The organism is Rhodoferax sp., assembly GCF_012927445.1.
GTDB lineage: Bacteria > Pseudomonadota > Gammaproteobacteria > Burkholderiales > Burkholderiaceae_C > Rhodoferax.
The window spans coordinates 1-56347 of record NZ_JABBPD010000006.1 but is presented as its reverse complement, the minus strand read 5'-3'; the positions used below and the strand labels follow the sequence as shown (position 1 = coordinate 56347).

Annotated in this window: 57 protein-coding genes and 2 pseudogenes (1 of these 59 cut by a window edge); 26 read left to right on the top strand and 33 right to left on the bottom strand. The window is 58.1% G+C overall.

Annotated elements, in window-relative coordinates:
- Window positions 1–1223 carry the end of an EAL domain-containing protein gene (locus HHJ17_RS11510; RefSeq protein WP_296505840.1) on the top strand. It extends 1723 nt beyond the left edge of the window, so the window shows 1223 of its 2946 coding nt (coding positions 1724–2946); the start codon falls outside the window, past its left edge; it ends in the stop codon at window positions 1221–1223.
- 19 nt (window positions 1224–1242) lie between these two features.
- On the opposite strand, the gene HHJ17_RS11505 is transcribed toward HHJ17_RS11510, so the two are convergent.
- The 4 genes and pseudogenes from HHJ17_RS11505 to HHJ17_RS11490 form a co-directional block, all read right to left on the bottom strand.
- On the bottom strand, window positions 1243–2235 hold the full coding sequence (locus HHJ17_RS11505) for an ROK family protein (RefSeq protein ID WP_296502139.1): 993 nt from the start codon (window positions 2233–2235) through the stop codon (window positions 1243–1245).
- Window positions 2236–2327: 92 nt separating this feature from the next.
- Entirely contained in the window at window positions 2328–2765 is a 438-nt protein-coding gene (trxC, locus tag HHJ17_RS11500; protein ID WP_296502141.1) for a thioredoxin TrxC, read from the bottom strand.
- Between the two features lie 142 nt (window positions 2766–2907).
- Window positions 2908–3129: pseudogene (locus HHJ17_RS11495) on the bottom strand (DUF6444 domain-containing protein); the annotation flags it as partial.
- Between the two features lie 179 nt (window positions 3130–3308).
- A complete protein-coding gene (locus HHJ17_RS11490) occupies window positions 3309–4487 on the bottom strand; it encodes a YeiH family protein (RefSeq protein WP_296502143.1) in 1179 nt (392 codons plus the stop codon).
- Between the two features lie 87 nt (window positions 4488–4574).
- On the opposite strand from HHJ17_RS11490, the gene HHJ17_RS11485 reads away from it, so the two are divergent.
- Window positions 4575–5480: a LysR family transcriptional regulator gene (locus HHJ17_RS11485; protein ID WP_296502145.1), complete on the top strand. Its 906-nt coding sequence runs from the start codon at window positions 4575–4577 to the stop codon at window positions 5478–5480.
- A gap of 141 nt (window positions 5481–5621) precedes the next feature.
- Here the strand turns inward: HHJ17_RS11485 and HHJ17_RS11480 are convergent, their stop codons facing one another.
- The 5 genes from HHJ17_RS11480 to HHJ17_RS11460 form a co-directional block, all read right to left on the bottom strand.
- A complete protein-coding gene (locus tag HHJ17_RS11480; RefSeq protein WP_296502147.1) occupies window positions 5622–6884 on the bottom strand; it encodes a hypothetical protein in 1263 nt (420 codons plus the stop codon).
- A 224-nt stretch (window positions 6885–7108) separates the two neighbouring features.
- Window positions 7109–7828 (bottom strand): DUF4395 domain-containing protein, encoded by a 720-nt coding sequence (locus HHJ17_RS11475; RefSeq protein WP_296502148.1) that lies wholly within the window; start codon window positions 7826–7828, stop codon window positions 7109–7111.
- A 191-nt stretch (window positions 7829–8019) separates the two neighbouring features.
- Window positions 8020–8412 (bottom strand): universal stress protein, encoded by a 393-nt coding sequence (locus HHJ17_RS11470; protein ID WP_296502150.1) that lies wholly within the window; start codon window positions 8410–8412, stop codon window positions 8020–8022.
- 330 nt (window positions 8413–8742) lie between these two features.
- Window positions 8743–8937 carry a DUF2905 family protein gene (locus HHJ17_RS11465; protein ID WP_296502152.1) on the bottom strand — a complete coding sequence of 65 codons (195 nt, stop codon included), beginning with the start codon at window positions 8935–8937 and terminating at the stop codon, window positions 8743–8745.
- Window positions 8938–8957: 20 nt separating this feature from the next.
- Window positions 8958–10058 (bottom strand): SAM-dependent methyltransferase, encoded by a 1101-nt coding sequence (locus HHJ17_RS11460; RefSeq protein ID WP_296502154.1) that lies wholly within the window; start codon window positions 10056–10058, stop codon window positions 8958–8960.
- Between the two features lie 21 nt (window positions 10059–10079).
- Between HHJ17_RS11460 and HHJ17_RS11455 the strand changes: the two genes are divergently transcribed.
- Genes HHJ17_RS11455 through HHJ17_RS11435 form a run of 5 tightly spaced genes read left to right on the top strand, consistent with a single transcriptional unit; the run spans window position 10080 to window position 13547 of the window.
- Entirely contained in the window at window positions 10080–10874 is a 795-nt protein-coding gene (locus HHJ17_RS11455; protein ID WP_296502155.1) for an SDR family oxidoreductase, read from the top strand.
- Between the two features lie 28 nt (window positions 10875–10902).
- Complete coding sequence (locus HHJ17_RS11450) at window positions 10903–11274, top strand: dihydroneopterin aldolase (protein WP_296502156.1); 372 nt, start codon at window positions 10903–10905, stop codon at window positions 11272–11274.
- Between the two features lie 26 nt (window positions 11275–11300).
- Complete coding sequence (ttcA, locus tag HHJ17_RS11445; RefSeq protein WP_296505899.1) at window positions 11301–12248, top strand: tRNA 2-thiocytidine(32) synthetase TtcA; 948 nt, start codon at window positions 11301–11303, stop codon at window positions 12246–12248.
- A gap of 31 nt (window positions 12249–12279) precedes the next feature.
- On the top strand, window positions 12280–12891 hold the full coding sequence (locus HHJ17_RS11440; protein ID WP_296505839.1) for a DUF4136 domain-containing protein: 612 nt from the start codon (window positions 12280–12282) through the stop codon (window positions 12889–12891).
- 14 nt (window positions 12892–12905) lie between these two features.
- A complete protein-coding gene (locus HHJ17_RS11435) occupies window positions 12906–13547 on the top strand; it encodes a histidine phosphatase family protein (protein WP_296505897.1) in 642 nt (213 codons plus the stop codon).
- 28 nt (window positions 13548–13575) lie between these two features.
- On the opposite strand, the gene ruvB is transcribed toward HHJ17_RS11435, so the two are convergent.
- A complete protein-coding gene (gene ruvB, locus HHJ17_RS11430) occupies window positions 13576–14634 on the bottom strand; it encodes a Holliday junction branch migration DNA helicase RuvB (RefSeq protein ID WP_296502160.1) in 1059 nt (352 codons plus the stop codon).
- A gap of 154 nt (window positions 14635–14788) precedes the next feature.
- Between ruvB and HHJ17_RS11425 the strand changes: the two genes are divergently transcribed.
- Window positions 14789–16000, top strand: a complete 1212-nt coding sequence (locus HHJ17_RS11425) for a carbonic anhydrase (RefSeq protein WP_296505838.1) — start codon at window positions 14789–14791, stop codon at window positions 15998–16000.
- A 2-nt stretch (window positions 16001–16002) separates the two neighbouring features.
- Here HHJ17_RS11425 and HHJ17_RS11420 read toward each other — a convergent pair whose 3' ends face one another.
- From HHJ17_RS11420 to ruvA, 4 genes are read right to left on the bottom strand one after another with little or no spacing between them, the layout of a single operon-like run.
- Entirely contained in the window at window positions 16003–16302 is a 300-nt protein-coding gene (locus tag HHJ17_RS11420; RefSeq protein WP_296502164.1) for an addiction module antidote protein, read from the bottom strand.
- Window positions 16303–16311: 9 nt separating this feature from the next.
- Window positions 16312–16602, bottom strand: coding sequence for a type II toxin-antitoxin system RelE/ParE family toxin (locus tag HHJ17_RS11415; protein ID WP_296505837.1), 291 nt, complete (start codon window positions 16600–16602; stop codon window positions 16312–16314).
- Between the two features lie 32 nt (window positions 16603–16634).
- A complete protein-coding gene (locus tag HHJ17_RS11410; protein WP_296505836.1) occupies window positions 16635–20024 on the bottom strand; it encodes a type ISP restriction/modification enzyme in 3390 nt (1129 codons plus the stop codon).
- 49 nt (window positions 20025–20073) lie between these two features.
- On the bottom strand, window positions 20074–20646 hold the full coding sequence (gene ruvA, locus HHJ17_RS11405) for a Holliday junction branch migration protein RuvA (RefSeq protein WP_296505835.1): 573 nt from the start codon (window positions 20644–20646) through the stop codon (window positions 20074–20076).
- A gap of 41 nt (window positions 20647–20687) precedes the next feature.
- Here ruvA and HHJ17_RS11400 point away from each other — a divergent pair, with 41 nt between their 5' ends.
- Both HHJ17_RS11400 and ybeY read left to right on the top strand, forming a co-directional pair.
- Complete coding sequence (locus HHJ17_RS11400) at window positions 20688–21695, top strand: PhoH family protein (RefSeq protein WP_296502170.1); 1008 nt, start codon at window positions 20688–20690, stop codon at window positions 21693–21695.
- 70 nt (window positions 21696–21765) lie between these two features.
- Complete coding sequence (gene ybeY / locus HHJ17_RS11395) at window positions 21766–22221, top strand: rRNA maturation RNase YbeY (RefSeq protein ID WP_296505834.1); 456 nt, start codon at window positions 21766–21768, stop codon at window positions 22219–22221.
- 72 nt (window positions 22222–22293) lie between these two features.
- Here the strand turns inward: ybeY and dtd are convergent, their stop codons facing one another.
- Entirely contained in the window at window positions 22294–22761 is a 468-nt protein-coding gene (dtd, locus tag HHJ17_RS11390; protein ID WP_296505833.1) for a D-aminoacyl-tRNA deacylase, read from the bottom strand.
- Window positions 22762–22767: 6 nt separating this feature from the next.
- Window positions 22768–24012: a tyrosine--tRNA ligase gene (tyrS, locus tag HHJ17_RS11385; protein WP_296502176.1), complete on the bottom strand. Its 1245-nt coding sequence runs from the start codon at window positions 24010–24012 to the stop codon at window positions 22768–22770.
- Window positions 24013–24190: 178 nt separating this feature from the next.
- Here tyrS and HHJ17_RS11380 point away from each other — a divergent pair, with 178 nt between their 5' ends.
- Together HHJ17_RS11380 and HHJ17_RS11375 are read left to right on the top strand one after the other, a co-directional pair.
- Window positions 24191–25552, top strand: coding sequence for a M23 family metallopeptidase (locus HHJ17_RS11380; protein WP_296502177.1), 1362 nt, complete (start codon window positions 24191–24193; stop codon window positions 25550–25552).
- A gap of 20 nt (window positions 25553–25572) precedes the next feature.
- Window positions 25573–26688, top strand: a complete 1116-nt coding sequence (locus tag HHJ17_RS11375; RefSeq protein ID WP_296502179.1) for an anhydro-N-acetylmuramic acid kinase — start codon at window positions 25573–25575, stop codon at window positions 26686–26688.
- A 13-nt stretch (window positions 26689–26701) separates the two neighbouring features.
- Here the strand turns inward: HHJ17_RS11375 and erpA are convergent, their stop codons facing one another.
- The 5 genes from erpA to rplM form a co-directional block, all read right to left on the bottom strand.
- On the bottom strand, window positions 26702–27067 hold the full coding sequence (erpA, locus tag HHJ17_RS11370; RefSeq protein ID WP_296502181.1) for an iron-sulfur cluster insertion protein ErpA: 366 nt from the start codon (window positions 27065–27067) through the stop codon (window positions 26702–26704).
- A gap of 113 nt (window positions 27068–27180) precedes the next feature.
- Entirely contained in the window at window positions 27181–27576 is a 396-nt protein-coding gene (locus HHJ17_RS11365; protein WP_296502183.1) for a polymer-forming cytoskeletal protein, read from the bottom strand.
- 24 nt (window positions 27577–27600) lie between these two features.
- Window positions 27601–28329 carry a DUF6776 family protein gene (locus HHJ17_RS11360; protein ID WP_296505832.1) on the bottom strand — a complete coding sequence of 243 codons (729 nt, stop codon included), beginning with the start codon at window positions 28327–28329 and terminating at the stop codon, window positions 27601–27603.
- A gap of 99 nt (window positions 28330–28428) precedes the next feature.
- Window positions 28429–28821 (bottom strand): 30S ribosomal protein S9, encoded by a 393-nt coding sequence (gene rpsI / locus HHJ17_RS11355; protein WP_296502187.1) that lies wholly within the window; start codon window positions 28819–28821, stop codon window positions 28429–28431.
- On the bottom strand, window positions 28818–29291 hold the full coding sequence (gene rplM, locus HHJ17_RS11350) for a 50S ribosomal protein L13 (protein ID WP_296502190.1): 474 nt from the start codon (window positions 29289–29291) through the stop codon (window positions 28818–28820). Before rplM ends, rpsI begins: the two co-directional genes overlap by 4 nt.
- A 163-nt stretch (window positions 29292–29454) precedes the next feature.
- Between rplM and rlmJ the strand changes: the two genes are divergently transcribed.
- From rlmJ to HHJ17_RS11295, 11 genes are all read left to right on the top strand, one after another.
- Window positions 29455–30396, top strand: a complete 942-nt coding sequence (gene rlmJ / locus HHJ17_RS11345) for a 23S rRNA (adenine(2030)-N(6))-methyltransferase RlmJ (RefSeq protein ID WP_296502192.1) — start codon at window positions 29455–29457, stop codon at window positions 30394–30396.
- 447 nt (window positions 30397–30843) lie between these two features.
- A complete protein-coding gene (locus tag HHJ17_RS11340; RefSeq protein WP_296505831.1) occupies window positions 30844–31377 on the top strand; it encodes a hypothetical protein in 534 nt (177 codons plus the stop codon).
- 144 nt (window positions 31378–31521) lie between these two features.
- Window positions 31522–31722 carry a hypothetical protein gene (locus HHJ17_RS11335; RefSeq protein ID WP_296505830.1) on the top strand — a complete coding sequence of 67 codons (201 nt, stop codon included), beginning with the start codon at window positions 31522–31524 and terminating at the stop codon, window positions 31720–31722.
- Window positions 31715–33136, top strand: coding sequence for an undecaprenyl-phosphate glucose phosphotransferase (locus tag HHJ17_RS11330; RefSeq protein WP_296505829.1), 1422 nt, complete (start codon window positions 31715–31717; stop codon window positions 33134–33136). Before HHJ17_RS11335 ends, HHJ17_RS11330 begins: the two co-directional genes overlap by 8 nt.
- 2 nt (window positions 33137–33138) lie before the next feature.
- Window positions 33139–34386: an XrtB/PEP-CTERM-associated polysaccharide biosynthesis outer membrane protein EpsL gene (gene epsL / locus HHJ17_RS11325; protein ID WP_296505828.1), complete on the top strand. Its 1248-nt coding sequence runs from the start codon at window positions 33139–33141 to the stop codon at window positions 34384–34386.
- A 12-nt stretch (window positions 34387–34398) separates the two neighbouring features.
- Window positions 34399–35361 (top strand): EpsD family peptidyl-prolyl cis-trans isomerase, encoded by a 963-nt coding sequence (locus HHJ17_RS11320; RefSeq protein ID WP_366557537.1) that lies wholly within the window; start codon window positions 34399–34401, stop codon window positions 35359–35361.
- Window positions 35362–35412: 51 nt separating this feature from the next.
- Window positions 35413–36291 (top strand): polysaccharide export protein EpsE, encoded by an 879-nt coding sequence (gene epsE / locus HHJ17_RS11315; RefSeq protein WP_296505827.1) that lies wholly within the window; start codon window positions 35413–35415, stop codon window positions 36289–36291.
- A gap of 16 nt (window positions 36292–36307) precedes the next feature.
- Window positions 36308–37672, top strand: a complete 1365-nt coding sequence (gene epsF, locus HHJ17_RS11310; protein WP_296505825.1) for a chain length determinant protein EpsF — start codon at window positions 36308–36310, stop codon at window positions 37670–37672.
- Window positions 37673–37680: 8 nt separating this feature from the next.
- Entirely contained in the window at window positions 37681–38571 is an 891-nt protein-coding gene (epsG, locus tag HHJ17_RS11305; protein WP_296505823.1) for a chain length determinant protein tyrosine kinase EpsG, read from the top strand.
- Between the two features lie 237 nt (window positions 38572–38808).
- Window positions 38809–39444 carry a WecB/TagA/CpsF family glycosyltransferase gene (locus HHJ17_RS11300; protein WP_296505821.1) on the top strand — a complete coding sequence of 212 codons (636 nt, stop codon included), beginning with the start codon at window positions 38809–38811 and terminating at the stop codon, window positions 39442–39444.
- 61 nt (window positions 39445–39505) lie between these two features.
- Window positions 39506–40102: a serine acetyltransferase gene (locus HHJ17_RS11295; protein ID WP_296505819.1), complete on the top strand. Its 597-nt coding sequence runs from the start codon at window positions 39506–39508 to the stop codon at window positions 40100–40102.
- 46 nt (window positions 40103–40148) lie between these two features.
- On the opposite strand, the gene HHJ17_RS11290 is transcribed toward HHJ17_RS11295, so the two are convergent.
- From HHJ17_RS11290 to HHJ17_RS11235, 12 genes are read right to left on the bottom strand one after another with little or no spacing between them, the layout of a single operon-like run.
- Complete coding sequence (locus HHJ17_RS11290) at window positions 40149–41201, bottom strand: acyltransferase (protein WP_296505817.1); 1053 nt, start codon at window positions 41199–41201, stop codon at window positions 40149–40151.
- Window positions 41198–42304 (bottom strand): glycosyltransferase family 4 protein, encoded by a 1107-nt coding sequence (locus HHJ17_RS11285; RefSeq protein WP_296505815.1) that lies wholly within the window; start codon window positions 42302–42304, stop codon window positions 41198–41200. The genes HHJ17_RS11290 and HHJ17_RS11285 overlap by 4 nt, the downstream gene beginning before the upstream one ends.
- 27 nt (window positions 42305–42331) lie before the next feature.
- Window positions 42332–43372 carry an NAD-dependent epimerase gene (locus tag HHJ17_RS11280; RefSeq protein ID WP_296505814.1) on the bottom strand — a complete coding sequence of 347 codons (1041 nt, stop codon included), beginning with the start codon at window positions 43370–43372 and terminating at the stop codon, window positions 42332–42334.
- Complete coding sequence (locus HHJ17_RS11275) at window positions 43369–44541, bottom strand: glycosyltransferase (protein ID WP_296505813.1); 1173 nt, start codon at window positions 44539–44541, stop codon at window positions 43369–43371. The genes HHJ17_RS11280 and HHJ17_RS11275 overlap by 4 nt, the downstream gene beginning before the upstream one ends.
- The gene (locus HHJ17_RS11270) at window positions 44534–45679 is read right to left on the bottom strand and encodes a hypothetical protein (protein ID WP_296505811.1); all 1146 of its coding nucleotides are present in this window, start codon (window positions 45677–45679) and stop codon (window positions 44534–44536) included. Before HHJ17_RS11270 ends, HHJ17_RS11275 begins: the two co-directional genes overlap by 8 nt.
- Entirely contained in the window at window positions 45676–46761 is a 1086-nt protein-coding gene (locus HHJ17_RS11265; protein WP_296505809.1) for an acyltransferase, read from the bottom strand. Before HHJ17_RS11265 ends, HHJ17_RS11270 begins: the two co-directional genes overlap by 4 nt.
- A complete protein-coding gene (locus HHJ17_RS11260) occupies window positions 46758–47849 on the bottom strand; it encodes an acyltransferase (RefSeq protein ID WP_296505807.1) in 1092 nt (363 codons plus the stop codon). The genes HHJ17_RS11265 and HHJ17_RS11260 overlap by 4 nt, the downstream gene beginning before the upstream one ends.
- Window positions 47850–47864: 15 nt before the next feature.
- Window positions 47865–48950 carry a glycosyltransferase gene (locus HHJ17_RS11255; RefSeq protein WP_296505805.1) on the bottom strand — a complete coding sequence of 362 codons (1086 nt, stop codon included), beginning with the start codon at window positions 48948–48950 and terminating at the stop codon, window positions 47865–47867.
- Window positions 48943–49503, bottom strand: coding sequence for a serine O-acetyltransferase (locus HHJ17_RS11250; protein ID WP_296505803.1), 561 nt, complete (start codon window positions 49501–49503; stop codon window positions 48943–48945). Before HHJ17_RS11250 ends, HHJ17_RS11255 begins: the two co-directional genes overlap by 8 nt.
- Window positions 49500–50459 (bottom strand): glycosyltransferase family 2 protein, encoded by a 960-nt coding sequence (locus HHJ17_RS11245; RefSeq protein WP_296505801.1) that lies wholly within the window; start codon window positions 50457–50459, stop codon window positions 49500–49502. The genes HHJ17_RS11250 and HHJ17_RS11245 overlap by 4 nt, the downstream gene beginning before the upstream one ends.
- A complete protein-coding gene (locus HHJ17_RS11240) occupies window positions 50452–51861 on the bottom strand; it encodes an O-antigen ligase family protein (RefSeq protein ID WP_296505798.1) in 1410 nt (469 codons plus the stop codon). The genes HHJ17_RS11245 and HHJ17_RS11240 overlap by 8 nt, the downstream gene beginning before the upstream one ends.
- 15 nt (window positions 51862–51876) lie before the next feature.
- A complete protein-coding gene (locus HHJ17_RS11235) occupies window positions 51877–53370 on the bottom strand; it encodes a lipopolysaccharide biosynthesis protein (RefSeq protein WP_296505796.1) in 1494 nt (497 codons plus the stop codon).
- Window positions 53371–54050: 680 nt separating this feature from the next.
- Between HHJ17_RS11235 and HHJ17_RS11230 the strand changes: the two genes are divergently transcribed.
- The 3 genes and pseudogenes from HHJ17_RS11230 to HHJ17_RS11220 all read left to right on the top strand — a co-directional run.
- Window positions 54051–55127: a glycoside hydrolase family 5 protein gene (locus tag HHJ17_RS11230; protein WP_296505794.1), complete on the top strand. Its 1077-nt coding sequence runs from the start codon at window positions 54051–54053 to the stop codon at window positions 55125–55127.
- A gap of 8 nt (window positions 55128–55135) precedes the next feature.
- Window positions 55136–56134, top strand: coding sequence for an acyltransferase (locus HHJ17_RS11225; RefSeq protein WP_296505793.1), 999 nt, complete (start codon window positions 55136–55138; stop codon window positions 56132–56134).
- Window positions 56135–56189: 55 nt separating this feature from the next.
- Window positions 56190–56347, top strand: a pseudogene (locus HHJ17_RS11220) (UDP-glucose 6-dehydrogenase); the annotation flags it as partial.

The following is a 56347-nucleotide window of genomic DNA, read 5'->3' as shown; positions in this document are numbered from 1 at the left end:
AAGAGATCAAAAAAAGCAACCGCGACGGCCAGCAACTCGCCCTCCTGTTCATTGACCTGGACCATTTCAAGGAAGTCAACGACACGCTCGGGCACGACAGCGGCGACCTGCTGCTGATCGAAGCCGCCCGCCGCATCCGGGGCGCGGTGCGCGCATCCGACACCGTGGCTCGCATGGGCGGCGACGAGTTCACTGTCATCCTGAGCGACCTGACGGAGGCCAGCAGCCTGGAACGCATCCTGCAAAAGCTGCTGCAGGCGCTGGAGTCGGTGTTCCAGCTGGGTGATGAGCAGGTCTTTGTCTCGGCCAGCATTGGCATCACCATGTACCCGCTGGATGCGACCGAAATTGAAGACTTGTTCAAGCATGCCGACCAGGCGCTGTATGTCGCCAAGGGTGCCGGGCGCAACCGCTTCAGCTTTTTTACACCGGCGCTGCAAGAGGCGGCACAAACCCGGGTGCGCCTGGCGAACGACTTGCGGACCGGTCTGGCGGGCCAACAGTTCCGGGTGGTTTACCAGCCGATTGTGGAGATGGCCACGGGCGCCGTGCACAAGGCGGAGGCGTTGATTCGCTGGCACCACCCGACGCGCGGGCTGATCAGTCCGGCCGCCTTCATCCCGATCGCGGAAGCCAGTGGTCTCATCGTCGAGATCGGTGACTGGGTGTTCCAGCAGGCAGCCACCCAGGTGCAGGCGTGGCGCGCTTCGCTGTCGCCCCAGTTCCAGATCAGCGTCAACAAGTCGCCGGTGCAGTTTCACCACAGTGGCAGCGCCCACAAGCCTTGGTTCCAGCAGCTGCAAGCGATGGGGCTGCCGGGCGAGAGCATTGTGGTGGAAATCACCGAGGGGCTGCTGCTGGACAGCAGCGACAGCGTGGCCGACCAGTTACTGGCGCTGCGCGACGCCGGCATTCAGGTGTCGCTGGACGACTTTGGCACCGGCTACTCGTCGCTGTCCTACCTGCAGAAATTTGACATCGACTTCATCAAGATCGACCAGTCCTTTGTGCGGCACCTGGTGCCGGCGTGCACCGATCTGGCGTTGTGCAAGGCCATCATCGTGATGGCCCATGAACTGGGCATCAAGGTGATCGCCGAAGGCGTTGAAACCGAGTTGCAGCGCGATCTGCTGGCCGCCGCCGGTTGCGATTATGCGCAAGGCTACCTGTTCGCCCGGCCGATGTCCGCGCCGGACTTTGAAGCCTTCATGGCGCAACGGTAGACGCAGCTTAGGCGCCGCCTTACGCCACCAGCGCCAGCGCGCCGAAATCCCCGACGCGTTCACCCAGGCCGGCGGGCAGCAGTTCGCAGCCGTCGGTCAAGGCCGGCAATTTGCCATGCACGTAGGATTGCAACTTCGGCAGGAGCAAGGCACGGTGATGCCAAAACACACTGCCCCCAATGCTGATGCGCTGCAAATCCAGCGTCACGATCAGGTTGTACAGCGTGCGGCCCATGATCCGGCACATTTCATCAATAATGGCCGCAGCCCCCGTATTACCTGCGTAAGCAGCTATAAAAAGTGTAGCTGCATCGGGATAACCCAGGTGCGCAAAGCGGCGCGGGATGGCGTTGCCCGCCACCAGCGCTTCGACGTCGCCGACATTGCCGCAGCCACACAGGGCATCGTCGTTGTCACTGACAAAGAGGTGGCCGGCGTGGCCGGCATTGCCGTTCTTGCCGCGCAGCACATGGCCGTCCACACACAGGCCAACGCCAATGCCGGTGCTCCAGGTGACGTAGGCGCAGTTGGCCATCGGTTGGCCCTTGGTCTGCAGCGCGCCCCAGCGCCGCTCTGCCTCCAGCGCACCGATACCGTCGTTTTCCACCCGCACATTGGGGAAGCGTTGCCGCAGCGGCGCCTCCAGCAGCGCGGTGGTCCAGTCGTTCGGCAGACCACGCGCCTTGCCGGCCAGGCCACCGCAGATGTTGGGAGCGGCCAATTCCACCAGGCCCGCATTCAACACAAACGGCCCGCAAGAGGCCACCCCCACCGCCGCCAACGCGTCGGTCGCCACACCAGCGGCCTGACAACTCTCACCCAGCAGGCGGATGATTTGCTGGGCCAACGCATCGTGCGGCCCCTCCTTGGCGGTCGGCTCGGCGACCCGGCCGCGCACCCCTTGCGCATCGGCAATGCTGACGGCCACCTTGGTGCCCCCAATGTCGACACAGGCCACGGGCGCGGCCCCTGGAGACAGCTTGAATTCAGTCGCTAAAAATTGTGGGTTCATGTCCGTATTTCATCAGAAAGGGGGAACCCCGCCCGCCCGGTTACGGTGGCGTTACAACCGGGGGCTTGGTGGCACGCCTGTTGGCGCCCAAATCAAAGACGTTGCGCCAGCGCCCAGCGCACGATATCGGCCGCACCCATGGCACCGGCCTGGCGCGCCACTTCGCGCCCATTGGCAAACAGCGCCAGCGTCGGAATGCTGCGGATATTGAAGCGAGCACCCAAATTCTGGGCCGCTTCGGTATCGACCTTGACCAGCCGCATCTTCGGCTCCAGCTGCGCCGCCGCCTGCTCGAACGCCGGGGCCATCTGGCGACAGGGGCCGCACCACGGCGCCCAGAAATCCACCAGCAGCGGAATCTGGCTGCGGCTGATGTGGCGGTCAAAATTACTTTCATCCAGGGCCAGCGAATGCGCCATGAACAGCGGCTTGTGGCAACTGCCGCAATCGGGCGCCTGGGTCAGATTCTCGCTGCGCACCCGGTTGGTGGTATGGCAGTGGGGACAAACAATGTGCAGCGAATCAGTCATGGGAACACCTTTCAAAACATCAGATTAAGGCCAGTCCAGCAGGTTTCAAGCCCTGGGAATTTGTAACGGGTTTTGTAACTACTCAAGCCAATTTTAGGCAGGCAACTTCGATTTAACCGAAGCAGGGCTGAATGGTTTGGCTCAAGGTACGTCCAGGGTGACCTTTTTGTCCGCCTGTTGGGTTCTCCCCTGCAACCCGCAATGACTTCGGTGCGGGTTTGTTCAAGCCGTCGCTTGATGGTGGCTTGCTGGAGTTACGACTGTTTTTGTTGAGCTTCGATTGCAACTCTGCAACCTGCGATTGCAAGGCCACGATCTGTTTGGCTTGATCCTGAAGAATCGACCACAACAAACGAATCAGGTTGTCTTTCTCGTTGTGGCTGAGTTAACTCAGATCGGGTAATTCTTGCATTGCCGAGAATTGTCGCTTATCGCTTCAGGGGGTGAGTAGTTACGTGTCTTTTTAAATTAGACCACCACAAGTTTGGGGGGCTGTTCAAGCTGCAGACGTTTATGAGGGCACATTTATTCCATAAGAAGAAATCAATTCAGCAGTGCGGTAACAGCCACGTTGATGGCAAGCCCGCCGCAAATCAGCCAGGCGAACAGCACGGCCGCCAGCGCCAGCGGCTTGATGCCGGCCTTGCGGATGGCGGAAACATGGGTACTCAAGCCCAAGCCTGCCATGGCCATCGCGAGTAGCACGGTGTCGATGTCAAGCATCTGGCTCACCACAGCGTGGGGCAGCAGGGACAGCGAGTTCAGTCCCGCGACAGCGACGAAACCGAGCGCAAACCAGGGAATGACGATGTCGCCGCATTGCTGGGCCTGGCCATGGTCCCCACAGCCGTCCAATGCTTCGTGCGGGGATGAAGAGCGCGACAGCCAGGCCGACAGGATGACCAGGAACGGGGCCAGCATCATCACGCGCACCATCTTCGCAATCACGGCCGTGTTGGCCGCCTGTTCGCTGATCGCGTGCCCCGCTGCCACGACTTGGGCAACCTCGTGGATGGTCGAACCCGCGAACACGCCATAGGCTGTCGGCGACATGCTGACAAGGTCGTACTGCGCGTTCAAGTGGTACAGCGCGGGGTAGAGAAAGATTGCCAGGGTGCCGAATACGACCACGGTAGCCACCGCCACCATGACCTGCTCGGCGCGGCCGCGCACCACGGGCTCGGCGGCCATCACTGCGGCGGCACCGCAGATCGAGCTACCCGCACCAATCAACATGGCGGTCTTGCGGTCAAGCCCGAACACCTTTGTGCCCAGAAAGCATGCCAGCCCGAAGGTACTGCTCAGCACGGCGGCGTCGATCGCAACGCCGGCCCAGCCCACGTTGCCAATGTCCTGGAAGGTGAGGCGAAAACCATACAGGATGATGCCCAGGCGCAACAGATTCGCCTTGGAAAACGTCACGCCCGCACCGGTAACGGCGCTGAAACGGAAATACACCGTGTTGCCCACCAGCATGCCGAGCACGATAGCCAAGGTCAGCGCACTGATGCCGTTAGATTGCATCCAGCCGAACTTTCCCAGTTGAATGGATGCGCAGGCGATCGCACCGGTCAAAGCCAGGCCGGGCACCAGCCCGCGCCAGTGCGCCCGCAAGTCGTGATGGATATGGCTGACGGGCAAGCCGGTAGGAGCGCGGGATGCAGGCGTTGGGCGGGCAAAGGCGGACAAGGGGTTCTCCAATAAATCGTGTTCGAAAGACATGGAGCGAGTGTGCGGTTTCGTCATATATTAAACAAACGGATTGTTCGGCTATAAACTAGCTGAAAAACAGGTATGGAAACTTAAACTATGCGACTGACGCTGCGTCAACTCTTTATCTTCACGGCGGTTGCCGATACGGGTAGTACCATTGCTGCGGGGCTGCGTGTCGCGCTGTCGCAATCGGCCACCAGCTGCGCCCTGAACGAACTGGAAAGCCTGCTCGGGACACAGCTTTTCGACCGAATTGGCAAGCGTCTGCTGCTGAATGACAATGGACGTGCATTGTTGCCGCAGGCTCGGGCGCTGCTAGACGCGACGCAGGAGATTGAAGGGCAGTTCGGTATTGGCGCAGCAGGCGGTAAAGGCGTGCTGGCAACCCGATTGCGCGTCGGCGCAAGCACCACTATCGGCAATTACCTCTTGCCTGCGCTGGTGGCGAGTTACCAGCGCGCTTGGCCAACGGTGGGCATCGACGTGCACATTGGAAATACCCGCGAAGTTGCGTTGTCCGTGACCCGGCTGGAGGTCGATATGGGTCTGATCGAAGGTCCATGCCACGAGGCCGATCTGCTCGTGCTACCTTGGCGGGAAGACAAGTTGGTGATCGTCTGCGCCTCTGGGCACCCACTGCGAGACGAGGTGGCTCATAACCGCGTGACGGTAAAGTCCTTGCGTCAAGCGAGATGGTTATTGCGTGAGCCTGGCTCCGGTACACGCGAGGCGGTGGAGCATGCGCTTCTACCCCACTTGAACCACCTCAACGGTGAGATGCAACTGGGCAGCACCGAGGCCATCAAGCAAGCGGCGGCAGAAGGTCTGGGCTTGGCCTGCCTGTCCTTGTGTGCAGTGCAAGACCTACTAACGCTAGGCCGCCTGGTGGTCTTGAACACCACCCTGCCACGACTTACACGCCGTTTTTACCTGATTCGGCATCGCCAGAAACAGTTCTCGGCCAACCTGGAGCGCTTCGCCGCACATTGCGGCCCAGCGTGAAGCCAGGGTGGATGCTTGTTCCGGCGTGGTTCAAAAATGGCCGTTTTCGGGTAACACAGACGTGACCGTATCTCCCGCAGGATTTCGAGATTTATCGTTCGGTACGATGGAGTGGCGGCAGGCCTGTTGACCTGCGCCGGGTCAGCCTTGCTGCGGCTGCAGCGGGCCAAAACCCAGCATCGTCAGCCAATGCGGGTGCGCCTCACCCGTCAAGAGCTGGCGGGGACTTTTGCCAACCCGCTCAGGCACACGGCTGCGCAGGAACGTGCGGTGATTGAGGAAGAACTTCAGCAGTTCCAGGTACTGGCCGGCGAGTTGCCGGCGCAGCGTGAAGTAGTTGCGCAGCCTGGAATTCAGGTTTTCAACCATGGAGCTGCAGCGCGGCGTCTGGGCCATGGCCGGCATGACGGCCTCAAAGACATCGTGGCATTTGTGGCCCATTTGGGCGCACAGCCGGTTCCAGCCCTGCCAGAAAGCGTTGGATGTGTCGGGCTTGCGCTGCAACAAACAGGCTTGGCGCACAAGGTGGGCGCTTACCTCGTAGGCATGGGCGATGCAATCCAAGTGCTCGTCCAGAACTGCGGCGAACGCGAGCAGATCATCGCGCTGATTTTGCAGTGCGACGCGCACCTTCCTGATGCGCTCAGGCTCCAGGTACTCACGGGCGTGGATCTCCGCAACGACGAAATCGAACAGCTCCAGGCGCGTGGCCAACCCAGGGCCAGCGAGCTCCAGCACGTCGCGCTTGAGCCACTGCGTGAGCGTCTTGATGTCCCAGACCTGTGCCTGCCCGGCCCTCAGGCCAGTTCCCTGGTCCCCGATAAAGAAGTCGGGATCAAGGCCCTGGTCGCGCAGGCACAGCAAGTGAGTGGCCCAGGCGTCACCATCACGGTGCAGCTCAGCGGCAAGCAAATAACAATAGGTTGAACGGGCATCGACGCCGGCCAGCACCGGCTCGTTGCAGTGGAATATCTCGTCATTCAAGCCCACCCGAATGGCCGACAGGTCCTGAGCACAGTTGAGCTCCAGTGCACGCTTGGCAGCGCGTTGGAGCAAATTGTGTACACTGCCAAGACTGATGGACACGCCCAGCAAGTCGTGCACGAATTGCACCACCCCGCGGTAAGAGCTATGGCAAGTCAGGGTAAGGGAGACGACGAACTGATCGAGCCAGGCACTGGTCACCGGAATTGAGAACAGGACCTCTTCGCCAGCGCTGCTTGGCGCGAACGCCTCCTGCAGGGCGTCACGGGCTTTACCCTTTTGTTGGTAGAGGTACTTGCGGCTGACATCATTGGTGCTGGCAAGCTTGCTGAGATTTGCATCCTTGGCCAAGGTCTCAATGGCAAGGTCCATGCGCTGGGCTGGCTCAAGTCTGGCTGCTGGGCAAGAGGATGTGGTCATGCTGGAATTCTGTGGTGAACGAGGGACACTGAGTATCAGGGCGACCCACATTGGCGCCGAAAGACTGCTCAATTGCGTATCTGAAAACCTATCAAAGTGTTACCCAGGTTTGAACCACGCCCCAAATATTGCTTATTTCCTGAAGACCTGAACGCTTCTTCGCCTGGATGCAGAGGCTAAAAAGGATGTGGTTCCCGCCAACTTGAAAGCCGGGCAACTCGGGGCTAGGAATTCCAGCTCAGGTTGTTGCAGGCTTCACATTCCTCTTTCAACAGACCCACTTTGACCAGCAGGGAATGAACTTTGCAGCCGACGCAAAACCCCAGTACCGTTTCCATCCACATGAACCCGAGGCACACCCACACGAGGACCAGCGGAATCCATTTGGGCAGGTAGTTTCGGGTGGTCGGCAGCACGTCATGCGCCAGCACCCAGTTAACCCAGCCGGCAAATACGTCCGGATTAAAGAAGATCAGGCAAACCGATATAAAACTGGCACCGATGGACCACGCAAAGCGTTTGGGTGTCAGGGGCTTCCAGACGGGCGCATGGCCTTTGGCAAGAAAGCTGCTGATCAGCACGGTGGGGGAAAACCGGGAGGTGAAGACAAACATTCCCGACAACATCTCAAACAGTGCAAACCAAAGCACCATGGTCTGCGTTGAATAGTCCAACGTGCGTCGAATCGCCTCGACGCTGTAAAGAATGTGGTCGTCAAAATCCGTAGTGAAGGTATCCCTGATCGCATTGCCAGTGACGATCCAATGAGAGCCATACACGGCCTCGTACAGCGTCAACCCCATGTACAAGGGAATGATCAACAACAGGCCGGCACGAATTCGAACTGCAATATCGTTGATGTAGAGCGTGTCCGCGTCCGGGTCAAGGAACCAGAGTTTTTTGAAAACTTCCGGGATATATCCGAACGATTTATTCAATGACATGACGTACTGCTTTGAGTTGAATGCGTGATGGGCAATCTGCGACTTGCCAGGCACAAACCGAAAATTCTAGCCAAAAATCCTGTGGAGTGCCTGCCAACCCTCGTTGAGCAGGTCCACTTCGGGCGCTGTTTCTTCATGCCGGCAAAAGTGGACTTGATTGACACCGCCCGTTCGTTTCCTTGAGTTGGAAATTAGCTGGCTTTCACGGCCAAGACCGGGCATGAAACAGAGAGCAGAACTTCCTGGGCGACACTGCCCATAATGAGTTTGCCCACAGCGGTGCGTTTTCGCAAGCCAATCACCAGCACGGAGACCTGCAGAGAGTCGACCAGCGCTTCAATTTCGGCGACCGCACTGTTGCCTCGAACAAACTGCTTGAATGTTGCGTCGAGACCGGACTCCGCCAGTAATTTCTCGACGCGCTCGACATCTTGCACATCTGCTTTTGATAAATCTTCTTGCCTGCCGCCAGGACTGGCATTGACCACCACCAACGGTTCATTACGGCGTTTTGCAATTTCGATACCTTTGTCCAAAGCGGCTTGTCCTTCTGGACGTGGCACATAAGCTACGAGTATGGTCATGGTTGCTCTCCTTCTTTTTTGAAAAAATATGAACTGGGCATCACCCGCCTCCTCAGTCTCTGAGGCCTGGCGCCAAACGTTCACCACTCGGCGCTGGATCAGAAAAACAGCCTGATCCGTTGCCGGGAACAGGCCGCATCCGAGATAAGCAAGCTATTTCGACGAGTCTACCTAGCTTCTTGCTTCTTTCCTATATGGGTAAATACGAGGGTGCACCGCACCGCTGCCCCTGAAGAAGCAAACTTGACGGGCAGACCAACGCCTCCCAAAGCCGCGCCATCAGTGACTGCCGCGCTACTTGGACCAACAAAGTAGTCCCCTTGTACCAGCCTAGATCAGCTTGGAAACCAGACTGGCCAGCAAGCTGAGCACCAGGGTAGAGGCCAGCGGAATGTTCCATTCGCGCCCCAACAGCCGAAACGAAAAGTCACCCGGCAATTTGCCAAACCCCAGTTTATGCAGCCAGGGCGTGAGCGCGCTGATCAGCATCAGGGCGAAAAAGATAACGATAAACCAGCGGAACATGGCGGCCTGCGATTCCGGAGTTAGAGCGTGTGAGTGCGGTCGCCGTGCGAGAACCCGATGGCCGGCCACGGTTCGCCTTTGTACAGGCCGATGACCTTGAACAACTCGCCCATCTCATGCTCCATGATCAGCCGTTGCGCCATCACCCGCGCCGCCAGCGGAGCGGCGTCCAGCCGGGGCCCGATGCCGCAATTGATCAAAAACCGCGCCTGCGTGCAATAACCCAGCACATTCAAACCAGCCTCCTGCGCCGCCAGCGCAATGCCGGTGAAATTGACGTGGGCGGTGATGTCTTTCAGCCCCACATCGCTCAAAGGATCGGGGTCAGAACGGTGCCGCAGGTGACACATCACCGTGCCCATGTGGCGCTGCGGGTGGTAGTACTCGTGCTCCGGAAAGCCATAGTCAATCAGGAACGCCGCGCCCACGGTGAGCTTGTCGGCCAACGTGCGGATAAAGGATTCGGCTTGCGGATGGATTTCGGTCAGGTAATCGTGCGCGCCTTCAATCTCCAGCGGGGGGCGCAGCTCGGTGGGTCGGTCTTGCCAGGCAAACACGGGCAGACCGACGACCACACCGCGCTCGTACCAGACGCCGTTCACCCGGGCCAGCAGTTTCACCGGCATGGCATCCAGCACCTCATTGCCCACCACCACGCCTTGCAGGGTGTCGGGCAAGGCGCTGACCCACTGCACGACATCGGCGTACTTTTCCAACTTGTGCTGCTGGCGCGCCCGCAGGCTGCCGGACAAATCCACAATGTTGTAACGCTGCACGGGCTGGCCCAGCGCCGCCAGCGTTTCCAGCAGTTGCAGCGCCAGCGCGCCGGAACCGGCGCCAAACTCCCACACCTCGCGGGTCTGCGTCACCTGCAGGGCTTGCGCCACTTGCGCCGCCAGGGTCTGGCCAAACAGGGGCGTCATCTCGGGGGCGGTGACAAAGTCGCTGCCGGCCTCGGGCATGGCGCCGAATTTGGTGCTGTCATTGGCGTAATAGCCCAGGCCCGGCGTGTACAAAGCCTGCGCCATGAACGCATCAAAACCGATCCAGCCCTTAGCGGCGGCAATGGTTTGTGCAATGTGGGCCGCAAGGGCGCTCGTTAAACTGTAGGGTGTTGTCATATCAGCCTGAATTGTCCCCGAATGTCCGCCCCCTCTCCTCTCCGCACGGTTCTGGTCACCGGCGCCGCCAAACGCTTAGGTCGTGAAATTGCGCTCACGCTGGCGAAAGACGGCTGGCAGGTGGCCGTCCATTACCGCGATTCAGCAGATGACGCTACTAAAACAGTAGCTGACTGCGCAGCATTGGCGGGGGCTAGCGTCGCTTTTTGTGCAAATTTAATCGATGAGACGGCGGTGCGCAACTTGTTGCCGCAAGTCATCCGGCAATTTGGCCGGGTCGACGCCGTGGTCAACAGCGCCTCCACCTTTGAGCACGATACGTCGGCCAGCTTCAGCTTTGACGCCATGGACAAACATTTGCACAGCAACACCGGGGCCGCCATTATTTTGGCGCAGGCTCTGCATGCGCATGTGCTGGCGCGCGAAGGCACGGACCGCTCTTCGGCGCTTGGCCCCCGGGGCGTGGTGGTGAACCTGCTGGACCAAAAATTATGGAACCAGAACCCCGATTTTTTCAGCTACACGCTGTCCAAAGCCGCCCTGGAAGCCGCCAACACCATGCTGGCCATGGCGCTGAGCCCGCAGATTCGCGTCGTCGGGGTGGCCCCCGGCCTCACCTTGACCAGCCATCTGCTGAGCCAGGAAAAATTTGAAACGCTGCACCAGCTCTCCCTGCTGGGCCGCTCGTCCACGGCGGCTGATGTCGCCGCCACCGTGAAATTTGCGATCGACAATCAGTCTCTCACCGGCACCACGATCCTGGTCGATGGCGGCCAGCACTTGATGAAATTCGAGCGCGATTTCTCCATGCTGTGACGCCTTGCAGCCAACGAACCCAATCACCATGCCCCACATTTTTGGTCACCAGACCCTCACGCTCACCGGTTTGCGTTTTGACGCCAACCTCGGCATTCTTGAGCTTGAAAAAACCGCGCCGCAGCCGATTCAGGTCGACGCCGAGCTCAGCCTGGGCAAGCAGCCGCTGCTGCCGCACGATGACGACATCAACCGGGTGCTGGACTACCGCAAGGTGCGCCAGATCATCATCAACGAGTGCACCGCCGAACACGTCAGTCTGCTGGAAACGCTGATTGGCAAACTCGCCAACCGCTTGATGCAGCTGCCCGGCGTGCTGGGCGTGCGGGTCAAGATCGCCAAACTTGAAATTTTTGATGACTGCGAAGTCGCCATCCGCGTCGAAACCGGCCAGTGGTAACAATGACTGAATTGGAGAAAGAAAACATGAGTGCCGTCTGGACAGAAACCGAAGTAACGACCGAAGCCCCGCAGGCCGACGCCCCGGCCGCCAAGCAGCCCCAAATCGAGCGCGAAATCAACAAACTGGAAAAACGCTTGTGCCACCAGGTTGGCAAAGCCATCATGGATTTCAACCTGATTGAAGACGGCGACCGCGTCATGGTCTGCGTCTCTGGCGGCAAAGACAGCTTCGGCATGCTCGATATTTTGCTCAAACTGCAAGCCCGAGCGCCCATCAAGTTTGAGTTGATTGCGGTCAATCTGGACCAAAAACAACCCGGTTTTCCGGCGCACATCCTGCCCGAGTACCTGGCCAAGCTGGGGGTGCAATTTCACATCGAAACGCAGGACACCTACAGCATCGTCAAGAAGGTGATTCCTGAAGGAAAAACCATGTGCAGCCTGTGCAGCCGCCTGCGCCGCGGCATTTTGTACCGGGTGGCCGACGAGCTGAAAATCACCAAGATTGCGCTCGGTCACCACCGCGACGACATGCTGCAAACGTTCTTTCTGAACATGTTTTTTGCCGGCAAGCTCAAGGGCATGCCGCCGAAACTGGTGAGCGACGACGGCGGCCACATCGTGATCCGGCCGCTGGCCAATGTGGCCGAAAAAGACCTGATTCGCTGGGCCGATCACCGCCAGTTCCCGATCATTCCGTGCAGCTTGTGCGGCAGCCAGGAAAATCTGCAGCGCAAACAGATCGGCAACATGATGCGCGATTGGGAAAAACAATACCCTGGCCGCACCGAGACCATGTTCACCGCGCTGCAAAACGTGGTGCCTTCGCACCTGATGGACACCACACGCCACAACTTCAAGGACATCAAGACCACCGGCGTGCCGGACGCCGACGGCGACAAGGGGTTTGATGACGAAGCGTTTCCGGTGGCCTCCTTGCCCAGCCTGCAGGTGGTCAGCATCCGCTCCTGATTTTTTTGTAGCCACTTTGACGGGAGGTCCCATGTTCAGGTTATTCACTGCTATTTTTTTTATAGTACTGGGACTGACCGGCTGCGCCGGCATGCGGCTGGTGGACACCGACGTGCGCAGCTTTGCCACGCCGCCGGGCGTGCCGCTGGGCGCGACCTACCGGTTTGAACGCTTGCCGTCGCAACAGGCAGATGCCGCCCAGCAGGACCGCCTGGAGGTCATCGTGCAACAGGCGCTGAGCAAGGTCGGCCTGCAACGCAATGACGCCGCGGCCAGTTACAGCGTGCAGATTGCGGTCGGCATGAAAGTCGACCCCTATTCACCGTGGGATCGACCATCCCCAGGCTGGATGCCGGGTTTGAACCTGGGTTTTGGACTGCACAGTGGCAATGTGCTGCTCATGGGCAACGGCCCTTACATGCCCGGCTTTGGCATGGGCGAACTGCCCTACTACTGGCGCCAGGTCAGCCTCATCATGCGCAACCTGAGTACGTCCCAAGTGGTGTACGAGACCCACGCCGCCCACGATGGCCGCTGGGCGGACAGCGAGGCGGTCCTGCCCGCCATGTTTGACGCCGCGCTGCGGGATTTCCCCCACCCGCCGCCCGGCGTGCGCCGCATCCATATTGAAATCCCCCGTTGAACCCGACCATGACCATGCACGCCACCCGCATCATTGCCATTCGCCACGGCGAAACCGCCTGGAACGTGGACACCCGCCTCCAGGGTCAACTCGACATCGGACTGAATGCGACCGGCCGCCAGCAGGCGCGCCGGGTGGCGCTGGCCTTGAGCCGCGAGCCGATCAGCGCGATCTACGCCAGTGATTTGATGCGGGCCTGGGACACCGCACGCGCCATCGCCGATGCCACTGGTGGCGACCTGCAGGCAGTGACCGCTTTGCGCGAGCGAAATTTTGGCGTGCTGCAGGGCCAGACCCATGCCGAAATCGAGGCCAACTGGCCCACTGAGGCTCGGCACTGGCGCCAGCGTGACCCGCTCTGGACGCCTGAAGGGGGTGAATCGTTGATGGACTTGCGCGAACGCATCACCGGCGCCACGTCTGAATTGGCCGCCCGGCATGTTGGCGGGCAAATTGTGCTGGTCGCCCATGGCGGCGTGATGGACGCGCTGTACCGCGCCGCCACCGGTCAGGAGGTGCAGGCCCCGCGCACCTGGAACCTGGGTAACGCCGCCATCAATCGCCTGCTGTGGACGCCCGACGGACTCACGCTGGTGGGCTGGTCCGACACGCGTCACCTCGAAGACGACACGATCCTGGACGAAACCTCGACTTAAACCAGTCGACCCGGCCCGTCTCGCGGCGTTAAGCGCCCGACAGATCCCCGTCCCGATTGGGCGGCGTCACCCCCAGATGCCGGTAGGCGGCCAGCGTGGCGATGCGGCCGCGTGGCGTGCGCTGCAGGTAGCCTTGCTGAATCAGATAGGGTTCAATCACGTCTTCAATCGTTTCGCGCTCTTCGCCAATGCTGGCGGCGATGTTGTCCAGGCCCACCGGGCCGCCGTCAAAACGGAGAATCACGGCCTCCAGCACCTTGCGGTCCATCAGATCGAAACCTTGCGCATCGACATCGAGCATCGCCAGCGCGCGGTTGGCAATATCAAATGTGATCTCGCCCGCACCTTTGACATCGGCATAGTCACGCACCCGGCGTAGCAAGCGGTTGGCAATGCGGGGCGTGCCGCGCGAACGACGGGCAATCTCGAAACCACCCTTGTCGTCGGTCGGTACCTTGAGCAGACCAGCACTGCGGCGCACGATCAGCGCCAACTCTTCGGACGAATAAAACTCCAGCCGCGCCACAATGCCAAAGCGGTCGCGCAGCGGGTTGGTCAGCATGCCGGCGCGGGTGGTGGCGCCGACCAGCGTGAAAGGCTGCAGATCGAGCTTGATGGAGCGCGCCGCCGGCCCTTCGCCAATCATGATGTCGATCTTGTAATCTTCCAGCGCGGGGTAAAGAATTTCTTCCACCACCGGGCTCAAGCGGTGAATTTCGTCGATGAAAAGAACGTCGTTCTTCTCCAGATTGGTCAGCAGGGCCGCCAGGTCTTTCGGTTTTTCCAGCACCGGGCCGCTGGTCTGGCGCAAATTAACACCCAATTCGTGCGCAATGATGTGGGATAACGTGGTTTTACCCAAACCAGGCGGGCCGAACAGCAGCACATGGTCCAGCGCCTCGTCGCGCATTTTGGCGGCGCTGATGAAAATCTCCAGCTGCTCGCGCACCTTGGCTTGCCCCACGTACTCGTCCAGCAGCTTGGGCCGCAGGGCGCGCTCAATCGCCTCCTCATTGGGTGAGGCCGGGGCGGCGGACACCATGCGTTTGGGCGGTGGGGGGGCGAAATCGTCGGTCTGGATGCTCACGGGGCGGTGCGGGTGCGAAAGTGGAGCTTGACTATAGCCTGCAGCGGGCCGGCCCCGCTCAAGTGACCGGCCGAAGGTGCCGATAACAAGTCACCAACCCGTCTTTTCCAAAGAGGGGCCTGATCATTGTGTACGCCCATTGGGTCCGCCTGACATGACAAAGACTCACCTGAAGCCCGCCGCGCCCGGCCCCTTATCGCCACCCTGGACCCGGTGCTGGCGCGTTTGGAGCGTGTCCTCCTGCCTGGCCCTGACGCTGGCCGCGGGCCTGTCCAGCCCCAGCCAGGCCGCTGAACACGCCGATACCACGGACGAGGCGCCTGCCGCTGCAGTCAAAAAACCAACATCCAGTAACGCCACCGCCAAAAAGATGGGCGAGCAGGTGCGCGAGGCGGTGGACAGCAGCGCCGCCGGCAACAAACGACTCACGCTGGTGATCAACGGCAAAGAGAAAAAATTCATCACCCTGCCCGGCAAAGCGCAGGCGGTCCCCGCAGAAGCCCCGGCCAAGACAGCAGAGAACGACCGCCGTGCCGCGCCCGCGGTGGCGCCCAAGCGCACCGGGCTGGCCGTCAACCCGCAGTCCAGCCGCCAGTACATTCGCGCCAAGGCCGCGGCACTGACCGGTCATGAAGCGGGTTTCGAAGCCCCTGCGGCGCAAGGTCATGACGCGAATGAGGGCGAAGTGCACTGGAGTTATGCCGGCGAAAACGGGCCGCAGGCCTGGGGCAAACTCAAGCCCGACTTCAATGTCTGCGCCCTGGGCAAGCGCCAGTCGCCTATCAACATTGAAGAATCAGGCACGCTGCAGGGCCCGGCGGAGCCGCTCAAATTCAATTACCAGCCCAGCAGTGGCAGCGTGGTGAACAATGGTCACACGATTCAGGTCGATTTGTACGGCGACAACGCCTTGACCGTGCGCGACTCCAGCTTCAAGCTGCTGCAATTCCATTTCCATCACCCGTCGGAAGAGCAGGTCAATTACCGCGGTTTTGCCATGGTGGCGCACCTGGTCCACAGAAATGCCGAGGGCCAACTGGCCGTGGTCTCGGTGCTGCTGGAGCCCGGCGCCGCCAACCCCCTGATCAACAAGGTCTGGACCTACATGCCGCTCGATACTGGCGACCGCGTGCGCATGCCCACCGGGTTGATCGACATGAACGAGTTGCTGCCGAAAGACCAGCGCTACTACCAGTTCATGGGGTCCCTCACCACACCGCCCTGTACCGAGGGCGTGTTGTGGCTGGTGCTGAAACAACCCACCACGGTGAGCCGGGAGCAGATCAAGCTGTTCTCCCAGCTGTTCCCCAACAACGCCCGCCCGGTGCAAGCCGTCAATGGGCGGGCGGTGCGGGACGCGCAGTAGGGTCAGGCAGGCGCTGTTTCGACGTGCAATTTAATGCCCAGCGCGGCAATGACTTTGAGAATGGTCGAAAAACTTGGATTTCCTTCGCCGGACAGTGCCTTGTAAAGACTTTCACGTCCCAGACCGGTTTCCTTGGCAAGCTGCGTCATGCCCTTGGCACGGGCAATCGTACCTAGCGCTTTGGCAATAAACGCCGCATCATCCCCGGCCTCCTCCAGACAGGCTTCCAGATAGAGCACCATGTCCTCGTCGGTTTTGAGGTGTTCGGCGCTATCCCACTTACGCAGCTTGATCGTTCCCATATTGACCTCCTAAAGTTGCCGCGCAATTTCCAGCGCGGTTTGAATGTCACGCGACTGCGTTGATTTGTCGCCACCCGCCAGCAGAATCACAACTTCCATGCCGCGCTGGGCGAAATACACGCGATAGCCGGGCCCGTAATGAATCCGCATTTCCGAAACCCCCTCGCCCACCGGTTCGCAATCGCCAAAGTTGCCACCCTCGGCACGGTCGATTCGAATCTGGACACGCCGCGCGGCTTGCTTGTCCTTCAACCCGGCGAACCAAGTATCGAAAACTTCCGTGGTGTGGATGACCTTCATCGCTTAGATTGTATTGTTTGGGATACAAAAAGTCAAAGACTGCCTGCCGCTTCGGGCCAGAGCTTGCCGTTGGCAACGGCGTCGATCTCCTGCATCAGCTCGCGGGTGCGGGTGAGTGCGGCGACGACGGCGCCATAGTGCTGGATGTCGGCAAAGTCGAGCTGGCGGCCTTTGCGGTCTTTGAGCCACTTTTCGCACACCGCGTAGCCACCGACCTTGAAGCCCCAGGTGTCCGCAGGCACACCGTCAAAGTATTGGGTGGCGTTGATCCAGACACGGCCGTTCTCAAATCGCGGCTTCTCCACCTCGTTGCTGCCCGGCATGGCAAACTTGACGCGCAAAGCGGAGGGCACGTTTTTGAGCAGGTGCAAGTCGATCAACTGCATGCCCAGTGGCAACAAGGCATTCCATATCGCTACAAAATCAGTAGCTTCTTGCGCAGTATCGACGGGGGCTAACGCCTGATTTGATAGTGGAACTCGGGGAAAGTCGCTTTTCAGGAACCCGGCGTAGCGGCTGCGGTAGCTGGGGGCGTGCAGCACCGCATAAACATAGGCCAGCACGTCCTCGGGCGTGATGCCTTCAGGCAGGCCATGCAGAGGTGACACCGGGCGGCCCAGCGCCTGCGCCAACGCGCTCAGGAAGGCAGGGGCGAGATTGGGGTGGCGCTGCGTGGGCAGCGGTTGACCGGGCGCAATCTGATCGGGAAGCAGCCAGAGCGGAAAGGCATAGTTGACTTCTTTGATCGAAACTGTGTGAAGAGTCGTCAGGCCCTGCATCGCGAATACGTGAGTGAAACCGCCCGTTTCGACTGAACGTGTCGTGCTCAAACTGAGGTTGTTGGGATCATTAGCCAAATGCCGCATCACCTCGCCACGCGCCATGCAATGAAACCCTTTTGACTTGCCGGTGTAGTAGGTGAAGCGCGTGTCAAACGGGCGGTAGGCTACAGGCACAATGCGCGCCGGGTCTAGCAACCATTCGGACTTTGGCGGTGTCGGCTGCAAAGCAGCGTCTTCCGTCTGCTTGGGCGGGCGCCGCGTGTCGTTCAAGTCCTTCTGCGCGCCAACCACCGTCCAGTCGCGAGTGTCTTCGCCCAGTTTGAATTGCTCACGCGCAACCTCCACCGGCAGCTTGGAAAACCGCTCAGCGGTTTGTTTCAGCGATTCCGCAGTGAAGTGAATGGTCAGGCTGTCGCGGGCGGTGACGATGCCCACCGAGTTGACCGGGAAGATGTCCGTCACCTTCCAGCCCCGCTCATACTCCGCCGCATCGGTCTCATCGCGTGGCACCAGCAGCAGTTGCGGCAAGGCGGGCTGCAGGTCTTGCCACGGTGTATCCAACAAGCCGTGCTTTTCCAGCCAGTCGTATTTGTAGTCGCGGCTGCCCCACAGGTCGGCCTGGTGAATGCGGGCCTTGAGCGTGACTTTGCCGCCTTCGAGCTGGCGGTGTTTGGCTTTTTTCACAGCGCCGGGCTCGGGGGCGGTGAGTTCAAAAACTTCTTCAACGGCTTTAACCGGCTCAGCCTGAACGATATTGGGCAGTTTGACGAGAAAGGTGATGCTCACGCCCTGCTCAATATCAAACACGTTTTTGTCGTCACCCTGCGCTTTCAAGGCCACGGGCGTGCGCTCTTTCTTCTTGCTGTTGCCGTGCAGGTCCAGCACATAGATGTCGTCAAAATCGGCCATCAACTGCGCCCGCATGCCACGAAAAGTGGGGTTGTCCAGCCAGCCGTGGTTGGTGATGAAGGCCACGATGCCGTGGCCGGTGCGGGCGATACGATCATGCGCAAAGCGGATGAACTTGACGTAGTCGTCATTGAGCCACTTGCTGTTGCGCTCTTTCAGTGGGCCGCCTTCGGGCTCGGTCTTGTAGGTCTTCAGCAACTGCATGATCCAGTCGCTCTTGTTGCGCGACTCGCCTGAATACGGCGGGTTGCCCACGACCACCACGACGGGCTTGTCGATCTTGATTTTCTCGGCGCCTTCGTTTTCCTTGGCGATCCACTGGCCCAGCATGGCGGCAGTTTGCTGATGCAACTGATCCAGCGTGTTGGTCAGGTACACATGCAGGCGCTCACCGGCTTGAAACTCAAAGCCCGACTCCTGCAACTGCAAGGCCAGCTTGAGGTGGGCCACCGTGTAGGGTGCCATCATCAGCTCGAAGCCAAAGATGCGGGGCAGCAACTGCGAGCGCACGTAACCCGGCCAGGCCCCAGCGCCATGCTGGCCATCCACCCGCTGGTGAATGAGGGCTATCACCTTGCGCAAAAAAGTGGCCGTGCCGGTGGCCGGGTCCAGGATCAGGGCGCTGGGGTCGGCCAGGCCGTCAGGCTTGTCAAACCGGTTGGCCAGCAGCCAGTCCACACCGCGCACGATGTAGTCCACCACCGGCTCAGGGGTGTAGTAAACGCCCCGCGATTCGCGCAATTTGCGGTCGTATTCCGCCAAAAAGGTTTCGTAAAAGTGAAACACCGGGTCTTCAAAGCCCTGCTTTCGGCTTTGCCGGTGCAACACTTTTTCCATGTCGGTGTAGCGCAAGCTATCGGCAATTTGCTCCACCAGCCAGCGCAGTTGCGGGTTCAGGTTGGGGCTGGCGACATGCTGAAAGAACTGTCGCAAAAAAGGGTTGGCCTTGGGAATGAGGTAAGCCGCTTGCTCCAGGCTGAAGGCATCGTTCTTTTTGAGGCTATCGGGCAGCGACTCGGGGTTGCCGCCAAACATCGTGGTGTGGGCAAACACGCGGGCCGTGAACAGTCCGTAGGCGGCGGTTTGCGCGTACATGTCGGCAAACTCTTCGGGCTTGAGGTCGGGCACCAGCAGCGCGCGAAAACTCTGCTCTTGCTCAAGAAGGTCAGCGTCTCCGGCGGTGAGCAGTTCCAGCGACAAATCGCGCAACAGCCGGGTTTGGCCTGCCAGGTTTTTGGCAAGCTGCGACGGGCTGGAGACAGTGGGGCTGACTTCGGCCAGAAAGCAACCAATCAATTCGTCCCACCGCGCAGACGCATCTTTGGCAGGCGACACATGCTGACCATTCAACTGCCCCAAGCTGATTTCCATGCGCTTTTCGCCCCCGACGAACCAGATGAAGTCGAGGTAGTTGGTCAACATCAGGTTGGGAAGAGCTTCAAGGTAGCGCTTGAGCTGGTTCGTTTTCAGCGTGGTCTTGAGGCTTTTATCCACGTCTTTGGCTTCAACAAAGCCAATCACCGACGCGGCTTTGCGCACGATGTAATCAGGCTTATTTTCGCGCTGGGTGGCTTTGGGCTCGTTGGTGGCAAGTAAGCCGGGGGCGGCGGACTCAATTAGCGTTTTGAGTGCGCTGCGGTGCGTATGCTCAGTGGCGTCGCCGCGCAACAGCTCTTTTTGCAGGGATTGAAGATAGGCATGGACGGGATGAGAGGGGCTGGCAAGGGTCATGGCGTGCATCGTAGCAGCGCGGCGCCTGCTTCAGCCTGGCTCTAACAGCCTACTTCGCGAGCGCCCGCAGCGCCAGCTTGATACCCTCGCTCACGCCGACCTCGGCTGGCAGGGCCTTGAGCGATACCGCCGCCTCCTTGTCGCTGTAACCCAGCGCCAGCAGGGCTTGCAGAATGTCGCCCTGCGCATCGTTGGCGACGCTGGCAGACACGCCGATATCGGGACCAAGCTTGCCTTTGAGTTCCAGCAGCAAACGTTCCGCCGTTTTCTTGCCAATGCCGGGCACCTTGATCAGCCGCCCGGCTTCCTGCAGCGTGATGGCTTGCGCCAGCTCGCCGACGCTCATGCCCGACAGCACCGACAAGGCGGTGCGGGGACCGACACCGGTAATCTTGATGAGCTGGCGAAAAGCTTCACGCTCCTGGGCGTTCTCGAACCCATACAAAATTTGCGCGTCTTCCCGCACCACAAAGTGCGTCAACAGACTGACGCGGGCGCCCAGTTCCGGCAGGTTGTAAAACGTGCTCATGGGCACATGGACCTCATAGCCGACACCGTTGCAGTCCACCAGCACCTGGGGTGGATTCTTGTCGCTCAGTGTGCCTGTCAGTTTGCCGATCATTTCTTGCCTATCATTGGTAACCCTATTAAGGAATTATCAACTTGATTCTCCGACACCTGTTTTCCCCGCCCAACAACACCCGACTGTCGCACCTGTGCGGCCCGATGGACGAGCATCTGCGCACCATCGAAGTGGCGCTGCAAGTCAAAATTGCGCACCGGCACGAGCAGTTCAAGGTGGACGGTACCAAGGCCAAGGCCAAGCGCGGCATGGAAATGCTGCAGGCCCTGTACGAAATGGCGTCGCGCCCGATCGAGCCCGCCACCGTGCAACTGATGCTGGCCGGCGACGGAGAGATGGACGATGCCGACAGCCACGCGCTGAAAACCAAGCGCAGCGACCTGAAGGCCCGCACGATGAACCAGGCCACCTACCTGGACAGCATCGCCAGCCACGACATCACCTTTGGCATTGGCCCGGCCGGGACCGGCAAAACTTACCTGGCGGTGGCGATGGCAGTGGACGCCTTGCAGCGCAGCGCCGTGCAACGCATCATGCTGACGCGGCCAGCGGTAGAAGCCGGTGAACGGCTGGGCTTTTTGCCCGGCGATTTGACCCAAAAAATCGACCCCTACCTGCGCCCGCTGTACGACGCGCTGTATGACCTGATGGGTTTCGAGCAGGTACAAAAAGCGCTGGAACGGCAAACGATTGAAATCGCGCCGCTGGCTTTCATGCGCGGGCGCACGCTGAACAACGCTTTTGTCATTCTGGACGAGGCGCAAAACACCACGCCCGAGCAAATGAAAATGTTCCTGACCCGCATCGGCTTCGGCTCCAAAGCGGTGGTGACGGGCGACATCAGCCAGATCGACCTGCCGAAAACCCAGTTCAGCGGCCTGATCGACGCCGAGCGCGTGCTCAAGCGGGTCGACGGCATTGCCATGTGCCGCTTCACCAGTGCCGATGTGGTGCGCCATCCGCTGGTGGCCCGCATCGTGGATGCCTACGACGTAGCGGGCCGTTCCCGCCAGAGCCGCCGGGACGACGACGAGCCGGAGGTGGCGGCCGTGGTGGCGCGGTCGCGCGTCCGAACCAAGCTGATCTAACTCCTCTATTTGCTATTGAAATAATAGCTATCAACGCATATTAAACGGGGGCTAGAAGCCTATTTACCCAATGCTTTTATTGAATCAACTCACTTTATCGCTGCAATTCGGCAAGATCGACGACGCTGCCCTGCACCGCGCCGCCCTGCCCCGCCACAAGGTGGCGCGCTGGATTCGCCACGCGCTGCAAAGCGACGCCGAAATCACCGTGCGCATTGTGGACGCCGAAGAAGGGCTGGCGCTGAACCGCGATTACCGCAAAAAAGACTACGCCACCAACGTGCTGACTTTCGACTACACGCAAGAACCGGTGGTCACCGCCGATCTGGTGCTGTGCGCCCCGGTGGTGGCGAAAGAAGCCAAGGAACAAGGCAAGACACTGCAAGCCCATTACGCCCACCTGCTGGTGCATGGCACGCTGCACGCGCAAGGCTGGGACCACGAAAGCAGCGAGGAAGACGCCCAGGTGATGGAGCTGCGCGAGATGGAAATCATGGCCCGGCTCGGCTTCGACAACCCGTATTAAGGATCAAATCAGCCGCTAGCCCCCGTCGTTCTTGCGTAAGTAGCTATTGAATATATAGCAAAAACAGCTCGTCTATTTGGCGTCGGGCGCTATCCGCAACGGGATCGTCACCGGGCCGTCGTTCACCAGGTGCACCTGCATGTCGGCGCCAAACTGGCCGGTCTGCACCACCGGATGGGCCAAGCGGGCTTGCGCGACAAAGTAGTCGTACAGCCGGCGCCCCTCCTCGGCAGGCGCGGCGGCCGTGAAACTGGGCCGGTTGCCGCCTGACGCATCCGCCGCCAGCGTGAACTGGCTCACCAGCAGCAAGCCACCCGCCGTGCCCTGGCCGTCCAGGTCCTGCACGCTGTGGTTCATCTTGCCGGCGCTATCACTGAAGATGCGCAGCTTCAGCAGTTTGGCCAGCAGCTTGTCGCTCTGCAACGCCGTGTCACCGCGCTCGGCGCACAGCAGCACCAGCAGGCCGGCACCAATCTCGCCGCTAACCTGCCCGCCAATCAGCACGCGCGCCTCGCTGACACGCTGCAACAGCGCCAGCATGCTGGATCAGCCGACCGTGACCTTGGCAAACTTGCGCTTGCCGACCTGCACCACGTAGGTCCCGGCACCCAGCTTCAGCCCTTTGTCGCTGATCACGCTGGAGTCGATGCGCACGCCGCCGCCGTCAATCAGGCGGTTGCCTTCACCACTGGATGCCGCCAGCCCGGCCAGCTTGAGCAAGGCGCCCAGACCCAACGGCGCACCGCCTTCGCCCAGCGGCAAGGCGACCTCGTCAATTTCGTCCGGCACGCCGCCCTTGCTGCGGTTGATGAAATCCTGCTCGGCGGCATCGGCCGCCGCCACGGAATGGAAACGGGCCGTGATCTCTTTCGCCAGCGCCACTTTGGCGTCTTTCGGATTGCGACCAGCGGCCACCTCGGCTTTGAGGGCGGCAATGGCCGCCTCGCTCTGGAAGCTGAGCAAGGTGTACCAGCGCCACATCAGCACGTCCGAGATGCTCAACACTTTGGCGAACATGGTGTTGGGTTCTTCGGAAATACCGATGTAGTTGTTCTTGCTCTTGGACATTTTCTCAATGCCATCCAGCCCTTCCAGCAGCGGCATGGTCAAGATGCACTGCGGCTCCTGGCCATACTCCGCCTGCAGATGGCGTCCCACCAGCAAATTGAATTTCTGGTCGGTGCCACCCAGTTCCAGGTCGCTTTTGAGCGCCACCGAGTCGTAACCCTGCATCAGCGGGTACAAAAATTCATGCACGCTGATCGGCGTGCCGGACTTGAAGCGGTCATGAAAATCATTGCGCTCCATCATGCGCGCCACCGTATATTTGGCCGCCAGCTCGATCATGCCGCGCGAGCCCAGCGTATCGCCCCATTCACTGTTGTAGCGGATTTCGGTTTTAGACGGATCCAGCACCATCGACGCCTGCCGGTAATAGGTCTGCGCATTGGCCTCGATCTGCTCCCGGGTCAGCGGCGGGCGGGTGGTGTTGCGACCCGACGGATCGCCGATCAGGGTGGTGAAGTCGCCGATCAAAAAGATGACGGTGTGGCCCAAATCTTGCAATTGGCGCATTTTATTGAGCACCACAGTGTGGCCAATATGGATATCCGGCGCCGTCGGATCAAGGCCCAGCTTGATGCGCAGCGGAATACCGGTGGCTTCCGAGCGCGCTAATTTCTTGATCCACTCGTCTTGTGGAATCAGTTCATCACAGCCCCGCAGCGACACCGCCAAGGCCTCCTGGACACGATCTGTTACACAAAATTTGGAGGACGAGGCTTGATTCATAAGGGTTTTTCTTGATACAACGAAAGTGGGCGAAGTTATAATCTATCTTCATCCCTGCGCTGGATTTTAAGTGGACAAGTCTTAACGACCCTTGCACCCGGTCTGTCGCTCGCGCACCAACTCTGATTTGGGATCCCTTATTTTGCTTAATAGCCTGCTTTGCGCTAAAAATTCCTTCTTGACTTTGGCCCGTCAAACCCTCAAACAACACCCGAAACGAATCACTGCAGCCATTGCCGCGTTGATGCTGGGCGGCGGCGGCGGCGCCTTTGCCGTAGCCTCCTTTGCCCCGGACGCATCCGATTTGCCAGTCCGGCAAGTTCTGGAATCGGTTCAAGCGCTGCCGGCGAATCTCGCGTCAGACGACCTGAACATCGAACAATTCAAACTTTTCCGCACCGAACTCACCCGCTCCAGCGACACCGCCGACACGCTGCTCAAGCGCCTGGGCGTCGACGATGCAGCCGCAGCAACCTTCCTGCGCACCGACAGCTCGGCCCGCCTTTTGCTGGGTCGCAGCGGCCGCAGCGTCACCACCGAGACCAGTGACACCAACAGTTTGCTCAAGCTCAGCGCCCGCTGGACGGCAGACACTGACGGCAATTTCAATCGCCTGGTGATTGAAAAAACCCCGCAAGGCTTTCAGTCCCGGATCGAAACCGCACCGCTGACCGCCACCTCCCGGCTCGCCAGCGGCACCATCCAGACCTCCCTGTTTGCCGCCACCGACGACGCCAGAATTCCAGATGCAATTGCGACGCAACTGGCAGAAATTTTCTCCAGCAATATTGACTTTCACCGTTCCCTGCGCAAGGGCGACCGTTTTTCCATCGTCTACGAAACGCTCGAAGGCGATGGTGAACCCCTGCGCTCCGGACGCGTGTTAAGCGCCGAATTTGTCAACGGCGACAAAACCTTCCAGGCCATGTGGTTCCAGGAACCCGTTGCGGGCGGCACCCCAATCGCCGATGCGTCGCACGCCAAAGATTCCCGCAGCAAGGGTGGCTACTTCACGCTGGACGGTCAAAGCCTGCGCCGATCCTTCCTCGCCTCGCCCATGGAGTTTTCCCGGGTTACCAGCGGCTTCAAGATGCGTTTTCATCCCATTTTGCAAACCTGGAAAGCGCACTTGGGCATCGATTACGCGGCCCCAACCGGCACACCGGTGCGCAGCATTGGTGATGGCGTGGTTCAATTTGCGGGCGTTCAAAACGGTTTCGGCAACGTCATTTATGTCGATCACGGCAACAACCGGCTGACGGTGTACGGGCATCTGAGCCGCATCAACGTTCGCAAAGGCGAGCATGTTGGCCAAAGTCAGAACATCGGCGCCGTGGGCGCCACCGGCTGGGCCACCGGTCCGCATTTGCATTTTGAATTCCGTATCAACGGCAAGCCGACTGATCCGATGACGGTGGCGCGCCAAAGCGAAGCGGTGGCAATCACAGCCTCCGCCAAGCCTTTGTTTACGCGGCTCGCGTCCGCTGCCCGGGTTCAACTCTCGGCCGCTGCGTCCATCCAGCAAAGCAGCGCCCAGTAATTTTTTGGAGTTAATGCGGCGTGTCTGAACTCTTTGTCGGCCTGATGTCTGGCACCTCGCTGGACGGGGTAGACGGTGTGCTGGCTGACATTTCCGGCTCCCGTCTGGCCGTGCTGGCGCATTGCAGCGCGCCCTTGTCACAGGCCTTGACCGAGGAGCTCCTGGCGCTCAACAGCCCTGGCGCCAATGAATTGCACCGCGCCGCGCTGGCGGCGAATGCCCTGGTCCGCGTCTACACCCACCTGGTGGCCAATTTGCTGGAGCAGGCTGGCATCAGCAACCGCCAAGTGACCGCCATCGGCGCCCATGGCCAGACCGTGCGCCACCAGCCCCAAGCCTTTGACGGCACCGGTTACACCCTGCAGCTCAATAACCCAGCCCTGCTGGCCGAGTTGACGGGCATCGACGTCGTGGCCGATTTCCGCAGCCGTGATGTGGCAGCCGGTGGACAAGGTGCCCCGCTGGTGCCGGCCTTTCACCAATCCGTGTTCGGACGCCTTGGTGAAACGGTCGCCACCCTCAATATTGGCGGCATTTCAAACCTGACGGTACTGGGTCCGAAACTGACGAACGACGTGCTGGGCTTCGATTGCGGCCCCGGCAATGCCCTGATGGATGCGTGGTGCAAGCAGCATCTTGGCCAAGCCTTTGATGCCGGTGGCGCATGGGCTGCCGCCGGGCAGGTTCACGCGGAATTACTGGCCACCCTGCTGGACGAGCCCTACTTTGACCAACCGGCACCCAAAAGTACCGGACGCGATCTGTTCAACGCCGTCTGGTTGACCCGAAAACTTGAAAAGTTCACCTCGGTGGCACCCGTGGATGTGCAGGCGACACTGACTGAATTAACCGCTAGTGCTTGTGCAATCTGCGTCAAGCGCTATGGATTTGAGAGTAAAAATCTGATTGTGTGCGGTGGCGGTGCATTTAACACCCACTTGATGCATCGGCTCCAGGCGCATTTACCGTCGCTGCAAGTAGATTCTTCCCAAATGCATGGCCTGCACCCTCTGCAGGTGGAAGCAGCGGCCTTTGCCTGGCTGGCACGGAAAACCATCTTGCGTGAAACATCGAGCCTGCAAGAAGTAACGGGCGCCCAAGGCGCCCGCGTACTGGGTGCGATTTACCCGGCCTGAGCCGGGATACCGCTCAGGTCGAAAAGCTCGACCCGCAGCCGCAGGTGGACTGGGCATTGGGGTTTTTGATCACAAACTGCGCGCCCTGCAAATCTTCCTTGTAATCAATTTCAGCGCCCAGCAGATACTGGTAGCTCATGGCATCAATCAAGAGAGATACGCCATTCTTGGACATGATGGTGTCGTCTTCATTGGTGATTTCATCAAACGTGAAACCATACTGGAAGCCGGAACAGCCACCACCCTGCACGAAAACGCGCAACTTCAGGTCAGGATTGCCCTCTTCGGCGATCAGGTCTGCCACCTTGGCGGCAGCACTGTCCGTGAAGAGAATCGGGCTTGGCATTTCAGTCTGGATATTTTCTGCGACGGCACTCATGTGGAATCCTTTAATCAGTTGAGGACAGGGCTTGCCACTTCGTGACGGCGGACTGTCCCGCAAGTTTTCAATATTGATTTAAGAATAGTACAGCAATTCGCTCAAGAATTCTGTCAGCCGTTATTTGCCGCTAATTTGAGTGTGGGCTTTTCCTCCGCCCCGACGATGGGACGCAATTGCCCGGCGATGAGGGCGCCTTGGTGCATCTCCAGCGCGGTGTAGTGCACATCGCCCTGAATTCGCGCTTTGGGCTGTAATTCGAGCATGAGACGGGCATGCACCGGCCCCTTGACCGTGCCATTGATGATGATGTGATCCGCGTGGATTTCACCCGTTACCGTGGCGGCTTCCGAAATCACCAGAATGCTCGCCAGATCCGGGTTGCCAAAGATATTGCCGACCACCACGCCATCGATTCGCAAACCGTCGGAAAACTTGAAGTTCCCGTCAATCTGGCTGCCTTCGGCAATCAGACTTTTGATGGGCGGCTGCTTTTTCTTGTTGAACACGTCGGTATCCTTGATTAGGTTGAACTACAGTTTGATGGATTGCACGGCTTTCGTAACCGTGCCATCCAGAATTTTGGCGGTAACGCCCTTGATCACGGCTTGCGGCGGCATCTCGAAAACACCGTCAAGGCGGCCGTACTGCTTTAACTTGAACGCCTGCGCCCCGCCCGGCAAAGTCGCTACCCAGGGCTTGCCATTGAGCAAGCCGGTAAAACTCAACTCCAGCCGGCCGCTGAACTCGGGTGGATTTTTCAGTGCCTGGATGACCAACACCTGCCATTTGATTTCTCGCCCGTTGCGGACCTCAGCCTGCAAACCGCGAATCGCAATGCCTTGAACCCCCGCGGTGGGTATCAGTTTCTCAAAAAATCCCAGATCATCGCGCAGACTCTGGTTATCAGCCTCTAGCTGCTTGTTCTGCGCCGCCAGTCTTTCCTGCGCCACTTTTTCCGAGGTCAGCAGCGTATCAACCGTATTGGCGATCGACTGCGCCTTGTCGCGCTCTTCTTTCAGGGTCAGCACATCCGCACGCAACCTACCCAGTTGGGCGCTCATCTGTTGCAACTCTTCCTTCGAGCCCCTGTCGAGGCCGGCAATATGTTTACCAAACTCGAAGGCCCACAGGCCAATGGCAGCGCAAAATCCAAAGACGAGTGCCAGGACAACCCAGCGGAACGGCCAAGGCAAAGCACTGCGCACCGCCATGCGCGGGGCACTGACAGTCAGTCGACGGATGAGCAGGCGCAGACGCATGAGCGGGATAAGTTAGTAGCCGGAAAGCAAACAGCCGCCGGAATTTGCATTCTGGCGGCTGTTGTTTCGCAACATTTCGTTGGCGTAATTTTTTTGAAATTAACGCTTGCTGAACTGTTTACGGCGACGTGCACCGTGGAAGCCGACTTTCTTACGTTCGACTTCACGGGCATCACGCGTGACGAAACCAGCTTTGCTCAACTCAGGCTTGAGCGTTGCATCGTAGTCAATCAAGGCGCGCGTAATGCCGTGGCGAACAGCACCAGCCTGGCCAGACTCACCGCCGCCAGCCACGTTGACCATGATGTCAAACGTTTCAGCGTGGTTTGTCAGCAGCAATGGCTGCTTGCAAATCATGATGGAAGTACCACGACCAAAGAATTTTTCAATGTCTTTACCGTTGATCACGATCTGGCCGGAGCCTTTTTTCAGGAATACGCGGGCGACGCTGGATTTGCGACGGCCGGTACCATTGTTCCATTCACCGATCATTTGGCGGACTCCCTCTTAATGGCATTGGTAGAAATGCCTGCAATATCCAACACTTTAGGCTGCTGGGCGGTATGGGGATGCTCAGCACCACCGTACACCTTGAGCTTCTTGATCATGGCGTAGCCCAGAGGGCCTTTAGGCAACATACCCTTGACGGCTTTTTCCAAAGCGCGGCCAGGGAATTTGGCTTGCATGTCACGGAAGTTGATGGCAGAAATGCCACCAGGGTAGCCGGAGTGGCTGTAATAAACTTTGTCGATTGGCTTGGCGCCAGTCACACGCAGTTGAGATGTATTGATAACAATGATGAAATCACCGGTATCGACGTGAGGCGTGTAAATGGCCTTGTGTTTGCCGCGCAAACGGAGAGCAACTTCGCTGGCTACTCGTCCGAGGACCTTATCGGTCGCGTCAACCACAAACCACTCGTGCACCACGTCAGCGGATTTAGCGCTGAAAGTTTTGGTCATGAGTTTTCTCTTTTCGAAGAGGGTTTGTCGGGCTCTTTTCCACGGTCGGCGTTCCTCTGATGGGAATCTCTTAGGTGGGGATCAAGCTTCGCCGCGGAGCCACAAAAGCGCTGCGAAGCTCATGATTATACAAACTTCACCGCTTGGCGGTTAAAATTTGTCCATGTTTAGTTATCGCCACGCCTTCCATGCCGGCAATCATGCCGACGTCCTCAAACACACGGTGTTGATTGCCATCCTGCGGCATTTACTCCAAAAAGACACGGCCCTCACGGTTTTTGACACCCATGCCGGCGCCGGTTTATACCGACTCGACGGTGAATATGCCGAAACCAGTGGCGAGGCGGCCAATGGCTTTTTAAAACTACTCGCGTCAATCAGCACGCCGCCAGCCCCCGCCAAGAAACCTTCAGCCGCGGCAAAATCAATCGCAGAAGGTGGTCTGGCGCCGGTGATTAAAGACTATATGGATCTGGTCGCCAGCTTCAACAACAAAGGCAGCCACAAGGTTTACCCAGGCTCTCCTTTCATCATCCAGCGACTGCTGGGTGAACGGGACAAACTGAAAGTTTTTGAGATCCACCCTACCGACTCCAAAACACTCTCGGCCAACATCGCTCAACTGGAAGCCGGCCGCCAGGTCGCCGTGCTGCGCGAGGATGGCTTCGAAGGCATCAAGAAATTCCTGCCGCCACCGGCACGCCGGGCGCTGGTACTGAGCGACCCCAGCTACGAAATCAAAAACGATTACGCCCGTGTCGTGGCCATGGTTGCGGACTCACTGACACGCTTTGCCACAGGCACTTATGCGGTTTGGTACCCCATCATTCCCCGCCCCGAAGCGCACGACGTGCCGCGCAAACTCAAGACCCTGGCGACAAAATCAGGCAAGAAATGGTTAAACGCCACCTTGACCGTGAAATCAAGCAAGTTGACTTCCGATGAAGCGGGCGAGGTCGTGCGGCCCGGCCTGCCTGCCAGCGGCATGTTCATCATCAATCCACCCCATACCTTGAAGGCAGCGCTCCAGCTTGCATTGCCGCAATTGGCGGAAATCCTCGGTCAGGATCAGCACGCCACCTCGACGGTCGAATCCGGCGGCTGAACTACGTCCAAGTCCACGGCAACTTGCTGACGGGCTGTTTACAAAAAAACTTAAGAGGGGGGCGAGTTCTTGAATTCAAGTTCACTAAGGCCCCCACCGAGCATGCGCGTCCACGCATCGCGCACCAGATAGCGTCGCACAAGTCGGATCAACTCAACCAGCAAACTTCGCTGGGTTGGCTGGTGAAACGCTGAAGCAATCAGCTCAATGAATTACCTTGTTTGAATGACGCGACAGGTAATGATTACTAGGCAACGGGAATAGCCGCACGATTGATGAAACATTCGTGAAAAAAACAGAGGAAGGCGGCTTATTACGGCAAGTTACCTTAAGTTACGACAAGGTATTTCAAGTTACTTCAAGTTACTCAGAACACGCACATTCGGGATAACCCTCATGTTAGTCTGCCCTCACGTTTGGTTTTTCAAAACGTGAGAGGGTAAATACATGAAGATAAAGACACAAATCATCGCAGTCGCAGCCGCAATTGCAGCGGTCAGTTCCGGTAGCAGTTTTGCATATGCTGACAGTGGCTCGATGGTGACGCTAACTCCGAGTGCAGCATTTGCCAGCTCTGCCAGAGGTGAGTTTAATGACACGAGGAATTCCAGTCTAAGTTCATCTTCACTCGCCGGGGTCTCACTCACCAACGTGGCCATTGCGTTTAGTTCCTTCAGCTTCGGCGCCATAAGAGAACTGTCCACCACACTGAACCGCGATTCACACTTCAGTTCGTCTGCACCCACAACTTCTTCGTTTTACACACTCACAAGCCAGATGCTTGCGGGCAGAACAACATTGTCAACGGGTCCCTTTTCCTCTAAAGCTTCAACCCCTGGGTTGTTCAATGGCGAAGCGTCCTACGCCAGCAACATGGGTACCTCCACTGGTTCTCAACCCGAAACCCTGGCCATGCTGCTGGCCAGCCTGGGTTTGATGGGCGCAATTGCAGTGCGCCGTATCAAGGCCAACGCTGATTAATCAGCGCAAGAGGCTTTCGCCTCTGAAACAGGGCTTGCACCGCAACCCCTTAATTCTCCGCGTTCCCTCCATGAAATATTTCGTGGATAAGTTGCTGCATTTCAGCACCCCCCGTTCTGGGGCTATCTTTTCAACGGGAACACCATGAACACCACAAACAACCTTGGGTTTCGTGTGCAGTCGCTTTGCCGTACGGCGAACCGCAGGCATTCGGTAACACTGCGCAACCATTTTGACGCCGTCGGCTGGCTGCAAGGCAACCTACAGCGCGTCGTGAAGAAACTTACCGACAGCGACCGCGTCTGGACCATGGGCGAGTGCAAGACATTCATCAACGATGTCTGAAACTCAAACCACCCTTTCAGCAGCGGCCCTGAACAAACGGCCAGAGCACGTCTCGCTGGGCAACGACAACCTGCTCAGCTTTTTTGAATCATCGGTTGGCCCCGGGGCTTTCGTCTTCTCTTTGTGGGGTCTCGCCTACTTCTTTGAGGGCGAAATCCTCCCCCGCTATTTCATCTTGTCGATCCTGGTTTTTGCCCTGACTTTTCCGGGTCAGGCACGGCTGCAATCCTCTGTTTTCTCCATGGCGGTCGATATCAGCGTGAACTGGTTCTGGGTCGCGGGACTGTTGCTTGTCACGGGTTTCGCCTCAGGCTATATCCACGAGTTTTCCAAACCCGTTTTCTACACCTGGCTATTGGCAGCCCCACTGGCCAAGCTCGGTGGCTACCTTGCTTTACGACGGGCGGCGCCCATGATTCTTAAACTGCAGGGTCGAAAAAAACGCGCCATTATTGTCGGCATGAACGAGCAGGGCCTGGCACTCGCTAACAAAATCGACGAGGCCCCGTACTCCCGCATTGAACTGGTCGGCATTGTGGACAGCCGCAAGATTGAGCGCCTGGACACCTCTGGGCCGCACAAACTACTGGGCAATCTCGATGAACTCGCCCATCTGGTCAAAACCAACAATATTCAGATCATCTACCTGTCACTGCCCATGGCGGCACAACCACGGGTTCTGCAAATTCTGGATCAACTTAAAGACACCACCACGTCGATATATTTCGTACCCGACATGTTTGTCACCGACTTGATCCAGGGTCATCCTGCCTCCGTGTGCGGCATGCCTGTTATCTCGGTGTGCGAAACGCCGTTCAAGGCCGTCAATGGCGTGGTCAAACGACTGAGCGATATTGTTTTTTCATTGCTGATCCTGATCCTGATCTCGCCCGTGATGCTCATCATTGCCGCAGCGGTCAAGCTCGGATCAGCCGGGCCCATCATCTTCAAGCAACGCCGTTATGGACTGGATGGAGATGAAATTCTGGTTTATAAATTTCGCTCAATGAGCGTGACCGAAGACGGCGGCGCTATCCAGCAGGCGCAAAAAAACGACAAGCGCATCACACCGTTAGGCGCAATTTTGCGCCGGACATCTCTTGATGAGCTGCCTCAATTCGTCAACGTGTTGCAGGGCCGCATGAGCATCGTCGGCCCTCGTCCTCACGCGGTAGCCCACAACGAGCTCTATCGCAAGCTCATCAAAGGCTACATGGTGCGCCACAAAGTCAAGCCGGGCATTACCGGCTGGGCTCAGGTCAACGGGTACCGGGGAGAAACCGAGACACTCGACAAAATGCAGGGCCGCATCGACTTTGACCTCGACTACCTGCGCAACTGGTCCTTACAACTGGACGCCCACATCATTCTCAAAACTATCCGCCTGGTCCTGAAAGACCAAAAGGCTTATTGAACATGAAAATTAACCGTCCTTTCTGGCTTACGCCTGCCGTGGTACTGCTCTGCAGCACGGCGCCTTCATGGTCGCAAACCGTGGACACCCCCAAGATGAACTCTGGCGAGAAACAAACGGAGGAAACCTTCAAGATCAATGCCAGTGAAACGATCATGACCGACAGTAATCTTTTTCGATTGTCCGACAGTGCCGATCTCAACGCGCTAATTGGCAGATCGAGCGCCGCCGAGAAAATCAACATCACCACGTTGGGCCTGAGCATCAACAAAGCCTACAGTCTGCAACGTTTCGAACTGGACATGGACCTGATCGACTACCGCTATCAGAACTTCAGTTATTTGAGCTTTACGGCAAAGAATTACAACGCCGCCTGGCGCTGGTCACTGACGCCACGCCTGACCGGCAACTTGACCACCGACCGCAAGGAAACGCTGAACAGTTTTACGGACGTCCAAAGTTTCAACCAGCGTAACCAGCGGACCAACACCAAAACCCGTTTTGACGGCGCGTATGAACTCGACGGAGCTTGGGCTGTACTGGGTGGCGTCGAGCAATCGGCTCAGATCAACGAAGAGGCTCTGGTGGCCGAAGGCGACTACAAAGCCAACTCAGCCGATGTGGGCCTGCGCTATACCTTTGCCTCCGGCAGCGCACTCACCTACACCCTTAAAAATAGCAGCGGCACCTACGTCAACCGGGCGATGTCTCCGGGCAACCTGCTCGATGACGGCTACAACCAACTCGACAACGAACTCAAACTGCACTGGCTCATCAGTGGCAAAAGTACGGCTGATCTCACCACGGCCTACATCAACCGAACGCACCCCCACTTTGGTGAACGCGACTACAGCGGCTTTACCGCGGGCGCAAAAATCAACTGGAGCATGACAGCCAAAACCGTGCTGTCTGCCGGCTGGCTTCGCGAACTCGCCAGTTACCAGACCGGCAGTGCCAACTACAGCCAGACCGACAGCTTCTCAATTGGACCCACTTGGCAAATGAGTCCGAAAACGATAGTTAGCCTGCGCTATCAAGTGGCCCAGCGCGACTACAAGGGAACGCCCACTGCCGTGATCGCGCCCCAGCGCAGCGAGACCCTGACAGACACCACACTTTCGTTTGACTGGCAGCCCTACCGCTACCTGAGCCTCAGCACCTCGCTTGGCAAAGCCAAACGCACGGCCAGTCTGCCCGGCCTCGACTATGACAGCAACATGGTCAATGTTTCTGCCAAATTCAGCTTCTGATTTCCACGCACCATGACCTCATCACAAACCCGTTTTTCCATGTCAATTTTTGCCGCAGGCCTTGTATTGGGCTTATCCGCCTGCGGCAATCCGGATGACAAAAATGAAAACACGGAGGTCGCCGCCAAAGTGGGGACCGAAGAAATATTGGTGCGCCAAATCAACCAGGTGACCAGCCGAATCAGTACGACGGCCACATCACCCCAGTTGACACAAGCGATGAACCGTGAAGTGCTTGAAAAATTGATCGATCAGCAACTCGCAGTGGAACAGGCAACCGATAAAAAGCTCAATCGCTCCTTCAAGGTGGTATCGCAAATTGAAGCGGCCCGCAGTGAAATTCTGGCGCGGGCCTATATGCAGCTGATCGCGAGTGCCATCCCTAAACCCACGGCAGAGGAACTCAAAAAGTACTACGCCGAGCATCCTCAGCTCTTTTCAGAGCGACGCATTTTCAATGTACAGGAAATCGTGGTGCCCACAGCAGCGGGCGTTGCCGATCATTTGCGCCAACTGATCGCGACGGGCAAATCCATCGAGGAAGCGACCGTCTGGCTCAAAGGCAAAGACATCAAGTTTGACGGCGGAAATGCCACGCGGACTTCAGAGCAAATCCCGCTGGAACTGCTGACGCAAATTCATGCCCTTCAAGACGGCCAGAGCGTGGTGATCGATACACCCCAAACCATCACCCTGTTGCGACTAACGTCTTCTCAGATTTCCCCCGTGACGGAGGCCACGGCCTTACCGCGCATCGAACAATTTTTAGTCAACCAGCGCGCTGATGAGGCTGTGGCCGCCAACCTGAAGCAGCTGCGGGCTAACACCAAGATTAGCTATATGGGCGACTATGCAAAACCTGAAACAGAACCCGCTGCATCCATCACCATCAGTCCGTCATCACCCGTGGCACAACCAGCGGCTGATGTCAAAACAAATACAGCTCTCGCAAAAGGTGTGGTTGGGCTGAAGTAAGCCCCGCGCACCTCTTATCCCTTCAACCCTTTTTTCTACCTGGAGATATCCATGACTCAACGCCTGCTTAAATTTCCGTATTTTCTGGTGACTGCATTTTTGGCGCTTTCCGGCCTAACCTTCCAGACACTGGCACAAGTCCCGGCCCCCGCCAAAGCGACAGCCCAAGTTGTAACGCCGGTTCAAGCGCAAGCCAAAGCCATGCCGGACTACCCGCTGGGCGCGGGTGACGCGATCAAAGTCCAGGTGTTTCAAAACCCTGACCTGACGATTGAGACACGCGTCTCTGAGAACGGCTCCATCACCTACCCGATGATCGGCGCGGTGGAGCTCGGCGGCCTGTCCATTGCCTTGGCTGAGAAAAAAATTGCCGACGCCCTGCAGCAAGGCGGCTTCATCCAGAAGCCCCAGGTCAACATCGTCCTCACCCAGATCCGTGGCAACCAGATAGCCGTTCTTGGCCAAGTTAACCGCCCGGGTCGCTTTCCGCTGGAAACCGCCAACACCCGCCTGAGCGACATGCTGGCCAACGCGGGCGGCGCCACCATTGCTGGGGACGACATCGTTATCGTCACCGGCCTGCGCAACGGCAAGTCGTTTCGCAAACAGGTCGACATTCCTTCCCTCTTCCTGGCGGAAAAGCAGCAAGACAACATCGTGTTGCAAGGCGGCGACAGCATCTTTGTGGACCGTGCCCCGGTATTTTTCATCTATGGCGAAGCACAACACCCCGGTTCGTTCCGCATTGAACGCAACATGACGGTCATGCAGGCTCTGGCTGCAGGCGGTGGCCCCACTCCCCGCGGTAGCGAAAGACGCTTGCGCCTGCACCGCAAAGCGGCGGATGGCAGCATTCAGCAACTCGAACCCAAGCTGACGGACACAGTCCTGCCGAATGACGTTATCTACGTCAAAGAAAGCATTTTCTGATCGGATCGCACCAGCCATGACACTCCAACAATTCCTATTTATCCTGCGCGCACGCTACAAGGTAGCGCTGCTCACCCTGCTGGTGATCGTCACCAGCACGGTCATTGTCAGCTTGATGCTGCCCAAGCAATACACCTCCAGCGCAGCCGTGGTGGTGGACGTCAAATCGCCAGACCAGGTGAGCGGCCTGATGCTGCAAGGCATGGTGGCGCCTGGCTACATGGCAACCCAAGTGGACATTATCAACAGCGACCGCGTCGCCAAAGCCGTGGTCAAGCTGCTGCACATGGATGAGAGCGCCGTCGTTCGCCAACAATGGACCGATTCCACCCAGGGCAAAGGTCAGCTGATCGACTGGCTGGCCAACTCGCTGCAAAAGAAGCTGGACGTGAAACCCTCGAAAGAAAGTAACGTCATCAACATCAACTACACCGGCACCAACCCCGAGTTTTCGGCAGCCGTGGCAAATGCCTTTGCCCAGGCCTATATCAACGTCAACGTCGACCTGCGGGTATCCCCTGCCAAAGAATACGCAGCATTTTTTGAAGAGCAAACCAAAGCGGCACGCGACAGACTCGAAATTGCACAAAAAACCTTGTCAGAGTTCCAGCAAAAAAATGGCATTACCACCACCGACGAGCGGCTTGACTATGAAACCACCAAGCTCAACGAAACCTCCAGCTTGCTCACTGCGGTGCAGGGTCAAACCACCGACAGCCAAAGCAAGCGCCAAAACGCCAAGGCCGACACCGTCTCTGAAGTCATGCAAAGCCCGCTTATCAATGGCTTGAAAGCCGACATCGCGCGGCTGGAAGCCAAGCTGACCGAGAGCAACGTCAACCTGGGCAAGAACCACCCCCAAACGTTGCGAACCGAGGCCGAGGTGGCCACGCTCAAAGCCAAACTAGGGGCGGAAACCAACAAAATAACCACCTCGATTGAAACCACCTACCAGGTCAGCAAGCAACGTGAGCAACAACTGCAAAGCGCATTGGGCGGTCAAAAAGCCCGGGTGCTGGCGCTTAACAAACTGCGCGACGAACTCAATGTGATGCACCGTGACATTGAATCTGCCCAGCACACCTTTGAGTCTGTGAGCCAGCGTGCCTCACAGACCACCATCGAGAGCAAAACCACACAGACCAACATCACCGTGCTGAATCCCGCGTCTGTGCCAGCCGACCCGTCCAAACCACGGGTGCTGCTCAACATACTGGCCTCCGTGTTTTTGGGCACCTTGATGGGCGTCGGCCTGGCACTGATGCTGGAGTTGGCCAATCGCCGCGTGCGCTCAATCGACGATCTGCTGGAAGCCCTGGACCTGCCCGTGCTGGGGTCTATTTGCTCGGCTGGCGGCATGTTCAAGCGCATCACTAACTGAGGACAAGAATGAATACACCGGCCCCATTCCACCCCCAAAATAGCAGCACCACCGGTGCTGGACGACACATTGGCGACATTCTGGTGGCCACTGGCCGCCTGAGTGCCCAAGACGCCGCACGCGTTGTGGAACGCCAGAAAAAAGACAAGAGCCGCTTTGGAGACGCGGCGCTTGCTCTGAAAATTCTCACCAAGGATGACATCGACTTTGCCCTTAGCAAACAGTTCGACTACGCCTACCTGACCACGCAGGACACCAGCCTCAGCCCTGAGTTGGTGGCCGCCTACCAACCGTTTAGCCGTATTGGTGAAAACCTGCGCGCGGTGCGAAGCCAACTCATGCTGCGCTGGTTTAATACGGATCCAGATCGCAAAGTTCTGGCGGTCGTGAGCCCCGGCGCCGCCGAGGGTCGCAGTTTTATAGCGGCCAACCTGGCTGTTGTGTTTGCCCAGCAGGGCGAGCGCACCTTGCTGATTGATGGCAACCTGCGTGCCTCTCCTGGGCGGGGCCAGCACACGCTGTTCAAGCTGGGAACCAGTGTCGGCTTGTCAGATATCTTGGCCGGACACGCCAGCCTGGAAGCGATCCAGTTGGTCACCGGACTGCCGGGCTTGGCCGTGCTGCCTGCCGGGTCGGTGCCCCCCAATCCGCAGGAACTGCTGGGCCGCGCCGCGTTTATCGACCTGTTGCACAAAACCAGCCAACAGTTTGACGTCATCATTATTGACACCCCTGCCGGGACTGACTTTGCAGATGCAGAAATCATTGCCTCCCGCGCCGGCGCGGCTGTGATGGTGGCGCGCAAAAACCGGAGCCTGGTGCCCGCCGCCGCCACGATGGCACGCCGTTTGCAAGACATCGGCGTTGTGCTGGTGGGCTCCGTTCTCAATGATGCTTAAGCATCCTGCCGACAAGATGCGCTCGCCTCGACAGCGTGCCAGTTGCTTGCCTCTCTACAAGGTTAATTCCCATCCATGAATCCATCCGCTTCAGCGCAACGAGATCGCGTGTCTCTATTCGGCATCCAGATCGATCCCCTCACAATGAAGGCCGCAGTGGACAAACTGCTGACCCTCTTGCACACGCCTCAGCGCGCCAGTCACTATGTGGTCACACCCAACACCGATCACATCGTCATGCTGCAGTCTGATGCGGCATTTCACAAGGCTTACTTGAATGCTTTTTTGGTGGTGGCCGATGGAAAGCCTGTCGTTCTGGCCTCTCGGCTGCTTGGCAAGCCCTTGCCGGAAACCGTCCCCGGCAGTGATTTACTGCCGGCCCTGTTTACCGAAATTTGTGCAAAAAAAATCTCAACAAAGGTATTTCTTTTTGGCGCGGGTCCCGGCGTGGCACTCAAGGCGAGAGACAACATTCAAACCCGATGGGGCAGCACGCTGCAAGTCGTTGGCGCCACGTCTCCGGCCTTCGGGTTTGAACATGATGCGCCTGCTTCTGCCGCCTATGCACGTGAAATTGCACAGTCTGGCGCAGATATCCTGGTTATTGGCGTTGGCGCCCCCAAGCAAGAACTGTGGGCTTTGGCGCACCGCGAGCAATTGAACGTCAAACTTGTTTTATGTGTTGGCGCAACCATCGATTTTCTGGCCGGTGAAAAGCAACGAGCGCCGCAGTGGATGCAGCGTACCGGACTTGAGTGGTTTTATCGCATGTGTCAGGAACCCAAACGCATGGTTCGACGTTACGGTAAAGATGCCGTCGTTTTCCCCTTCATCGTTCTGCGCGACGCATTGCAGCGCACTGAAAAACGTTGAGAAGCATTAATCCAAGCATGGCCCATTCCTTCACTCCTATTGAGCATTTCGCATGCCAGCGATGAGCTCGCGCCTTGACGCTTGGCAGGCGCTAAAAGCCGACACCTATCGAGAGTTTGGCCGCTATCAATGGTGGCTCGTCTTGAAAGGGTTTGTTCTGCGTCGAACTTTTCGCCCTGTACTGACGCTCCGAATTTCCCAAAAATTTCTTGATTACCCAGCCCCAGTAAAAACGTTGCTGCTGCCCGTGGCGCGGGGTTTGCATCGAATCGTGTGCCATTGGGCCGGCATGGACTTGCCTTGGAAAACCTCGATGGGCGCCGGCTTGTCTCTGACCCATGGCTGGGGGTTGGTGGTTAGCCCGGGGGCTGTAATAGGAAGAAATGTCACGATTTTTCACGGAGTGACGTTGGGCCGGCGCGATCGTATCGCCAGTGATGGCGTGCGTACGCCCGGTTACCCCACCATTGAGGATGAGGTTTGGATCGGACCCCATGCCATTATTGTTGGCGACGTTGTGATTGGTCGTGGCAGTCGCATTGCCGGTGGGGCCTGCGTGTTTAACTCCGTGCCACCGTACTCGATCGTCGTTGGCAATCCGGGTGACATCGTGAAAAGCAATTGCACGCCAGATGTCCCTAATCAGGCGATCTTCTGATGGCCGTGCAGCCGTTGTTTGCCGAAACTGGTGCCTGGTAGCCAGGCTATAGATTGAACCGCCCCTTGATCCAGACATTCAAGGTTGTCTCAACCAGACGATAGATCAGCCAGCCCCCGAGGGCACAAACCAGAAGTCCACATAGCATGAACAGCCAACCAGCGATGGCTGTATGCATTGGCAAATGAAGCCGGTGCCAAACCACCCGCAGCATACCCAGAAGAAACAGGTGTCCGAGGTAAATCGAGTACGAAGCATCACCGAGGCGGCGGAGCCAGCCAAGCCAATTCAAGCCGACACTGGGCATGATGCAAGCGCCCAACACCACCAAGCAGGCGGGTAGACCTGCAGCGATGACGCGCGGCCCCAGATCCAGGGACAGCGCGACAAGCCAGCAGGCAACACCGGCAATCATCAGCGCCAGCCCCATCGGTTTGCTCCGACGCAGGCGACCTGCGCAGTACAAACTCCCCAAAATAGAACCCGCAGCGAAAGTCAGCACAATGGCATTGGTATAGAACTCGAGGATGCCGTTGAAATTGAATAACGCGCTTGATGCGACCAACAGCGCCAAACTGGCGCACAGCAAGTAAATGCGAATCCATTGCGGCGCCAACAACGTCAGCGCGAACACCCCATAGAAAGCCATCTCATAGTTCAGAGTCCACCCTGGCACCAGCAGCGGCCACATTTGACCCGGGAAGCTGGGCGAGAGCATCGGAATGAACGCCAAGCTGGCCAGCACATGGGGCAGACTGATAATCGTTCTTTGCAAGACAGCGGGCGCCAAGAACGAAATTGCCACAATCGCCAGTGTCCCCAACCAATACAGGGGGGCTATGCGGGCAAGACGGCGCGCCAGAAAGGATCCGGGTGTCAGGGTCTTGCCATACGTGGTGTAAACCATGATAAAGCCACTGATCACGAAAAACAGGTCCACTCCATTGCTACCGGCAGCCGAAGGGAACTGCAGCTTGATCCATTCAAATTGTTCGCGGCCATGTACCCAGACCACCATCATGGCGGCGATGGCGCGGAGGTACTGGATATTGATCAGCGCTTCGCGTTGCGGGGCCTGTTGCGCAGGGGCTGCGCTCATGTGCGGGTCAATTGAACGTGTTTATAAACTGCGGCGACAGACCTGGCCATGGCCAGGTCTGAGTAGTGGTTCATCTGCCGTGCATGTGCCGCACGGGCCATCGACTGCGCTGGCAAGTCGCCCACGACCAGGGTCTTCAAGCCACGGGTCAGACTGGCGACATCGTTGGGTTCAACCACCACGCCAATCTCTGGCCCGCTGATCACTTCCGGTATGCCCTCTACCCGCGAGGCCACCACAGGAATGCCGACCGACATGGCTTCAATCACGACCATGGGCAGTCCTTCCCCAAACAGACTGGGAAGAACGAAGACGTGCATGCTCTCCATCTCGCGATGCACCTCACTGCTGAAGCCGGTCCAGTGCACTTTATCGGTCAAGCCCAGCTCCTTGACGAGCATCTTGATTGACGCCTCATAGAGTGGCGTCTCAAAGGTTCCGACCGCCTTCAGTCTGACAGGCAAGCCCTGATCAAGCAGTTCACGCAACGAATGCAACAAAACCTCTATCCCTTTGCGCGGACGGAACAGGGCAACGGTTCCAATGACCCATTCATGCACAGGTGGCCGCCAGGCCGGCTCCTCCCGGACGACGGGTACGCCGTTGGGCACCACGGTGAAGCGGTTGCGGTTGACACCACGCGCAATCAAATATGCGCCGAGACTTGAAGACACAGCGACCAGATGCGTTGCACTGGGCAAGACGAGCTGATCTTCAACAAAAGCATTGGCGAGGTTGCGCAACTTGCTTTCGGTGTCTCTTTGCGTCGGACTGTGCACATGGTGCACCAGGGGCAACCCCAGCTTGCGGGCAACCAGTCGTCCAATGAGCGCGCTTCTGGGGGTATGGGTGTGGATGATCTGGTAGCCATCCGATTTCGCCAAACTTGCGATCCGGCCGACGATAGAAAGATCGAAACGCGAGCGCATCGGGATCACATTAAGCGACGAAGTCGACCGACGGTGTTCGTCAAAAACGCCGTCCTTCAAGCTGACAAAACCACACGCGTAGCCAAATTCTGGTAATCGCAGCGCCAACAGGTCTTGAACCCGTTCCGCACCTGCGAAAAACTCTCCGTTGATGATGTGTAGTACTCGATTCATGCCATAGCCCGCGAAGTTGTGAGTGGTTCAGAGTTGGTGATAGTTGCGGTACCAAGCCACAAACGCCGCCAACCCCTTCTCCAGCGGGGTAGCGGGTTGAAAGCCAACCCATTGCGCCAGCAGTTGGGTGTCTGCCGCCGTCGCCACCACATCACCGGCCTGCATTGGCAACATGCGCATCTGTGCTTTGCGACCAATGGCCTCTTCCAGCGTGGCGATGAAGGTCATCAACTCCACCGGTTGTGAATTACCAATATTGAAGATCCGGTAGGGGGCCGAACTGCCAGCCGGCGAAGGGGACACGGCGTCATAGTCCGGCATGGGGGTGGCCGGCTTCAGCACGACACGAACCACGCCTTCCACGATGTCGTCGATGTAGGTAAAGTCCCGGCGCATCTGGCCCTGGTTGAACACATCGATGGTCCGGCCTTCAAAGATCGCCTTGGTAAACAAATAGGGCGCCATGTCTGGCCGACCCCAAGGGCCGTAAACCGTAAAGAAACGCAGACCAGTCGTTGGTATGCCGTACAAATGACTGTAGGTGTGCGCCATGAGTTCGTTCGACTTCTTGGTGGCGGCATACAGACTCACGGGATGATCAACACTGTGCGCTTCGGAAAAAGGCATGTGCCTGTTACCGCCGTAGACGCTGGATGAGCTGGCATAGGCCAGGTGCTTCACCTGCAGTTGCCGGCACCCTTCCAGCACATTGAGAAAGGCCACCAGATTGGCTTGTGCATAAGCATGCGGGTGCGTGATGGAATAGCGCACCCCCGCCTGGGCCGCGAGGTGAATCACATGTGTGGGCTGATAGTCGGCGAACAGTGCCGCACAAGCGGCCGTGTCGGCCAGATCGATGCGCCGCAGGTCCAGCCCCGGCGAACCCGCCAGCTGTTTCAGCCGGGCCTCTTTCAGGGCGACGTCGTAATAGTCGTTCATCACATCCACCCCCAGCACCTGCGCCCCCTGGCTGAGCAAGGCTTGGGCGGTGTGCATGCCAATAAAACCCGCCACGCCGGTGACAAGATAGCGATGGCCGTCGTGGATATTGGAAACTGTCATGTTCATCGTGGCTGCCCTTGTGAAAAAACGCGGTCAATGGCGTTGGCAAAAGTGGTTGCCGGTTTCATGAAAATCTCGCCCCAACGCCGGGCGCCCTGCTCCAGCCGGCTGCGCAAACCATCCTCCTCCAGATAGCGCTGTAGTGCCTGCGCCAAAGCAGCGACATCATCCGGCGGGTACAGCAACCCGTTTTCTTCATGTTTGACCATATAGGGGAACGGGCCATAGTTGGGAGCGATCACCGGCGTGCCGACGTAAAACGCCTCCATGGCTGATTTGCAAAAACCCTCCGGGAAGCGGGACTGCGATGGGGTCACTAGCACGGTAGCCTGCTTCAGGTGTGCGAATACCGACTCAAATTCAACCGGCCCCAAAACCTCCACCCGGTCTTGCAGTCGGTGCTGCCGCACGAGTTGCCGCAACTTGTCGTTGGCACTGCCGTTACCGACAAAGCGCAGTTGCAGGTCCGGCCGGGGATTCAACTTTCGAAAGGCATGGAACAAGTCCAGCACGCCTTTGTCTTCCTCCACGCGACCCATGTAGAGAACAATGGTGTCGCTTGCGGCATCCGATTTGGCGGGCAAACTCTGGACCAAGGCCTCATGCTCCGGGTCCAGGGCATTGTTGAACTCCAGCACCTGCGCTGGCGCGGCACCCAGGCGTATGGCCTCGTCCCGCACGAACGGCCCGTGCGCGATCACCAGATCGGCCCGGCGACAGACAAAGCGATGTGCACGCCGATAGATTGACGATGTCGTGGGCAGCGCCAGCGCGTTGTGCGCCAGGAAAATGAACTGCGCCCCAACCAGCCGCGCTGCAGCCCAGGCCAGCAGTGCAAACGGGCCATCGACGCCACACAGCACCCGCCGGGGCCGAAACCGAACGGTGTCCAGCATGAAATCAAAAGCCGCCCGAAAAAACGACAGGCGACGCGTCACACGACTGGCGTCCGTGGAGCGGGCACCGTATTCGACCACCTCACGTCCGCTCAAGCTCATGCGCTCGGTGCGCGGACCCAACGAAGCCAGACGGAACGCAGCCTCGCGCGCATGAAAAAGCACGGCCAACAAGAATTTGTCCGGCCCGCCATCGGGCAACGCGCCCAGCCGGGGGAAAAGCCGGTGAGCTTCCTCAATGGCACGCCCCCCCTTCAGATAAATCACGCGATCATTCACTGTAGTCCTTTGATTTCGCCAAACCGCGCGGCCATGCCTGCCCCAGCCGGGCGCGATGAAGCAAGTCACTCATAAGTTGGGCACTTTTATCCGTCGTCAGACGCGCCAAGAAGTCTTTTCTGGCCTGCAGCACCAAACCTTGGCGTTCCTGGTTGCGACTCAGGAGCTGGTCGCACGCTTGCGCCCACACCGTCGGCTCATTCAGCAAGAGTCGACCATTCACACCCTCTTCGAAGAACAAGGGATGATCGATGTTGTTGGAGGCAACCACGGCAACGTCCGCCGCAAGATAAGCCAGCGCCTTGCCAAACGACTTGCCCAGGCTGTATTCATGATCCTCACAGACCGGTTGCAAGCCCACCGCCACTTCAGCCAGCGAAGCAACGAATTCTTTGTAAGGCATGGGCGGCATCAAGCGCAGGCGCACATGGCTCAAGCGCTCCTCCCACAGCTTGTGCATGTCGTCATGGCGTGCTGGCGAAACACCGTAAACGCGAAATTCAACTTCGGCGGAAGTCGACAAGCGCGCCACCAGCGTCTGCATCAGCGCCAGTTCAACCGGGTAACCAAAAGGGTCGCTGGGCGCCCACGCCAGAATTCGGCCCCGCTCTGCATTGGGCCGGGCACTGGCCACGGAATGAATATAGGTACCCGTCCAGATCACCCGGACGGCGGGGTTGAACGCACGAAAGAGTCCTGCCAGATGGCGCGAGCCGGCGACCACCCCATAGCACCGCGCCGCAACGTCGCCGATGCGGGAAGTCTCCGAAGGGTTGATGATGTCGGCATCGTCCACATCCAGCACGCACGGCACCGGAAAGTAAATTTCCGGGCGATTCAATGGGTGCCGGGTCTGCTGCAGAAGTACCACGTCGGGTTTGAACAGGCGCAAGAGAATGCGCCGCGCCTGCTGACCCAATTTTGGATGCAGCGTGACGCAGCACCAACCGAGTCGGCCAAGCGTTTTCCCGATCGCCAAGGCACGCAGATCCGCAGCGGAACCTACGCCGCCCCCACTGGGCGAAATCCAGACCACAGGACAAGCGTGCGAATGAGCCCGAAGCATCACCCAAAAATGGAGGCATGCCAGAAGCCAGGAAAAAAATGGCAGTTTTTGTAGCAGGCGTCTCAAGGTCATGCGACAGACCTTGCCTTGGCCGGATTAAATAAGGCAGTCAATCTACCCCGCAGTCTTGGCTCGATCACCGAGAGTGGAATTGAAACAGCCAATGCAAAGAGGGTTGAGATAAACACACTCATTCCTGTACTGATGCCTGTCGCATTGAGAACCCAGTATGAAAAGATGGCCAGAGGAAAATGCGTGATGTACAACGGGTAAGACATGCTACCGAGGCGGGTAAGCGTTGCCGCAATAAAGGGTGAGTCTGTAATTTCTGTACGGCTAGCAACCAATATCGCCAATGGCGAAACGACCAAGAGCAAAAAATAAGTGGCAGCCGTATTCTTTAGAGAAAATCCAGCGATCAATAGGACGGCCAGGAAGGCAGCCCTGTAGAGAGCTTGCTTCGAAACTTTAAGATGAATCGAATAAATAAAACACCCTAAAGAAAAATACAAAATAACCCGGGGAATACCGCCCATAAAGTTATCCGTTCCCCATCCACTGTGAATTCCAAAAATCTGTGCCGCCCACAAATACAAAACAAAGGCAGTGCCAAGTATCAACTTTCCACTCCATCGTTTAACTTGCACAATCCACGCAAAAAACAGGAAATTAACAAACAACTCAAAAAACAGTGACCATGCCGGATCGTTCATCGGAAAGATGGTTCCCGTATGCACAGCCCCGGCAATGGGCCAAGCCAGGTGATTGAAATAGGGCAAGATCAACAGCCCGACCAGCGTAGAAAAGAACAAATCGAGCAGAGAAACATTGGTGTCTTGAATTGCAAATAGCAGTCCCGTCAAGCCAAGCGCCAAACCCACCAGATACATGGGATAGAGCCGCAACAGTCTTGATTTTGCAAACTCGGAAAAGCGCATGCCAGACTGAATTTTGGCCGCGTAACTGTGGGTGATCACGAAGCCGGACAGTATGAAAAAAGCGTCCACCGAAATCCAGGCTTTTCCCATCCAATTCACATGGTAGAGCTGGGCATAGTGGTGAATGACCACGGTGATGGCCAATAGGCCACGCAGACCATCAAGGGCCACGTACCTTTTGGCATTGGCCATTGCCAGGCCCGAAGTGTTTTTCAAGTCGTGGCGCAGAACTTAAGCCGCGCTAAAAATAGGTTCTTCTTCTTCATGACCGGCTTTTCTATCAAGTGCCATGATAGAAATGCAAACATAGCCGTCACTATTGAAGAATAAAAAATCATGTGAGTTACTGATATGTCAACCATCGCAGCCATTAGCGCTTGCTGAATTGAAAAGGCATAAATATAAACACCATAAGAGTAGTCACCTACCTTGTTATAACGAGCCAGCAAGTGACTGGACTGGTAGGCCAGAAGAACAACGGCATAGCCGATCAAGGCGTGCCATACAAAAAAGAATGCCATCTTGTTGGTGGCACTGACGACGATGGCAAGCAGCGCAACACCGAGTATTCCGGGAGAGATTAATACGCGCTCCTGATACAAACCAAGGCATGCGCCAGAGAAGAAGATAAAAACAAATCGACTGATGCTGTGCATCGAATCAACCCCACCGGAGGTAACGTACTCTCGTGCGTACAAAATTCCAGCCACAGCGGTAATTCCAAGAACACCCAGCTTCAAAAATTGACTGGCCTGTGATCGCGCCATGACCTTGCAGGCATACCATGTACAAAAAAGCAGAATGTACATTTTTAATTCAAACGGCAACGTCCAAAGCGATCCGTTCACCTGGTTATAAAGCGGGTTATCGCTAAAAACACCGGGAAGGGTATAGCCAACATCCCGAACAAGCGTCGCTGTCTTTAGCAAATAAGTGTAGGTTGCCTTATTCTGCAGATAGTCAATAAATGTAAGTTTTGTAAATACCGGACCCAGCACAAAGACGGTCAGCAGCACTGCAACGATCAAGGCCGGATAGATTCTGGCCACCCTTGAAATGATGAACTCCAGCGCATTGCCCTTCTTGCTCAAACTGTTCGCCAGCAACAACCCACTGGTTACAAAAAATACATCGACGGCTAAAGTACCTGGCGTGACACCGAGGAGCGCCCGAAGCGGTTCTGCCTCCACGTCACCCGTCACGATCGCAAAACTATGGCTGATCAAGACGGCGAAGGCCGCCAAAATCCGGATCAAATTGAGATTGTTGTTTTTATCCGGGGTCAGTTCGGCTAACTTTTTCATCTGTGTTTTTTATCTTCAGGCGTAAGGTGATGACGCGCTATCAAACGTTTCCAGCCTGTTGTTTTTGATAACAGTTGAGTCAATGCGATGAGCAGGATCCTTGCGCGGGACAAGTACGCCACGCACGAGGGCGACGCAATGTGCCAACAGAGAAGTCATGGCGTAGGCCACCTTGCTGGGCGACCGCTTGCGGATGGCCATGACCACCACAATGGGCAGAAAACTCAGCAAGCAAGTGAGCAAGCCCAGGATAATTCCACCGTGGTTGAGCCATGTTGCAATACCGGTCATCAAGCAAAAACTGATCGTCCAGGCGATGATGAAAAAATACAACTTGAGTTCCCGGAGTTGCTTGATCAAGAGCTTGAAATGAGGCTTTCCAAAGCTAGCGTGCACTATCTCGCCGACGCCGTAGATATATTTTGTTTTCCAGCGTCGATACAGCAGCTGATAGGGCGGCGTATCGTGTCCAAAATGATCGACCGCATCAGCCGCCACCCGCGCCAGCTCCCAGCCAGATGCACGCAGGCGAATGGCCAGATCAAATTCTTCGTAACTGTGCAGGTTGCGATCCGAGAAATAGCCGACTTCATCAATGGCGGCGCGACGGTACAAGCCCCCCATGTCGAGCCGATCGACCGGACCGGCGCTCATGTGGTGCGCATTGCGCTCTACCCGGGCCTTGTATTCCAGGCTGTCCAGGTTGTGCTCCACCACCCGTCCGCCGACACCCGCCACATTGGGATGGGCATCCAGAAACTGCACCGCCTGGTCGATGAAGTCGGCGCGCAGATCCATGTCGCCATCCAAAATGTAAACGTAGTCACCGCAAGAATGCTGGTAGCCCAGTTGCGGCCCAACCCCGCAGCAACGCTCCGCCGGATTGGCCAGTTGAACGATTTTGATGGGATAACGCTTGGCGATTTCAATCGTCTGATCGGTCGAGCAGGAGTCGGCAAGAATCACCTCACCGCCGACGCGTTCAAGTGCGCGCAAGGACGACTCGATCGCGCGTGCGATGCGCTTCTCTTCGTTGAGTGCCTTGATGATGATGGAGACGCGACAAGCGCCTTCTGTTTGCGAGAGCGGTGCTTTAGTCATGGGTGGAAGTGCTGGTTGGGCCGCTGGCCAAGGGCCGGGGCAGGATTCGGGCGGGCACGCCCACGGCGACTGCGCCAGCGGGCACATCGATTAACACCACCGCATTGGCACCAATCTCAACATCATCGCCAATGCGAACCCGGCCAAGCACCTTGGCACCGGCACCCATGTTGACCCGGTGGCCGATCACGGGCGCGCCAAACGGGTCATCCTGACGGCGGTTACCGATGGTGACGCCCTGCCGAATGATGCAGTCATCCCCCAGCTCGGCGTTGCCGTGCACCACGATGGCGCCGGAATGCTCAATGGTCAGCCGGCGGCCGATCTTGGCCGAAACCCCGATCGTGATGCCGGTCAGCATTTCGGCCAGCTTGGCCAGCAACAAGTGAACAATGCCCAAGGGAATGCGGATCAACCGGGAGTTGAACCGGTAGCGCAAGTGACCCAGGCGATAGGCCTGCAAGGCCCAAAAGCCCAGCGACAAAAGCCCTTCTTGACTGGCGCGCAGATCTTCAAAAAAAGCCCAGTGACGGATGGTGTTGAGGAGGCTCATCCCAGTGCCACCTTTCTAAGCTTTCGCCAATGCTGCCAGCGATACACCAGCGGTCCCGGCAACAGCGTTGCCATGATGGCCGTGAACCACCAGCGCTGGCTGAACAGGGACTGCCTGGCGCGCCACAACAACTGTCGGGCCAAGAGGCGATCGCCGGCACTGATGGCTGCACGCGCCAGGGTGAGGCGGTGGTAGTTAACCAATTGCAGAGATGATCGGCGCAGTGCAGGCGCCATGCGGGGACTGCGTGCGCGCTCTGCCATACGCAGCAAAAACGGGGGCTCGGTGCGCGCCACATGAACGACCGACAGGCTACCGGGAACCAAAACGCGTCCCACCAGCGCGGCGGTGCTGAGTGCGATGGCCGAAGTCTCGGCCAGTCGAAACCAAAGGTCCAGGTCTTCGCCAAAAGATTCACCCGGTGGAAAACAGGGCTGCAGCGCCTGCAGTCGGCTCGCACGCACGGCAACCGAGCTAGTGAAAAACGAGGTACCGCGCATCCAGCGTTGCGGCAAATCCTGAATCAGTTCGACCGCGGCGGAGTCAACGTCGACGAACCAGGGCTGCAGGGTGACGCCGGCCTCGTAGGGCATACTTTTGTACTGGGTTGCCACCATGTCAAGCTGCGGGTGCGTCAAGATCAGCTGGGCCAGGGTTTGAAGATAGTCTGGGTGCAGCCAGTCGTCCGCATCCAGAAAAGCAATCCAATTGCCCTGCGCGTGCGCAATGCCGGTGTTGCGCGCGCGCGCCACGCCCCCATTGGGCTGGTGCACCATTTTTATTCGGGGGTCGCCCAGTGCGGCAACCAGATCAGACCCCTGATCGGTCGAACCATCGTTCACCACCACAATTTCCAGCGGTTGAAAAGACTGCGCCTGCAAGGAGGCCAGGGTGCGCACGATGTGCTCAGCCTTGTTGTAAAGCGGCACGACGACCGAAAAATGTACGTTACGCATGCGTGGTAGCCCCGCGAGAATCCGGCTTGCCCAAGTGGGCGGCAATGACGGCCAGCAACAAATAATAAGGAAGACTGTCGATGCCGATGTTGCCCAGCGTAATCGGCACCTCACTGATCATGCGGATGACAATGGAGATCGCAAGTGCCGCACTGAGGCCCCTGCTGCTTCGGCCAAAACGCAAGCCGAGCCAGAGCAAGGTGAGCGCATAAAGCAGTGTTCCCGCAGCACCCACCGTACCGGCACGTCCGAGGCTGTCAATGATTTGGTTGTGGCCAGAGGTCGCAAACTTCATCCCGATTTGGGCCTGATGCTCAAGTCCAAACAAAGGAAGACCATAGCCCACAATGGGAGAGCGATCCCATTCGGAAAGCGCCACCGCCCAGATCTGGTCGCGTCCGGTCAACGACATGACTTGGGCGCCCTCCGACGAACCCAGGAAATGTTCCAGCCGAGTGCCCACGTTTCCAAATAACAGGATGGCCGTCACCCCAGTGATCCCGAGCAAGGTCAAGCTGCCCAGCAAGGCGAACAGCGACCGGTGGCGGGAGGCTGTCAGCGATTGCCAGCTGGGAAGCCCGTGTTGGCAATAGAGCATGACCGGCAGGGACACCAGGAAAGAAAACCACACCGTTTTCGACTGCGCCAAAAACAAGGCGCTCAAGCCAATCAGCCAGCACAGCCGATTGAGGGTGCGCGACGCCATCGGGTAGGCCATCAGACACCAAAGCCCCAGGGCGGCATTCATGCCCATGACGATGGCGTGCGGGGCCAAGCCGGCAAAACGGGGGATGCCCGGCAAATAGCCCTGCGTGTAATCGGACTGCATCACGAGATCAGGACGAATCGGAATGAGCAGCAGGCTTGCCGCGCAAAACAAAAAGATGGCGTTGCGGCAATGGCGAATGCTCAGGGTGGCGCCACTCGCGACCATGAAGATCATGCCCATGCCGAGCACCAGCGAGTAAAACCAGTTCAACTGGAACGGCATCGTGTGCGGTGAAAATAGCGCGGGCACCACGATGTTGGTCACCCAGAAAAATCCGAAAACGATGGCCAGAAAAGCTCTGATGCCGCCAATCCGGCGGCTGGGGCCCAGATACCGGGTGATCAGGTCAGCCGACGCCAGCAGCGCAAAGAGCGAGGTCAGCCGGATGGCCCAGGCCGCAAGGGGGTTGGTGGTGAGGCCTTCCTGGATCGTCTCGCCCGCTTCTGCGAAACTTCTTGTGGACAAGAAGATGGCGAGGCAATTGCTGAACAGGACGGCATAGAAGTAGTAGTGCAACAGCCCATCAGGGAAGCGGCGGGCCATTTGCAAACTGCCCACGCTGACCAGAATGACGACCCACGCGCCAAGAAACGCTGCTATAAAAAAACCGGCCGGGAAGAGATATTCAAGCATAGGTAGAGGGGCGGGTCAGCGACCCGCGGTCGCTTTAGATGGCACAAGCCACGGCTGCAACTTCGGCGCGAAACGAACCAGCATGGCCGCAGCATCGTGGCCGATGATGCGGGGGAAGAGCGCCAAAGTCGCACTGAGGAGGATGGCGGCACCCGCACCATCCAGGGTGAGGCGGACGAGAGGATGCCAGCTGGACGGGGCAAATAGAGTGATAGCAACGACAGGCGCGGCAACCAGCAGACTCAAGCCGAGACCCCGCAGCAGCCAGCCCAGACACAGGCGATACCGCAGGCCCAAGACGCGAAAGGCCGCAATACCCATGACGACGCCACGAAGAACCAGCACGAAAGCAGCCACTGCCGCCGCCGCAAATACACCGCGTGAGGCGAAGACATAGAAGACACCGGCAGCCAACGGCAGCAGGGGCAACTGGAGAAGCATTTCCTGATGGGCGCGCCCTGTGTTCCAGAGCACCGGGGTGGACATGCCCCAGGTGACATAGGCCGGCATGGCCAGGAACAACACCGCCATCACCGGCGCGGCATCGGACCAGGCGGGCCCGTAAAGCAGCTTGATCACATCCGGGGCAATCATCGCCAGAAAAACGAAAAACGGCAGCAGCAGCACCCACACCGTGGCAATCACTTGTTGATAGGCATTGCGCAGTCTGGTGCGCTCGTCCTGAACGCGTGCGCCTGCCGCCAGGAACACCGGTTGCAGCGCGCCAAGCAACAAGGTGTTGGGCATATTGGCCAGGTTGTAGCCCGCGGTGTAGACACCGACCGCGTGGGCATTGAGCATGCGGCCAATGATCAGGCGGTCCAGGTTGTTGATGAACCAGTTGATCAGGTTGGTGAAAAACACCGCCGTGCCAATTCGCACCATCTCGCGCGCTTGCGGTCCGACCAGCAGCGGCTTGATCGGGTGCGGACACATCACGTAGCCCGCAACGACCACCACCACCGCCTGGGCCATCCATGCCGCCACCAGCGCATTGACGCCCGCCCCGGCCAGTGCCATGGGAATGCCCACCGCCAGGTAACCAACGGCATAGCTGGCAAGCTGAATCAGGCCAATCGCGCGGAAGTTCATGTTGCGCCGCATCAGGTTGCCGGCAACCGAGCCGGCAGCGTTGATCACGCAAGCGGCAGACATCCAGCGCACGATACCCAGCACACGCGGATCATGAAAGTAGTCTGCCACCAAGGGTGCGGCAAAGAACAGTGCCACGCCGGCCACCAGGCCAACCAGGAGTTGCCAGGTGAAGGCAAAACGGATGTCTTCGTCAGAAATCTCGCGGAGCTGCGCCAGGCTCCAGGAGAAACCGAAGGTGGCCAAAAAATTACTGAAGGTGAAGATCACCAGCCCCATGCCGAACACACCGTAACTGTCCGGCCCCAATAAACGGGCGAGCACCACCTGCGCCAGCAACTGCAACGCAAAGCGGGCCACGGTAGAAATGGCACTCCACTTGGCGGCACGAACGCCTGCTTGGGCGAGGCCGCTCAATCGAGCCGATTCATCACGGAGATGACCGGTGTTTCAAAAAATAGAGGAGGGAAATTTGACAGCATTTAGATGGGTTTCCCGGTAAGTTGCAGAGCTAAGACAAAGCGTCTTTGACGCACTATTTTTATAGCACTTTAATTTTCGATGCTGCATCATCTCAGGACAACCGTATAAAAAGTTGTTTAGTTTCAAAGACTTACAAAGTACCGCGCAATAAATTGGCAATTGAGGTTTACATTTCCTAGTGAAAAAGTAAATTCAAAAATCAGTTGTTATGAAGTTAATCGTGCGCTTGATCGAGCAGCCTTAGACAAGCATTTTTGCAGGGTAAATCAAGACCTGTGCTGGCGTCTGGCGTTGCCAGTCGGCGCGGGTTGGCGCACCGCGAAGTGGCAGAAATGCCATCTGCTAAAAATTTACAACGCACACACGAATTGACACGAGATGCCAGATTTTTTCTGGGCATGCACGGTACATAGTTTGGGACTGCGGGGGTCCCACCATCATCATTTCTAAAAAATAATTCACCGGGTCCGCGATGGTTGCCGCCAAAAAGGCGGATCACATTGGACCTTTCAAGCAGATGTTCCTGGCTGATGCCCGGCGGTCATTGGAGGTGTTCTCCATGAACACGATCTAACGACATACCGGTCTACAGCCTCACTATTGAAAGCGAAAGAATGTTGAAAAAAAACCTGATCACCACACTTTTCCTGGCCGCCAGCCTGACCGGCGTGACCGCGCAATCCGGCAGCGCGTCAACCCTGCCGGGGCAGACCTTGCAGAGTTGCACCGCCGTCACGCCGGAAACCTGCTCCCTGGCGCACAAGCTGGGCCGGGGCATCAACATGGGCAATATGCTGGAAGCACCCCGGGAGGGCGACTGGGGTTTGCGACTGGACGCCCCGTCCATCGATCGGGTAACGGGCGCATTCACAACGGTTCGGCTCCCTGTGCGATGGAGTAACCATGCCTCGGCTTCGGCCGATGCGACCCTGGACGAGGTGTTTGCCACACGAATGGACCAGGTGATCGACGCGCTGCTGGCCAAGGGCGTGTACGTGATACTGGACATGCACCACAACAGCCAGCTGTTTGGCGATCGCTTGCTCCCGAATGAATTCGGCGTCGACCCGGCCGTGATGGAGACCCGGGTGGTCAACATGTGGCGCCAGATCGCCCTTCGTTATAAGGACCGCTCACCCAAGCTCCTGTTCGAACTGCTCAACGAGCCGCACGGACGGATGGATGGCGAACCCTGGAACGTACTGGCGGCCAGATCGCTGGCTGCAGTGCGGGCCAGCAACCCGGCGCGGACCGTGCTGATCGGCCCCAGTTACTGGAACAATGTGCGCGACCTGCCCAAGCTGCGTCTGCCGCCTGACCGCAATCTGATTGTGTCGATCCATAACTACGACCCTTTCGAGTTCACGCATCAAGGGGTCACCTACTTGCCCAAGCCGTTTCCGACCGGCACCACTTGCTGCAACGTCAAGCAACAACAAACCATGACCTATTCGCTGGATGCGGCCGTCAAGTGGAGCCAGGCCAATGGCTATCCCTTGCACCTGGGCGAATTTGGCGCCAACCAGTCCGCCGACATGGCTTCACGCGAGACCTACACCCGCTTTATGCGAGATGAGGCCGAGCGCCGCAGCATCGGCTGGACCTACTGGGACTTCGCCGCCTCTTACGGTGTCTACTCGCCCAAGACGGGCAACTGGGTTGAGCCGATTCGCCGAGCGCTACTGGATTGACGACCCGGGTGCTACGTAAACTCTCAATCGATACGCTTCGCGGCCTGGCCTGCATTTTATTGGTTGCCTTCCACGTCGTGGGCGATACGTCCACGGTGGGATTGCGCCTGGACGACAACGACATGTTGAGCCGCCTCAACGATGTGCTGGCCTTGCTGCGAATGCCGCTCTTTTCCTTTCTCTCCGGCTTTGTCTATGCCTGGCGGCCCTACAACGGTGAACCCCTCAAGTTCGTCCGTGGCAAAGCGCGCCGGCTGCTGGTTCCCATGCTGCTGGTGGGCACCTTGTTTGCCGTGTTGCAGGCCAACACCCCCGGCGCCAACGCGGGCCAGTATGACTGGCGCCTGCTGCACATCGTCCCAGTCGCCCACTACTGGTTCCTGGAATCGCTGTTCATCATTTTTTTGCTGACTGCCTGTCTTGATCGCTTCAAGCTTTTGGCGACGGTCAAACCGTTTGTCATCATCTGGCTGCTGGCGGCGACCCTGCTGCTGCTGAACCCGCTGCCGCCGTACCTGGGTTTGCAAGGAGCGGCCTATCTGATGCCATTTTTTCTGCTTGGCTTGGCGAGTAACCGTTTTGCCGACCAATTGCCGCGCAAGCCGGTGATGCTGATGACAGCCGGCTTGTTCGTGGGCACCTGTCTGTATCTGATTTTTGTCGCCGCCGCACTGCCCTACAAGGCCAGCCTGCCCGGGCTGCTGATCGGTTCCTGCTGCTGCGTCTTTCTCCTGCGTTGCAACCTGGAGTTGCGCTGGCTGGCCTGGATTGGCGTGCACTCGTTTGCCATCTATCTTTTCCACAGCATGTTTTCGGCGGCCTCGCGGATTGCCTTGCTCCGGCTGGACGTGGACGCTACCGCCTATTTGTTTGTCGCCGGCCTCGCCGCCGGCCTCTTTGGCCCGATCGCCGCGGCCAAGGTGCTGCGGAAGATACCGCATTTCGGCCACTGGATGCTGGGCGAGTCCCCCAAAACGGCGCGCCCGCCACGGCTGGCGCAGGCTTGACCGGGTCGAAAGGCTTTTTTATTCAAGAACCTCCTTTTTTTAGAAAGACCTTTTCATGAAAATTACCGTAATAGGCACCGGCTACGTCGGCCTGGTGTCCGGCACTTGCATGGCCGAAGTCGGCAACGACGTGTTGTGCCTGGATGTCGACCCGGCCAAAATCCAACTGCTGGAAGACGGCGGCATCCCGATCTTCGAGCCTGGTCTGCAGGA

What these genes read in the sequence shown, in the direction of transcription:
- epsL (WP_296505828.1), top strand. Translation starts at nt 33,139, where the DNA reads ATGAAAATTAACCGTCCTTTCTGGCTTACGCCTGCCGTGGTACTGCTC.
- HHJ17_RS11470 (WP_296502150.1), bottom strand. Translation starts at nt 8,412, where the DNA reads ATGACCATACTCGTAGCTTATGTGCCACGTCCAGAAGGACAAGCCGCT.
- epsE (WP_296505827.1), top strand. Translation starts at nt 35,413, where the DNA reads ATGACTCAACGCCTGCTTAAATTTCCGTATTTTCTGGTGACTGCATTT.
- HHJ17_RS11450 (WP_296502156.1), top strand. Translation starts at nt 10,903, where the DNA reads ATGCCCCACATTTTTGGTCACCAGACCCTCACGCTCACCGGTTTGCGT.
- HHJ17_RS11465 (WP_296502152.1), bottom strand. Translation starts at nt 8,937, where the DNA reads ATGTTCCGCTGGTTTATCGTTATCTTTTTCGCCCTGATGCTGATCAGC.
- HHJ17_RS11280 (WP_296505814.1), bottom strand. Translation starts at nt 43,372, where the DNA reads ATGAACATGACAGTTTCCAATATCCACGACGGCCATCGCTATCTTGTC.
- epsF (WP_296505825.1), top strand. Translation starts at nt 36,308, where the DNA reads ATGACACTCCAACAATTCCTATTTATCCTGCGCGCACGCTACAAGGTA.
- HHJ17_RS11475 (WP_296502148.1), bottom strand. Translation starts at nt 7,828, where the DNA reads ATGTCATTGAATAAATCGTTCGGATATATCCCGGAAGTTTTCAAAAAA.
- trxC (WP_296502141.1), bottom strand. Translation starts at nt 2,765, where the DNA reads ATGACTGATTCGCTGCACATTGTTTGTCCCCACTGCCATACCACCAAC.
- HHJ17_RS11460 (WP_296502154.1), bottom strand. Translation starts at nt 10,058, where the DNA reads ATGACAACACCCTACAGTTTAACGAGCGCCCTTGCGGCCCACATTGCA.
- HHJ17_RS11270 (WP_296505811.1), bottom strand. Translation starts at nt 45,679, where the DNA reads ATGACCTTGAGACGCCTGCTACAAAAACTGCCATTTTTTTCCTGGCTT.
- HHJ17_RS11360 (WP_296505832.1), bottom strand. Translation starts at nt 28,329, where the DNA reads ATGCGTCTGCGCCTGCTCATCCGTCGACTGACTGTCAGTGCCCCGCGC.
- HHJ17_RS11415 (WP_296505837.1), bottom strand. Translation starts at nt 16,602, where the DNA reads ATGAAGGTCATCCACACCACGGAAGTTTTCGATACTTGGTTCGCCGGG.
- HHJ17_RS11295 (WP_296505819.1), top strand. Translation starts at nt 39,506, where the DNA reads ATGAGCTCGCGCCTTGACGCTTGGCAGGCGCTAAAAGCCGACACCTAT.
- HHJ17_RS11260 (WP_296505807.1), bottom strand. Translation starts at nt 47,849, where the DNA reads ATGAAAAAGTTAGCCGAACTGACCCCGGATAAAAACAACAATCTCAAT.
- HHJ17_RS11300 (WP_296505821.1), top strand. Translation starts at nt 38,809, where the DNA reads ATGCTGCAGTCTGATGCGGCATTTCACAAGGCTTACTTGAATGCTTTT.
- HHJ17_RS11455 (WP_296502155.1), top strand. Translation starts at nt 10,080, where the DNA reads ATGTCCGCCCCCTCTCCTCTCCGCACGGTTCTGGTCACCGGCGCCGCC.
- rplM (WP_296502190.1), bottom strand. Translation starts at nt 29,291, where the DNA reads ATGACCAAAACTTTCAGCGCTAAATCCGCTGACGTGGTGCACGAGTGG.
- HHJ17_RS11505 (WP_296502139.1), bottom strand. Translation starts at nt 2,235, where the DNA reads ATGAACCCACAATTTTTAGCGACTGAATTCAAGCTGTCTCCAGGGGCC.
- HHJ17_RS11290 (WP_296505817.1), bottom strand. Translation starts at nt 41,201, where the DNA reads ATGAGCGCAGCCCCTGCGCAACAGGCCCCGCAACGCGAAGCGCTGATC.
- HHJ17_RS11335 (WP_296505830.1), top strand. Translation starts at nt 31,522, where the DNA reads ATGAACACCACAAACAACCTTGGGTTTCGTGTGCAGTCGCTTTGCCGT.
- HHJ17_RS11440 (WP_296505839.1), top strand. Translation starts at nt 12,280, where the DNA reads ATGTTCAGGTTATTCACTGCTATTTTTTTTATAGTACTGGGACTGACC.
- dtd (WP_296505833.1), bottom strand. Translation starts at nt 22,761, where the DNA reads ATGCTGGCGCTGTTGCAGCGTGTCAGCGAGGCGCGCGTGCTGATTGGC.
- tyrS (WP_296502176.1), bottom strand. Translation starts at nt 24,012, where the DNA reads ATGAATCAAGCCTCGTCCTCCAAATTTTGTGTAACAGATCGTGTCCAG.
- HHJ17_RS11410 (WP_296505836.1), bottom strand. Translation starts at nt 20,024, where the DNA reads ATGACCCTTGCCAGCCCCTCTCATCCCGTCCATGCCTATCTTCAATCC.
- HHJ17_RS11330 (WP_296505829.1), top strand. Translation starts at nt 31,715, where the DNA reads ATGTCTGAAACTCAAACCACCCTTTCAGCAGCGGCCCTGAACAAACGG.
- rpsI (WP_296502187.1), bottom strand. Translation starts at nt 28,821, where the DNA reads ATGATCGGTGAATGGAACAATGGTACCGGCCGTCGCAAATCCAGCGTC.
- HHJ17_RS11480 (WP_296502147.1), bottom strand. Translation starts at nt 6,884, where the DNA reads ATGACCACATCCTCTTGCCCAGCAGCCAGACTTGAGCCAGCCCAGCGC.
- epsG (WP_296505823.1), top strand. Translation starts at nt 37,681, where the DNA reads ATGAATACACCGGCCCCATTCCACCCCCAAAATAGCAGCACCACCGGT.
- HHJ17_RS11230 (WP_296505794.1), top strand. Translation starts at nt 54,051, where the DNA reads ATGTTGAAAAAAAACCTGATCACCACACTTTTCCTGGCCGCCAGCCTG.
- HHJ17_RS11420 (WP_296502164.1), bottom strand. Translation starts at nt 16,302, where the DNA reads ATGGGAACGATCAAGCTGCGTAAGTGGGATAGCGCCGAACACCTCAAA.
- HHJ17_RS11435 (WP_296505897.1), top strand. Translation starts at nt 12,906, where the DNA reads ATGCACGCCACCCGCATCATTGCCATTCGCCACGGCGAAACCGCCTGG.
- HHJ17_RS11320 (WP_366557537.1), top strand. Translation starts at nt 34,399, where the DNA reads ATGACCTCATCACAAACCCGTTTTTCCATGTCAATTTTTGCCGCAGGC.
- HHJ17_RS11340 (WP_296505831.1), top strand. Translation starts at nt 30,844, where the DNA reads ATGAAGATAAAGACACAAATCATCGCAGTCGCAGCCGCAATTGCAGCG.
- HHJ17_RS11485 (WP_296502145.1), top strand. Translation starts at nt 4,575, where the DNA reads ATGCGACTGACGCTGCGTCAACTCTTTATCTTCACGGCGGTTGCCGAT.
- HHJ17_RS11490 (WP_296502143.1), bottom strand. Translation starts at nt 4,487, where the DNA reads ATGTCTTTCGAACACGATTTATTGGAGAACCCCTTGTCCGCCTTTGCC.
- ttcA (WP_296505899.1), top strand. Translation starts at nt 11,301, where the DNA reads ATGAGTGCCGTCTGGACAGAAACCGAAGTAACGACCGAAGCCCCGCAG.
- ybeY (WP_296505834.1), top strand. Translation starts at nt 21,766, where the DNA reads ATGCTTTTATTGAATCAACTCACTTTATCGCTGCAATTCGGCAAGATC.
- HHJ17_RS11245 (WP_296505801.1), bottom strand. Translation starts at nt 50,459, where the DNA reads ATGCGTAACGTACATTTTTCGGTCGTCGTGCCGCTTTACAACAAGGCT.
- HHJ17_RS11255 (WP_296505805.1), bottom strand. Translation starts at nt 48,950, where the DNA reads ATGACTAAAGCACCGCTCTCGCAAACAGAAGGCGCTTGTCGCGTCTCC.
- erpA (WP_296502181.1), bottom strand. Translation starts at nt 27,067, where the DNA reads ATGAGTGCCGTCGCAGAAAATATCCAGACTGAAATGCCAAGCCCGATT.
- HHJ17_RS11285 (WP_296505815.1), bottom strand. Translation starts at nt 42,304, where the DNA reads ATGAATCGAGTACTACACATCATCAACGGAGAGTTTTTCGCAGGTGCG.
- HHJ17_RS11240 (WP_296505798.1), bottom strand. Translation starts at nt 51,861, where the DNA reads ATGCTTGAATATCTCTTCCCGGCCGGTTTTTTTATAGCAGCGTTTCTT.
- HHJ17_RS11425 (WP_296505838.1), top strand. Translation starts at nt 14,789, where the DNA reads ATGACAAAGACTCACCTGAAGCCCGCCGCGCCCGGCCCCTTATCGCCA.
- ruvA (WP_296505835.1), bottom strand. Translation starts at nt 20,646, where the DNA reads ATGATCGGCAAACTGACAGGCACACTGAGCGACAAGAATCCACCCCAG.
- HHJ17_RS11250 (WP_296505803.1), bottom strand. Translation starts at nt 49,503, where the DNA reads ATGAGCCTCCTCAACACCATCCGTCACTGGGCTTTTTTTGAAGATCTG.
- rlmJ (WP_296502192.1), top strand. Translation starts at nt 29,455, where the DNA reads ATGTTTAGTTATCGCCACGCCTTCCATGCCGGCAATCATGCCGACGTC.